The 57,671-nt window shown below is 33.2% G+C and carries 47 protein-coding genes (1 of these 47 running past the window's edge); 20 read left to right on the top strand and 27 right to left on the bottom strand.

Annotated features, from left to right (window positions below):
- The 4 genes from BUC29_RS19770 to BUC29_RS19755 form a co-directional block, all read right to left on the bottom strand.
- On the bottom strand, positions 1 to 446 hold the 5' end (the start) of the coding sequence (locus BUC29_RS19770) for a tyrosine-type recombinase/integrase (protein WP_073418113.1). The gene continues 448 nt to the left of window position 1, outside the view; 446 of the gene's 894 nt are visible here — the first part of the coding sequence; the start codon lies at positions 444 to 446; its stop codon lies off the left edge, out of view.
- A 126-nt stretch (positions 447 to 572) separates the two neighbouring features.
- Positions 573 to 767, bottom strand: a complete 195-nt coding sequence (gene rpsU / locus BUC29_RS19765; protein WP_012024008.1) for a 30S ribosomal protein S21 — start codon at positions 765 to 767, stop codon at positions 573 to 575.
- 199 nt (positions 768 to 966) lie between these two features.
- On the bottom strand, positions 967 to 2,109 hold the full coding sequence (locus tag BUC29_RS19760) for an acyl-CoA dehydrogenase family protein (protein WP_073418112.1): 1,143 nt from the start codon (positions 2,107 to 2,109) through the stop codon (positions 967 to 969).
- 14 nt (positions 2,110 to 2,123) lie between these two features.
- Positions 2,124 to 2,999, bottom strand: coding sequence for a ComEA family DNA-binding protein (locus BUC29_RS19755; RefSeq protein ID WP_073418110.1), 876 nt, complete (start codon positions 2,997 to 2,999; stop codon positions 2,124 to 2,126).
- A 286-nt stretch (positions 3,000 to 3,285) separates the two neighbouring features.
- Between BUC29_RS19755 and BUC29_RS19750 the strand changes: the two genes are divergently transcribed.
- Positions 3,286 to 4,797, top strand: a complete 1,512-nt coding sequence (locus tag BUC29_RS19750) for an amino acid permease (RefSeq protein ID WP_073418108.1) — start codon at positions 3,286 to 3,288, stop codon at positions 4,795 to 4,797.
- 83 nt (positions 4,798 to 4,880) lie between these two features.
- Here the strand turns inward: BUC29_RS19750 and BUC29_RS19745 are convergent, their stop codons facing one another.
- The 4 genes from BUC29_RS19745 to BUC29_RS19730 form a co-directional block, all read right to left on the bottom strand.
- Entirely contained in the window at positions 4,881 to 5,108 is a 228-nt protein-coding gene (locus tag BUC29_RS19745) for a PspC family transcriptional regulator (protein WP_073418106.1), read from the bottom strand.
- A gap of 103 nt (positions 5,109 to 5,211) precedes the next feature.
- Positions 5,212 to 6,480 carry a DUF2851 family protein gene (locus tag BUC29_RS19740; protein WP_073418104.1) on the bottom strand — a complete coding sequence of 423 codons (1,269 nt, stop codon included), beginning with the start codon at positions 6,478 to 6,480 and terminating at the stop codon, positions 5,212 to 5,214.
- Positions 6,481 to 6,628: 148 nt separating this feature from the next.
- Positions 6,629 to 7,990: a pyridoxal-phosphate dependent enzyme gene (locus tag BUC29_RS19735; RefSeq protein ID WP_073418102.1), complete on the bottom strand. Its 1,362-nt coding sequence runs from the start codon at positions 7,988 to 7,990 to the stop codon at positions 6,629 to 6,631.
- Between the two features lie 46 nt (positions 7,991 to 8,036).
- Positions 8,037 to 10,016 (bottom strand): putative porin, encoded by a 1,980-nt coding sequence (locus BUC29_RS19730; RefSeq protein ID WP_073418100.1) that lies wholly within the window; start codon positions 10,014 to 10,016, stop codon positions 8,037 to 8,039.
- 170 nt (positions 10,017 to 10,186) lie between these two features.
- On the opposite strand from BUC29_RS19730, the gene BUC29_RS19725 reads away from it, so the two are divergent.
- Positions 10,187 to 10,855, top strand: a complete 669-nt coding sequence (locus BUC29_RS19725) for a ribonuclease HII (protein ID WP_073418098.1) — start codon at positions 10,187 to 10,189, stop codon at positions 10,853 to 10,855.
- A gap of 61 nt (positions 10,856 to 10,916) precedes the next feature.
- Here the strand turns inward: BUC29_RS19725 and BUC29_RS19720 are convergent, their stop codons facing one another.
- From BUC29_RS19720 to BUC29_RS19700, 5 genes are all read right to left on the bottom strand, one after another.
- Positions 10,917 to 11,771: a nuclear transport factor 2 family protein gene (locus BUC29_RS19720; RefSeq protein WP_139260568.1), complete on the bottom strand. Its 855-nt coding sequence runs from the start codon at positions 11,769 to 11,771 to the stop codon at positions 10,917 to 10,919.
- Positions 11,772 to 11,942: 171 nt separating this feature from the next.
- The gene (locus BUC29_RS19715) at positions 11,943 to 12,542 is read right to left on the bottom strand and encodes an NAD(P)H-dependent oxidoreductase (protein WP_073418094.1); all 600 of its coding nucleotides are present in this window, start codon (positions 12,540 to 12,542) and stop codon (positions 11,943 to 11,945) included.
- 79 nt (positions 12,543 to 12,621) lie between these two features.
- Positions 12,622 to 13,440: an AraC family transcriptional regulator gene (locus BUC29_RS19710; protein ID WP_073418092.1), complete on the bottom strand. Its 819-nt coding sequence runs from the start codon at positions 13,438 to 13,440 to the stop codon at positions 12,622 to 12,624.
- 23 nt (positions 13,441 to 13,463) lie between these two features.
- A complete protein-coding gene (lipB, locus tag BUC29_RS19705; protein WP_073418090.1) occupies positions 13,464 to 14,165 on the bottom strand; it encodes a lipoyl(octanoyl) transferase LipB in 702 nt (233 codons plus the stop codon).
- A 5-nt stretch (positions 14,166 to 14,170) separates the two neighbouring features.
- Positions 14,171 to 14,926 carry a hypothetical protein gene (locus BUC29_RS19700; RefSeq protein ID WP_073418088.1) on the bottom strand — a complete coding sequence of 252 codons (756 nt, stop codon included), beginning with the start codon at positions 14,924 to 14,926 and terminating at the stop codon, positions 14,171 to 14,173.
- A 352-nt stretch (positions 14,927 to 15,278) separates the two neighbouring features.
- Here BUC29_RS19700 and lysS point away from each other — a divergent pair, with 352 nt between their 5' ends.
- Positions 15,279 to 16,982, top strand: coding sequence for a lysine--tRNA ligase (lysS, locus tag BUC29_RS19695; RefSeq protein ID WP_073418086.1), 1,704 nt, complete (start codon positions 15,279 to 15,281; stop codon positions 16,980 to 16,982).
- Positions 16,983 to 17,376: 394 nt separating this feature from the next.
- On the opposite strand, the gene BUC29_RS19690 is transcribed toward lysS, so the two are convergent.
- Positions 17,377 to 17,973 carry a hypothetical protein gene (locus BUC29_RS19690; protein WP_073418084.1) on the bottom strand — a complete coding sequence of 199 codons (597 nt, stop codon included), beginning with the start codon at positions 17,971 to 17,973 and terminating at the stop codon, positions 17,377 to 17,379.
- Between the two features lie 75 nt (positions 17,974 to 18,048).
- A complete protein-coding gene (locus tag BUC29_RS19685; RefSeq protein ID WP_073418083.1) occupies positions 18,049 to 19,065 on the bottom strand; it encodes a 2-hydroxyacid dehydrogenase in 1,017 nt (338 codons plus the stop codon).
- A gap of 181 nt (positions 19,066 to 19,246) precedes the next feature.
- On the opposite strand from BUC29_RS19685, the gene BUC29_RS19680 reads away from it, so the two are divergent.
- Both BUC29_RS19680 and BUC29_RS21740 read left to right on the top strand, forming a co-directional pair.
- A complete protein-coding gene (locus tag BUC29_RS19680) occupies positions 19,247 to 19,687 on the top strand; it encodes a hypothetical protein (protein WP_073418082.1) in 441 nt (146 codons plus the stop codon).
- Positions 19,688 to 19,849: 162 nt separating this feature from the next.
- Positions 19,850 to 20,581: a hypothetical protein gene (locus BUC29_RS21740; RefSeq protein ID WP_073418081.1), complete on the top strand. Its 732-nt coding sequence runs from the start codon at positions 19,850 to 19,852 to the stop codon at positions 20,579 to 20,581.
- A gap of 167 nt (positions 20,582 to 20,748) precedes the next feature.
- Here BUC29_RS21740 and hemL read toward each other — a convergent pair whose 3' ends face one another.
- The 4 genes from hemL to BUC29_RS19655 all read right to left on the bottom strand — a co-directional run bounded on the left by hemL (position 20,749) and on the right by BUC29_RS19655 (position 24,341).
- Positions 20,749 to 22,035, bottom strand: a complete 1,287-nt coding sequence (hemL, locus tag BUC29_RS19670) for a glutamate-1-semialdehyde 2,1-aminomutase (RefSeq protein ID WP_073418080.1) — start codon at positions 22,033 to 22,035, stop codon at positions 20,749 to 20,751.
- A gap of 69 nt (positions 22,036 to 22,104) precedes the next feature.
- Entirely contained in the window at positions 22,105 to 23,004 is a 900-nt protein-coding gene (locus BUC29_RS19665) for a glucosaminidase domain-containing protein (RefSeq protein WP_073418079.1), read from the bottom strand.
- Positions 22,997 to 23,905 (bottom strand): 1-aminocyclopropane-1-carboxylate deaminase/D-cysteine desulfhydrase, encoded by a 909-nt coding sequence (locus BUC29_RS19660; protein ID WP_073418078.1) that lies wholly within the window; start codon positions 23,903 to 23,905, stop codon positions 22,997 to 22,999. Before BUC29_RS19660 ends, BUC29_RS19665 begins: the two co-directional genes overlap by 8 nt.
- A gap of 91 nt (positions 23,906 to 23,996) precedes the next feature.
- The gene (locus tag BUC29_RS19655; RefSeq protein WP_073418077.1) at positions 23,997 to 24,341 is read right to left on the bottom strand and encodes a hypothetical protein; all 345 of its coding nucleotides are present in this window, start codon (positions 24,339 to 24,341) and stop codon (positions 23,997 to 23,999) included.
- 116 nt (positions 24,342 to 24,457) lie between these two features.
- Between BUC29_RS19655 and BUC29_RS19650 the strand changes: the two genes are divergently transcribed.
- From BUC29_RS19650 to ilvA, 4 genes are all read left to right on the top strand, one after another.
- Positions 24,458 to 24,643 carry a C1orf53 family protein gene (locus BUC29_RS19650; RefSeq protein ID WP_073418076.1) on the top strand — a complete coding sequence of 62 codons (186 nt, stop codon included), beginning with the start codon at positions 24,458 to 24,460 and terminating at the stop codon, positions 24,641 to 24,643.
- A gap of 343 nt (positions 24,644 to 24,986) precedes the next feature.
- Complete coding sequence (locus BUC29_RS19645) at positions 24,987 to 26,963, top strand: urocanate hydratase (RefSeq protein WP_073418075.1); 1,977 nt, start codon at positions 24,987 to 24,989, stop codon at positions 26,961 to 26,963.
- A gap of 45 nt (positions 26,964 to 27,008) precedes the next feature.
- Positions 27,009 to 27,545 carry a DUF4136 domain-containing protein gene (locus tag BUC29_RS19640; protein ID WP_073418074.1) on the top strand — a complete coding sequence of 179 codons (537 nt, stop codon included), beginning with the start codon at positions 27,009 to 27,011 and terminating at the stop codon, positions 27,543 to 27,545.
- Positions 27,546 to 27,885: 340 nt separating this feature from the next.
- Positions 27,886 to 29,130 (top strand): threonine ammonia-lyase IlvA, encoded by a 1,245-nt coding sequence (gene ilvA, locus BUC29_RS19635; RefSeq protein WP_073418193.1) that lies wholly within the window; start codon positions 27,886 to 27,888, stop codon positions 29,128 to 29,130.
- A 77-nt stretch (positions 29,131 to 29,207) separates the two neighbouring features.
- Here ilvA and BUC29_RS19630 read toward each other — a convergent pair whose 3' ends face one another.
- Positions 29,208 to 31,355 (bottom strand): RICIN domain-containing protein, encoded by a 2,148-nt coding sequence (locus tag BUC29_RS19630; RefSeq protein WP_073418072.1) that lies wholly within the window; start codon positions 31,353 to 31,355, stop codon positions 29,208 to 29,210.
- 385 nt (positions 31,356 to 31,740) lie between these two features.
- On the opposite strand from BUC29_RS19630, the gene BUC29_RS19625 reads away from it, so the two are divergent.
- Positions 31,741 to 32,151 carry a group III truncated hemoglobin gene (locus BUC29_RS19625; protein WP_073418070.1) on the top strand — a complete coding sequence of 137 codons (411 nt, stop codon included), beginning with the start codon at positions 31,741 to 31,743 and terminating at the stop codon, positions 32,149 to 32,151.
- A gap of 164 nt (positions 32,152 to 32,315) precedes the next feature.
- Positions 32,316 to 34,073 (top strand): aromatic amino acid hydroxylase, encoded by a 1,758-nt coding sequence (locus BUC29_RS19620; protein ID WP_073418068.1) that lies wholly within the window; start codon positions 32,316 to 32,318, stop codon positions 34,071 to 34,073.
- 255 nt (positions 34,074 to 34,328) lie between these two features.
- Here BUC29_RS19620 and BUC29_RS19615 read toward each other — a convergent pair whose 3' ends face one another.
- From BUC29_RS19615 to BUC29_RS19595, 5 genes are all read right to left on the bottom strand, one after another.
- Positions 34,329 to 34,958 (bottom strand): DUF4230 domain-containing protein, encoded by a 630-nt coding sequence (locus BUC29_RS19615; protein WP_073418067.1) that lies wholly within the window; start codon positions 34,956 to 34,958, stop codon positions 34,329 to 34,331.
- 147 nt (positions 34,959 to 35,105) lie between these two features.
- Positions 35,106 to 37,418, bottom strand: coding sequence for a translocation and assembly module lipoprotein TamL (tamL, locus tag BUC29_RS19610; RefSeq protein ID WP_073418065.1), 2,313 nt, complete (start codon positions 37,416 to 37,418; stop codon positions 35,106 to 35,108).
- Entirely contained in the window at positions 37,402 to 42,513 is a 5,112-nt protein-coding gene (locus tag BUC29_RS19605) for a translocation/assembly module TamB domain-containing protein (RefSeq protein WP_073418063.1), read from the bottom strand. The genes tamL and BUC29_RS19605 overlap by 17 nt, the downstream gene beginning before the upstream one ends.
- A gap of 294 nt (positions 42,514 to 42,807) precedes the next feature.
- Entirely contained in the window at positions 42,808 to 43,767 is a 960-nt protein-coding gene (locus BUC29_RS19600; RefSeq protein ID WP_073418061.1) for a GSCFA domain-containing protein, read from the bottom strand.
- Positions 43,768 to 43,870: 103 nt separating this feature from the next.
- Positions 43,871 to 44,575, bottom strand: coding sequence for a hypothetical protein (locus tag BUC29_RS19595; RefSeq protein WP_139260566.1), 705 nt, complete (start codon positions 44,573 to 44,575; stop codon positions 43,871 to 43,873).
- A 294-nt stretch (positions 44,576 to 44,869) separates the two neighbouring features.
- On the opposite strand from BUC29_RS19595, the gene BUC29_RS19590 reads away from it, so the two are divergent.
- Positions 44,870 to 46,615 (top strand): ABC transporter ATP-binding protein, encoded by a 1,746-nt coding sequence (locus tag BUC29_RS19590; protein ID WP_073418056.1) that lies wholly within the window; start codon positions 44,870 to 44,872, stop codon positions 46,613 to 46,615.
- A gap of 81 nt (positions 46,616 to 46,696) precedes the next feature.
- On the opposite strand, the gene BUC29_RS19585 is transcribed toward BUC29_RS19590, so the two are convergent.
- A complete protein-coding gene (locus BUC29_RS19585) occupies positions 46,697 to 47,077 on the bottom strand; it encodes a GxxExxY protein (RefSeq protein ID WP_073418054.1) in 381 nt (126 codons plus the stop codon).
- A gap of 107 nt (positions 47,078 to 47,184) precedes the next feature.
- A complete protein-coding gene (gene alaS, locus BUC29_RS19580) occupies positions 47,185 to 49,821 on the bottom strand; it encodes an alanine--tRNA ligase (RefSeq protein ID WP_073418052.1) in 2,637 nt (878 codons plus the stop codon).
- 278 nt (positions 49,822 to 50,099) lie between these two features.
- Between alaS and BUC29_RS19575 the strand changes: the two genes are divergently transcribed.
- From BUC29_RS19575 to BUC29_RS19540, 8 genes are all read left to right on the top strand, one after another.
- Positions 50,100 to 51,077 carry a M23 family metallopeptidase gene (locus BUC29_RS19575; RefSeq protein WP_073418050.1) on the top strand — a complete coding sequence of 326 codons (978 nt, stop codon included), beginning with the start codon at positions 50,100 to 50,102 and terminating at the stop codon, positions 51,075 to 51,077.
- Positions 51,078 to 51,121: 44 nt separating this feature from the next.
- On the top strand, positions 51,122 to 51,454 hold the full coding sequence (locus BUC29_RS19570; RefSeq protein ID WP_057123892.1) for a MerR family transcriptional regulator: 333 nt from the start codon (positions 51,122 to 51,124) through the stop codon (positions 51,452 to 51,454).
- Positions 51,455 to 51,488: 34 nt separating this feature from the next.
- Positions 51,489 to 52,073, top strand: a complete 585-nt coding sequence (locus BUC29_RS19565) for a LemA family protein (RefSeq protein ID WP_073418048.1) — start codon at positions 51,489 to 51,491, stop codon at positions 52,071 to 52,073.
- A 61-nt stretch (positions 52,074 to 52,134) separates the two neighbouring features.
- A complete protein-coding gene (locus BUC29_RS19560; protein WP_073418046.1) occupies positions 52,135 to 52,572 on the top strand; it encodes a TPM domain-containing protein in 438 nt (145 codons plus the stop codon).
- Positions 52,573 to 52,575: 3 nt separating this feature from the next.
- Positions 52,576 to 53,391, top strand: a complete 816-nt coding sequence (locus tag BUC29_RS19555; protein WP_073418044.1) for a TPM domain-containing protein — start codon at positions 52,576 to 52,578, stop codon at positions 53,389 to 53,391.
- A 71-nt stretch (positions 53,392 to 53,462) separates the two neighbouring features.
- On the top strand, positions 53,463 to 53,876 hold the full coding sequence (locus tag BUC29_RS19550) for an RrF2 family transcriptional regulator (RefSeq protein WP_026730483.1): 414 nt from the start codon (positions 53,463 to 53,465) through the stop codon (positions 53,874 to 53,876).
- 248 nt (positions 53,877 to 54,124) lie between these two features.
- The gene (locus BUC29_RS19545; RefSeq protein ID WP_073418042.1) at positions 54,125 to 56,671 is read left to right on the top strand and encodes a TonB-dependent receptor; all 2,547 of its coding nucleotides are present in this window, start codon (positions 54,125 to 54,127) and stop codon (positions 56,669 to 56,671) included.
- A 164-nt stretch (positions 56,672 to 56,835) separates the two neighbouring features.
- The gene (locus BUC29_RS19540) at positions 56,836 to 57,573 is read left to right on the top strand and encodes a DUF2490 domain-containing protein (RefSeq protein ID WP_073418040.1); all 738 of its coding nucleotides are present in this window, start codon (positions 56,836 to 56,838) and stop codon (positions 57,571 to 57,573) included.
- Positions 57,574 to 57,671: the final 98 nt, after the last annotated feature.

Raw genomic sequence — 57,671 nt, 5'->3', positions numbered from 1 at the left:
CGACGCATTCCGGTTGTATAAAAAAGCTCCACAATAAGCTTATCCCTAACTTCCTCAAATCCGAAAGGTGAATCTACACCAGCCATTAAATCATTTATTTCTTTTTCTGAAAAAGGAATCTGAACAATTTTAGGAGTTTTAAGCGCTTTATGCTTAAGCATCGGATTAACATCTATTTGCTTAATCTTTAAAAGAAATTTATAAAATGCTTTTAAAGAAGCCATTTTTCTATTTACAGAAACATTTGAAATCTGCTGATCGACTAAATAAACTATCCAGCTTCTTATTTGGCTATAGTTTACCTTCTCAACCCCTTCTTGCTCAAAATGTGACCTATTGAATTCTTCAAAAAAAGTAATATCGTTTAAATAAGCATTAACCGTATGAGGAGAATATTTTTTTTCATACTGCAGATAATCACGAAATGCTTCTTTATTCGACTTCATAAGTTATTTTTTTTGCCTTATACCTATTATATGTAATACACAAGAAAGTATAAAAATAAAAAACCGTTAGCATCAAAATTAAAACATTTTGACCACTAACGGTAATTATTTTTGAAAAGCTTAATACTAACTCTCTAAACTATCTTTCAAAGTTTGGATGTAAGCAGCTTTTTGAATTTGAGCTCTTTTTACAACAGAAGGCTTAATAAAAGCTGTACGCGCTCTTAATTGACGAACAGTTCCTGTTTTATCAAATTTTCTCTTATAGCGCTTTAATGCTCTATCGATATTTTCTCCGTCTTTAATTGGTATAATTAACATAATATAGACACCTCCTCTCGTTAAGGCCGCAAATGTAAAAATTAATTATGAATTATGAGTTATAAATTATGAATTATTTTTTTAGAGAATAGATTATAGAAAAAAGAGAATAGAAAAACTCTTTACTCTTTACTCTTTACTCTTTACTCTTTACTCTTTACTCTTTACTCTTTACTCTTTACTCTTTACTCTTTACTCTTTACTCTTTTAACAAATTTCTCGAGATAACCAGCTTCTGAATTTCGGTAGTTCCCTCTCCTATAGTACACAATTTAGAATCCCTGTAAAATTTCTCTACCGGAAAATCTTTGGTATAACCATATCCACCGTGAATTTGAACCGCTTCGTTTGCAATTTTCACACAAGCTTCAGAAGCATACATTTTTGCCATTGCCCCGGCTGATGTTACCGGTTTATGCTGTTGCTTTAAATAGGCTGCTTTATGCAATAGTAATTCTGAAGCCTCAATTTCTGTTGCCATATCCGCCAGTTTAAATGAAATCCCCTGAAAACTGCTAATTGGCTGCCCAAATTGATGTCTTTCTTTTGAATATTTTAATGCTGCTTCATAAGCTCCTTTTGCAATTCCTAACGACAATGCTCCAATTGAAATTCGTCCTCCATCTAAAATTTTCATTGCCTGAACAAATCCCTGACCAACTTCGCCTAATCTATTTGCATCAGGAACACGGCAGTTATCAAAAACTAATTCAGCAGTTTCGCTGGCACGCATTCCTAATTTATTTTCTTTTTTACCTGAAGAAAAACCAGCCATTCCTTTCTCCAAAACAAAAGCGGTCATTCCTTTAGAATCACCTTTTTCTCCTGTTCGTACTATTACTACTGCAATATCTCCTGAGATAGCGTGCGTAATAAAATTTTTAGCTCCATTAATAATCCAAGAATCCCCATCCTTAACAGCTGTTGTATTCATTCCTCCTGCATCAGATCCTGTATTGTGTTCGGTTAACCCCCAGGCTCCAATATATTCTGCCGTGGCTAGTTTTGGAAGATATTTTTTCTTTTGATCTTCGTTACCAAATGTCAAAATATGATTTGTACAAAGGGAATTATGTGCCGCAACCGACAAACCTATCGAAGGATCTACTTTTGAAATTTCTTCTACAACTGTAATATATTCGTGATAACCTAATCCTGATCCTCCGTATTCTTCGGGCACTAAAACGCCCATGAATCCCATTTCTCCTAATTTTTTAAATAAATCAATTGGAAAAATCTGGGCTTCATCCCACTCCATTATATAGGGTTTTATATTTTTTTCTGCAAAGTCTTTTATAGATTGAGCAATCATCGACTGCATTTCGTTATAATCAAAATTCATTATTTACTAATTTTTTAGAACTCCAAATATAAACTAATTATTTTTGCTTTTTCAACAGGAAAACCTTTAATTTTTGACAAATCCTCAATATTATTAAAATTTCCGTTCATACTTCTATATGTTACAATTTGTTTTGCGAGATTATATTTAAAGTATGGGAACTGTGATAACTCTTTTAATGTCGCGTCGTTTATAGCTATCTTCTTAAATCCTGACGGAATAATGACTTTAAAATGAGAATTTAATTGAGTTATAACTTCTGGTGAAAGTCCCCAAACATCTTGGAGCTGTTCCATAGAAACAAAACCTCCTAAAATTTCTTTCTGTTTTAATATTCTAGAAGACAATACTTCGCCAATACCGTATATTGCAATTAAATCTTCCTGAGTGGCCTGATTTATATCCTTAATTATAATGTTTTCTTTTTTAGAAAATGTTTTTTGCACATATTCTTTTTTCTCTGCTTTAAAATCGTTTCTTTTCTGTGCCCAATCCGGAAATTTAAATAAAGGCGAAATTATCTTTAATAATGAATCTGAGATTTGGGTTACTTTTTGAAACTCTTCGGCAGAGTTTACATATTTGTTTTCTTTTCTAAAAGCAAGCAATCGATCAATTTCTTCGACTGACATTCCGAGTTTGTATCCTTTATAATCAGAAATAAAGTTTGGATTAAAAGTATATACTTTTTGTTTCTCATTATATTTTGCCTCTTTTTCCGCGTCAATATCTTTTTGTAAGGCTAACCATTTATTCTCTTCCGGAAAAGTTTTTTGATACTGGTTAAAATCGGCAAAAAAATAAATTAACTGCAGTGTAATGATAATTATAAAAAGTAAAAAAATACCTGTTTTTTGATAGCTTGTAAATTTAAAATATTGGCTAAACATCTTGCAATATGTAATTATTAGAAGGATTTGATATTATAAAAAAGTATAAAATACGGTATAATATTTTTATTTATTAAGAAAAATACTAAAAATATTGTTTACGAAATTATTATTTCAAACTCAATCGATATAATAGAGATTAAAATAAACTAAGCTCTAACAGAACATTGCAAAGAGAACAAATCAAAAAATTAAATATTTTATAACTTAAAATATCATAATTGTTTTTATTTTTTACAAAAAACGATACATTTGGAGCTTAATAACAATAAACCAATAAAATAGTATGTCAATTTGGAGAGTTAAACCAATATCTGCCTTTGAGGCCGATATGAAAAAAAGTGATTTAAAAAGAGTTCTTACAAGATGGGGATTGACCTCATTAGGAATTGGGGCAATCATAGGTGGAGGAATTTTCACTTTAACAGGAATCGCAGCTCATGATTATGCGGGTCCGGCTCTGGCTCTATCCTTTGTTATTGCAGGTATAGGCTGTTTATTTGCTTCTCTTTGTTATGCTGAATTTGCTTCAGTATTACCAGTAGAAGGTTCTGCATATGCGTATGCATACGGAACAATCGGCGAAATTTTTGCATGGTTCATTGGATGGAACTTAATTCTTGAGTATATGATGGGAGCCACCACCGTTGCAGTCGCCTGGAGCGGTTATTTTGTAAAACTTCTCCATCTGTTTGGAATAAATATTCCGATATGGCTCTGTAATGATTTACACACTGCAATAGAAAAAGTTACAGAACACAATAAAGCTTTTCCAAACGATTTAATTGACATTCCAACGTTTGCATTCAATTTACCTGCATTTATCATTACATGGGTAGTAACTGCCATCCTTGTAAAAGGAATTAAAGAAGCTGCGAGTACAAACAACCTAATTGTAATTGTTAAAATTGCTGTAGTACTTTTTGTAATTATTTGTGGTGCTTTTTACATTAATGTAGAAAACTGGCATCCTTTTATTCCTGCTGAAGTTCCGGCTTTAGATGCTTTAGGAAATGCTACAGGAAAAATGAATTTTGGTTTTGGCGGTGTATTAACGGCTGCCACTATTGTATTCTTTGCTTATATTGGTTTTGATGCCGTTTCGACTCAGGCTGGAGAAGCTATTAATCCTAAAAAAGACGTCCCTTTTGCGATTATTGCTTCATTAGTAATTTGTACAATTCTTTACATTCTAGTATCATTAGTATTGACAGGAATGGTTCACTACGATCAATTAGACAAAGCTGCTCCGGTTGCTTCTGCTTTCAGCGAAAACGGATTAACATGGGCGGTATTTATTATCACAATCGCGGCAACTGCAGGTTTAACATCTGTAATGCTTGTTATGATGCTTGGACAAACACGTATCTTCTTAGGTATGTCAAGAGATGGTTTACTACCTCCATTTTTCAGCAAACTTCACACTAGTTATAAAACACCTTATAAAAGTACATTCTTAGTTGGAACAATTATTTCGATTGTTGCTGCTCTTACTCCAATTGAAAAAGTAAGCGAAATGTGCAGTATGGGAACATTATTAGCATTTGGAATGGTGTGTGTTGCCGTAATGATTTTAAGATATAAAAAACCTGAATTAGAAAGACACTATAAAACTCCGGCTGTTTACTTAGTTGGAACTTTAGGTGTATCATTCAACTTGTTCTTAATGACTCAGGTAAGACACGATACATGGATTGCTTTCTTATGCTGGGGAACTTTAGGTATTATTGTTTATTTTGCTTACAGCAAAAAAAGAGCAAAACTTAATAATCCTCAAAACGAAATTGAAGAAATCTAAGTAAAAAAGATCTATACAAATAAAGCCTGTTCAGTTGAACAGGCTTTATTATTTTTATATAATTAAGACAGTATGAAAACTTTTTATAAATCAAATACTGAAGTTCTTTTGGCACGAATTAAGTCTTTTAATTTAATCCAAAAAGCAAGCGTTAAATATACTCCAAACCCTAAACCCGCTGTTACAAACGAAATGTAAATAAAAAACAGCCTAACGCTGGTTACGCGCATTCCGAGTTTGTCTGCAAGTCTTGAAGAGACGTGAAAACCATATTTTTCAAAAAAGAATTTAAGTTTCAAAATAGCTGACATTTTTTGATTTTAGATTTTAGACTGTAGATTTTAGATTTTAGATTTTTTCTCTTTGCTTCGGATTACAAAAGTACAAATTATCATTATCACATTTTCTGATTAACTAATTTTTCAGAAGCTCCATTCCTATTGCACATTTCAAACAGGCTTTATGATTGCAATATTCGTTTTTAAGTTCTAAGAATGTTTGGCTTTCAAATGCATTTTTAGATTTTATTCCTATGAAATCAAACTTATCAATAATTGCATTTTTTTCTGGAGCAACTTCTTTAATAAAATCAATTAAATCTTCTGAAACAGAATCTCCCATTATATTAGAATAGGCAAACTGAATTGGAATTATAGTATTTATAATTACCAAATCAAGAAATGATTTTGATAACATTTTTGCTTTTTTCGGACTTTCTTTATCAAACTGATAATGATTCTGCCAATACGAACTTGCCGAAACATTCATTAATTCGTAAACACTTTTAGCCATTTTGAGATCAATTATTTTAGAAAATAAGTTTTGGTGTGTACTATACAAATTTGCTAGTTGCGAAAGCCGGATTGTGGGGAAATTATCTGGTCGGTGTTTAAAAAACTGAACAGGATTTATAAATGGTTTTTCAAGTTGATATTTATGCAGAAGATAAAAATATCTGAACTTTAAGTCTTTAAAATAAACATCTTCTTTTTCGCCATCTAGCAGTCCTAAAGTACCGAAAATGAGTGATTCCAAATTTTCAACTTCAAAACTTTCTTTTCTAATTATAGTAAAAGGAATCGATTTTGACATTTGCATAAAAGACAGTCCATTTGTATTCAAACCAAAATTCTTTGCTAAAAGACAGAATAAAACAGCTTCCCAATCCTGATTTGTTTCTTCCAGCAATTCATAAATAAACTTTGATTTGCGTTCCAGTCGCTCAAAAAACAATCTCTCCTGCCAGTTTTTAAAAACAAAATCATCGATTTCCTTTATTTGCCTTTCGCATGAAATCCATGTTTTAGGAGAAAGTAAAGCATTATAATTATTCAAAACTTCTTTTTCAACATAATCTTTGAGAACCAAAACCGGAATTTCAATATTATTTTCTCTAAAAATGGGAGTGTCGTTTTCCCAAACTACATGCAGAATTACATTTTCATAAGCAGGATCTTTTTCGTGATTATGCAAATACCAATCTGAAGATTTTAAATGAATTTCTACATTTCCAGCCCATTTTTGATCTCCAATTTTAATATGGGCATTAAAGAAATCAGGACCCGCAAGTTCTAAATAATCACCGGTTTTTATAATTGTGATTGATTCATTTTGAGCAGATTTGAGATCCAGAGTATTGAACTTTTTAAATCTCCAGAGATAATGAAGAAAGTCTTCTTTCATTTTTAGACTATAAAATTAAAATCTAAAAATAATAAAATTTAAAACTATTCTTACAAAATAAATTATTTTTTCAATTTTTTTTAAAAGAAAAATCCACAAACCTGATTAAAGTATCAGATTTGCGGATTAAAATTTATTTTGATTCAATTTATTTTATAGAACCAATAATATCATATTTAGTAATAATGTGATGATGACCATTTCCTAAATCGACCAAAACAGCATCATTTTCTTTGCTGAAAAGTTTAGAAACTTCTTCGATTGGCGTTCCTAATTTTACAATTGGAAAAGGTTTCCCCATTACTTCTTTAATTGGTTTTTCGGCTACGTTTTTATCTGCAACATAACTTCTGAATAAATCTGTTTCATCAACAGAACCAACAAAACCGTTAATATCTACAACCGGAATTTGCGAAATTTTATATTTACGCATACGCTCGATCGCATGCGAAACTAATTCTTCTGTACGAACAACGATTAATTCTTTGTCGATATGATCTTTGATAACGTCTTCGGCTTTTGTAACATTTTCTTCAAGGAAACCGCGCTCACGCATCCAGTCATCATTGAACATTTTACCTACGTAACGGCTGCCGGAATCGTGAAATAAAACCACAACAACGTCATCCGGCTTAAAATGTTCTTTTAACTGTAATAAACCTTTTATACAAGCTCCGGCAGAATTTCCAACAAAAATCCCTTCTTCAAGAGCAATTTTTCTTGTATAAACCGCTGCATCTTTATCTGTAACTTTTGTGAATCCGTCGATTAAAGAAAAGTCAACATTTTTTGGTAAAATATCTTCTCCTATTCCTTCTGTTATATAAGAATAAATTTCGTTTTCGTCAAAAATTCCTGTTTCGTGGTATTTTTTAAAAACAGAACCATACGTATCAATTCCCCAAACTTTAATATTAGGGTTTTTCTCTTTTAAGTATTTTCCAACTCCAGAAATAGTTCCTCCCGTTCCTACTCCAACAACAAAATGCGTTATTTTTCCATCGGTTTGTTTCCAGATTTCTGGTCCGGTCTGTTCATAATGTGCCAATGAATTTGACATATTATCGTATTGGTTTACATACCAGGAATTTGGTGTTTCTTCTGCCAGACGTTTTGAAACTGAATAATAAGAACGAGGATCTGTAGGCTCAACATCAGTAGGGCACACTACTACTTTTGCACCAACAGCACGAAGAATATCCATTTTTTCTTTAGATTGTTTGTCTGAGATTACACAAATCAATTTGTAACCTTTTACAATTGCAACAAGTGCAAGTCCCATTCCGGTATTTCCGGAAGTTCCTTCGATAATAGTTCCACCTGGTTTAAGTCTTCCATCAGCTTCGGCATCTTCAATCATTTTCACCGCCATTCTGTCTTTTACAGAATTTCCGGGATTAAAAGTTTCGACTTTTGCCAATACAAGCGCATCAATTTCAGCAACAATTTTGTTGAGTTTTACCAATGGCGTATTACCAATTGTTTCTAAAATATTATTTGAAAAGTCCATTTTTATTAAGTTTATTATTTGGTTTAAGTAAAGTTACGCTTAGTTTTTATTGGAAAAAATTCCAAACCAGGCCAAATCTGATGACAAAATCACGATACGGATTATTAGGCGTAGAATAATAATTACTACTTGAAAATAAAGCATTTATGTGTTCTCCCTTTAAATAAAAACGAGTTTGGCGAATTCTGGCATTTATGAAAAGATCAAAAGTGGCATAATTTCCAATTTCGGTTTTATCCTGAACAAAAAATTCTCCTATAACAGGGTTGTAATCGTTAGCATAATATTTAGTAAAATAATTAAACACAATCCCTGCCTGAGCATATAATGCCTTTTTAAAATAGTAATTGGTATAATAAAATGTATTTCTGGTTACAAAATCCGGCACGTTTAAAATCGCTTCAGACTGATCTACTTTTTGATACAATAATGTATTATCTAATGCAAATTTTCCGAATTTAAATTCTCTGTTTGCTTTAATTTCTAAATAGTTAATCGCGTTTCCGTATTGAAATGGTCTTACAAGCTGTTGTCTAATTTCTCTTTGTGCTTCAGTTGCGGTGTCAGTAAAATACAAGTGATCGTTTAATACGGTATAATTCACTTCGGCATTTAGCCAAGGTGTGTAAATGTTGGCTCCCAACGAATTAATTTTTTCATTCTTAAAATTATTTGACCAGTTGTACGATACGTAACTGCTTTGGTACAAATTATAGTTATTGTTTGGCAGTTTATTAATGTTACGGTATCTAAAATCAAATTGAATTTTCTCGTTTAAATTATAACGCAATTTTGCGTCAAGATCAGAAAGTGATTGATTTGTAATTGATCTTGAATATAAGAATCTCCCGTTCCATTTATTTTTTTGATATTCATACTGTGCACCGAAATTATTAATCTGCAAAAACAAATTATCAGGAATAATGGTATTGTCTTTAAAAATAATAATTTTATCATACTGATAATTAGATCTGTAATCATCCAAAAAGAAATTAAACTTTCCTAAAAGAGAATTTTCATAAGAAACACCAACTTTATTATAAAGTCTTTCAAAATGAGTCTGATCATTTATACCGCTTGTTACATACGATTCTCCAAAACGTTTTACAGGCTCATCGATTCCATCTACTGAAGAAAGTACTGTTGGCTGATTGTATTCGAAAAATTTGTTTTCGTAATTTAACTGGTGATTGATGTATAAATTATTATTTCCGGCTTTAGGATTTATCCTAAAAGCATGATCAAAAAACAAACGTCTTCCCTTTAAAAATGACTTTGCATCTGTCAAATACACCTGCAGACGCTGACGATTTTTAAAATCCGGATCGCCGCTGTCAAAATCTTCTACGGTTGTTATTCCTCCGTTTTCTTCATTTGAATTATCCTGAGAAGTAAAATGAGCATTCAACGAATATCTTCTGCTTGTTGTGGCATAGCTTGTTGTAAACCTGAAATTTCCAGCACTTACTAATTGATTGATATAGTCTCCCTCAGAACGTAAACCTCTGTATGCAATAGAAAAATTAAGATTTTTTGATGTATTTAAAGTAATAAATGAATCTACATTTTGTCCTTTATTTATAGTCGTATTAAAAAATAATTCGGTAAAAGGCGTCGCTGCAGAGTAATATCGTACTTCGTCTGCCTGAATATAATTGAAATGTTTTGCTGTAAAACCAATTTCCGGATACGGTGAAAAACTCGTTAAACTATATTGCAACGTGTTAAGCGGCTGACCAATATTTGAAAGCTCCAAAAGTCCGAAAAGATCTTTTCTCAAATGATTTTGTTTATAAGCGCTTTTTATAGTTAGCGAAGTATCGGCATAAATCGTATCATGTTCAAGCGTAATAATTTGATACTGATCAATTGTCGCAATTTTTGCTTTCTTCTTTTTTACAGAATCGGTTATACTGGAATATTGCGTATTCATATCTAAATTATTTTTAGAAGCGGGTTTTGGCTTTTCCTGAGAAAACAATAATGCTGGTACAACTAATAGATATAGAAAAATGAATATTCTCATTTGATGGCTTTATATGTAATTATTTCGACAAAATTTGCTAAGCAAAGGTAAATGATAAATATGTATAAATAAAAAAACACTTTAATTTATATAATTGCCTTGGCTGACAGTAAGAAAACGAATATTTTTGTGGAAAATTTTATACTATTTGTATTTTAAAATTTCAAAAAATGCTTGCAAAAAATTTCTCAGGATTTGTTTTAGAAACCGGAACCGACGAAGCTGGGCGAGGCTGCCTTGCAGGGCCTGTAACTGCGGCTGCGATAATTCTGCCTGCCGATTTTGAGCATGAAATTTTAAATGACAGTAAACAGCTTTCTGAAAAAACCCGCGCACATTTAAAACCTATTATTGAAAAGCATGCTGTATGTTTTGCTGTAACGCATTTATTTCCTGATGAAATAGACGAAATAAATATCCTGAATGCATCGATGAAAGGAATGCAGGAATGTATTTTAAAATTAAAACATGTTCCCGAATATATAATAGTGGATGGAAATCGTTCGCTAAATGCCAAACTTGGTTTAAAAAATACTTTTGGAAGACAATTTACTCAAGAAGAAATTACATTATTAAAATCAATTCCCAACCAAAGTATTATTAAAGGAGATGCCAAATATCTTAGTATTGCGGCAGCTTCGATATTAGCAAAAACATATCGAGATGAATATATGGATCAGATCCATGAAGAATTCCCGATGTATAACTGGAAACAAAATAAAGGTTACCCAACAAAAGAACATCGCGAAGCCATTAAAAAATATGGCCCGACAAAATACCACAGAATGAGTTTTAGGCTTTTACCAGAACAATTGGAACTCAATTTCTTTGAAGAATAAAAAAGACTTATCATAATTGATAAGTCTTTTTTATTTAAAATTATCTGTTAAACCAGGAAACTTATTTTCTTGCTTTTAAGAATTCAGCAAATTGTTTGGTATCAAAATAAAATGGTCTTACCGCGGTAATTTTCCCATTCTTTAAATCAATATGTTCCGAAATTGGCATCGAAAGAGTTTTACCTGATTTTTTTGCTTTGCACTTTATTGTAAAATAAATAATCACTTCATTTTTAGTCGCGTCGCTCAGATAAACCGGTTCTTTTTCAATTTCTAAATCAAAATATTCTGCTGATTTGGCAAACATTTTTGTCCATTCATTAAAACCTGTATAATTTCCGCCGTAGGGCAAACCTTCAGCCTGACTATAAATTGCCCCATCTTCGATTAATGCGGCCATTTTTATAAAATCTTTGGTTTTAAAAAGACAATCATAATATTGCGCAACAACTTTGTAATTGTCAGCTTCGAGATTTTGCAAAACTTCGGCATCAGATAAAGTTACATCGTTATTCCAAAAACCAATTATTTTACTTACCTGCCCTTTGCCGTTTAATCTGGCAAAATCACGGCCGCCCATTATAAGTTTCTTTTGTTTTGAATCTAAAATTTTCCATTCCCAGGTTACATAATTGTCTTTTACTATTTTTGAACCGGATGTTAATACCGCATCCGGAAACTTTTTATAAAATTCGTTTATTACGTTATTTAATGCTGCAGGTCCTTTTATCGAAGCCGAAGGGTCTTCAAAAGTACTGTCGTCCAGCCAAACCGTTTTAATTAATTTTAATCTTGCATCGCTGTTTTTTTCCTGCCAAACTTTTTCATAAATCGCAATTGGATTCAATTTATCCTTCTTTTGAGCAAAAAGACCATTAAGCATAAAAAGGAAGCAAATAAAGTAGATTTTTCTCATAAGTTGTTAAATTAGATTTAGTTAAAGCTTACATTTACGTATAAAACCAAATTTACCATAAAAACATTTAGAAAACTACTAAACCACCTCAATTTGCAATGAATTCAAAATCTCGACGCATACTCAGTTAATTTTAGATTTTTTTCAATAATTCTTTAGTAAAATAAATTTCTATCCAAAAACAGAGATTTCATCTTTATATTCAAAAGCAGTTTTAATTTGTTTTTCCCAGTCAGAAATACTCTCTGCCGAAGCCCTGTCTGCCTTATCAAAATAAAAATGCTTTTGGATTTCGAGTCCGCAATATTTAAAAATTCCAATATCAGAAGTTAATTCCAAAGCTTTATCCATTCCGATAGCCTCATATTCGGCATTCGATTTTCCGTGAGAATTTACTATAATTGTCTTTTTTCCTGTTAACAGACCTTTTTGAACACCCTGATCGTATCGGTATGCAAATCCGTAACTAAAAACGCGGTCGATATAACCTTTCATAATAGCCGGCATTCCTGTCCACCAAATCGGGTAAACAAAAACAATTCGATCTGCCCAGCAAATAAAATCCTGTTCTGTTTTTACATCTTCGCTAACCTGCCCCATTCTTTGTCCGTGCATATCCTGCAGGGAAAGCACCGGATTAAAATCGATTTTATTTAAATCTCGAACCACAACTTCCTGTCCCGATTTTTCTAAAGATTCTACAATAGTGTTTTTGAAAAAATGATTTAAACTTGATTCGTTTGGATGTGCGTAAATAATTAAATTTTTCATGTTTTCTATTTTTTAAGATTGAACATGACAAATGTAAAACGCAGGTTTGGGCATCAATTGTAAGAAAACGAAATCGAAATTAATCTAAGTTTGAACTGCAGATATCTTTTTGAAATTTGAGGAATTTTGTCGGCGAAATATTCATATAATATTTAAAATCATGAATAAGCTGACTCTGATCGTAATATCCGCATTCGTCAACGATAGTTAACCAATCCGTTTTAAATTCGTTTAGAATATTTTTTTGAATTCGATCAACAGCTTTTAAAAACCTTTCATATCGATTGGCTTCTTTTATTGTATAACCAAAAACTTTCTTTTGATTAAGCTGAATATTTCTTTCTGTTTGATTTATCTGCGAAGCAACTGCTTTTATGGGATTTAAATTTTGATCCTGAAAATCGTTTAAAAGTGTTGTAATAACAGTTTGTTCCCGTAAATAAGGTTTACAGAAATCTAAAATATAATCAACACGTTCTTTTGGATCAGGAATATTTTGAAGTTCTTCCCATAAAAGAGTAAAACAGTTTTCGTTGATTAAAGCATCGGGATGAACGGGTAGAGAATCGAAAAGTGCGTTTCCGAAGAATCTGTAAAAAGCATCTTCTTTAAAATTAGCAACCAAAATCTCCGAATTGGGCTCTAATGTATAATCAAAAGCTTGTTTTATAGGTCCTAAAACAATGCATTTTTCAACTTCCAGAAAAGTATTCTGCTGTGATTTTAAAGATGATTTTGTACCGAAATTAAAAACCAGAATGGTTTGAAAACTTGGCAGCAAGGTTTTAGTTATGGAAAATTCTGTTTTATTTTCTGCGAAATAGAAATGCGAAAAAACGGTTTCAAATGCTGAAGGAACCGCAATTCGATAATTGTTATTTTCTTCAGCATTTTTCATACTATTATATTATTTCAGAAGCCTTAATTAATAAATTCAGCTTCAAACAATTGAGTTAAATGCTTAATGATTTTAGACTTAACTTCTTCTTCGTCAACTTTTTCCACACCAAGTTCTACGTTTAAAGATGTAACACCTTTTCCGCGAATGCCACACGGAATAATATTATCAAAATAGCCTAAATCGACATTTACGTTTAAAGCAAATCCGTGCATCGTAACCCAGCGTGAAGCGCGAACGCCCATGGCGCAGATTTTGCGTGCAAACGGAGTTCCAACGCCAAGCCATACTCCGGTTTCGCCTTCACTTCTGCCCGATTCTAAACCATATTCTGCTAAAGTTAAAATCATCGCTTCTTCGAGAAAACGAAGATATTTATGAATATCAGTAAAGAAATTTTCTAAATCTAAAATTGGATATCCTACAATTTGTCCCGGTCCGTGATACGTAATATCGCCGCCGCGGTTAATTTTATAAAAAGTTGCTCCTTTGGCTTCGAGCTGTTTTTCGTTTAATAATAAGTTTTCAAGATCGCCGCTTTTGCCCAAAGTATAAACATGCGGATGTTCGACAAACAACAAATAATTTGGTGTTGGCAGGTCTAATTCTTCTCTTCTGTTTTTGATTTTTAAATCGACAATATCCTTAAAAAGTTCTTCCTGATATTCCCAAGTCGATTTATAGTCTCTGTTTCCCAGATCCTGAAGTTGAATTTTTGTATTCATTTTAATTATTTTTCAAACTCAACGTCAAAGTTAAGTTTGTCAGGATTCTCCATATAATCCGTGAAAGTGTATTGAATTGTAATTGATTTTCGGTCGTCACTGAATAAAGCATTTGGGTTTGATACCTTTTTTATTTTCTTAGGAAAGTGATATTTAATAACATAGTTTGATGAAGCAAACATCATTTTAGACATATCTGCAGCCGAATCTTTTTTTACTGCTGCCAGTTTCTGCTGGTCGATTGTGGCTTTTCGGGTAAATTTCTTTCCGTCGTATGTATAACTTAGTTTACTGTTGTTATTGCCAAAACCGCTTCCCATCGGATTTGCCGGAGCTGCTCCGCCTTCTAATTTTTGTAGTGTACTTGCCGTTTGTAAAATATCCTGAAGTTCGTTTACATTTTTAAAATCAGTTTCAAAAGTCATTAAAAACTGTTTTTTCTCGGCACTCATCTTAGTATGAACTACAAAATTTTCAAGTTTTTTAATTTCCTGCTGCGCTTCGGGAGACATTTTGGCAATACTGTCTTTTTTCTCTGCAAATAATTGTTTGAATGTAAAAGTTGAATCGATGTCTTTTTTAGCGTCGGCTCCCATTTGGTTTCCAATTTGATCTCCGGCCATTTCCATTAATGCAGAACCATCCATGTCAACAGAAAACTTCCCGCTTCCGTTGTCATTGATATAAATGTTTTCAGTAAAAGTACAGCTTGTAAGTGTTGCGATTAAAAAAGAAAAACTTAATAATTTATATAATTTCATCGTTGTGTAATTTTTTATCAAATATACGAAGAGTATTTTGTTTTTTAAGATACTAAGGTTCTGAGATTCTAAGTTTCTAAGATTGGAAGTTCTTTAGTTGAAAATTGGTCACAGATTTTACGGATGTAACGAATTGAACGCAGGTTTTTTTGTTTTCTTCAACTTTGACAAAGTTTATCACTAAGAAAAAGAAATCAGTGTAAATCTGTTACATCCGTAAAATCTGCGCGCCATTAATCCATCATTTTACAGTTTGAAATCCAATAAATTGATGTAACAAAAAATCTAAAAACTGCATTCTAAATTCTGCATTCTTTTCTTTATCTTTGCACACTTAAAAAAATAGCATAAAATGGCATTATCAGAACAAGAAATCATCAGAAGAGAAAAACTTCAAAATTTACGCAATCTGGGAATCAATCCTTATCCGGCTAATCTTTTTCCTGTAAATCATACTTCAAAGCAGATAAAGGAAACTTTTGAGGAAGGTAAGAAGGTTATCGTTGCGGGACGTTTGATGAGTGTTCGTGATCAGGGTAAAGCTTGTTTTGCTGAGTTACAAGACAGCGAAGGACGTATTCAATTATACGTAAATCGCGATGTTTTGTGTGAAGGTGACGATAAAACTTTATACAACCAGGTATTTAAAAAATTAACCGATTTAGGGGATTTTATTGGTATTGAAGGAGAATTGTTTACTACTCAGGTTGGTGCAAAATGTATTCGTGTAACTGGTTTTACTTTCTTGAGTAAAACATTACGTCCGCTTCCTTTACCAAAAGTGGATGAAGAAGGAAATGTACACGACGCTTTTAACGATGCTGAGTTGCGTTACAGAATGCGTTATGTGGATTTGACGGTAAACCAACACGTTAAAGAAACTTTCATTAAACGTACCAAATTATTTAGTGCTATGCGCGGGTACTTTAATGATGCCGGATATCTTGAAGTTGAAACTCCGGTTTTACAGCCAATTCCGGGTGGAGCTGCAGCGCGTCCGTTTATCACGCACCATAATTCGCTTGATATTCCGCTTTACATGCGTATTGCAAACGAATTGTATTTAAAAAGATTAATTGTTGGTGGATTTGAAGGTGTTTATGAGTTCTCTAAAAACTTCCGTAACGAAGGTATGGACAGAACGCATAATCCTGAGTTTACTGCAATGGAAATATATGTAGCCTACAAAGACTACAACTGGATGATGGAATTTGCTGAAGGTTTATTGGAGCACTGTGCAATTGCTGTAAATGGTACGAGCGAAGTTACTTTTGGTGAACACAAAATCAACTTTAAAGCACCTTATGCACGCGTTACGATGACCGATTCTATCAAACATTTTACCGGTTTTGATATTTCTGGAAAAACAGAGCAGGAATTGTTTGAAGCTGCAAGAGGAATGGGAATAGAAGTTGACGAAACAATGGGTAAAGGAAAATTGATTGATGAGATTTTTGGAGCAAAATGTGAAGGAAATTACATTCAGCCAACTTTCATTACTGATTATCCAAAAGAAATGTCTCCGCTTTGTAAAGAACATAGAGATAATCCAGACTTAACTGAGCGTTTTGAATTAATGGTTTGTGGAAAAGAAATCGCTAATGCTTATTCTGAATTAAATGATCCAATTGATCAAAGAGGTCGTTTTGAAGATCAAATGCGTCTTTCTGAAAAAGGTGATGATGAAGCAAACGGAATTATCGACGAAGATTTCTTAAGAGCTCTTGAATACGGTATGCCTCCAACTTCAGGAATGGGAATTGGAATGGATCGTTTGATTATGTATTTAACAAACAATGCTTCTATTCAGGAAGTTTTATTGTTCCCGCAAATGCGTCCGGAGAAAAAACAAGCTCAGGTAGAACTTTCTGATGAAGAAAAATTTATCATTGACTTGCTTACGAAAAATGACAACAGAATGGATTTAACGCAGCTAAAAATTACAGCTAATTTAAGCGGTAAAAAATGGGATGCATCTATGAAAAACTTATCTAAACACGGTTTAACTAAAGTTGTTGTTGACGGCGAGTTTAAATTTGTGGAATTGGTGGGGTAATTTTTTAAAAATCCAATTTGGAAATTCCAAATTCCAAGATTAACTAATATTCAAACCCGACAGGTTTTAAAAACCTGTCGGGTTTATTTTTACAATTCATATATGCAACTGGACTGAAGTCCAGCCCTACAACATAAATCAAGCTGAAGCTTTTTTCTAGTTCCGAAAGAACAAATCATATTGTAGAGCTGGACTTCAGTCCAGTTTAAATAAATTTATATTTACATTAAAAATGAAATTTAAAACGAGTACCTCTCCAGCTTCCGGACTAAAGTCCAGCCCTACAACATAAATCGAGCTGAATCTTTTTTCTAGTTCCGAAGGAACAAATCATATTGTAGAGCTGGACTTCAGTCCAGTTTAAATAAATTTATATTTACATTAAAATTGGAATTTAAAACGAATACTTCTCCAGCTTCTTCTCATAAATATCCAAAACCTGTGTGCTTTCTTTTGGAATATCACCATTCCATTTTTCTTCAATAGAAGGATTTGTTGGATATTTTCCGTTTTTCATTTTTATATGATGGAGTAAACCTCCGCTTTTCATTAAAAGATCATAAAACTTTTCGGTGGAAGAAGTCATAATATAAATCGGAAAATCGGTTACTGTGAAATGATTAATTACACTTCCGTCATTGTTTAAAATATAACCCGAACAACCTCCGCTTCCGCAGAAATAGGAATTTGAGAAACCAACAAAATATTCATTTTGCTGATCGTTGTTTAAATCAAAAACTTCATAAAAAAAGAATCGGTCGTCTTTTGTCATTGCAGGAAGATCTTTCTTTAATAAAATATTTAATTGTTTTCGAATAAGCTCAACCGCTTTATCATCTTTGGAAGTAACATTGCTTAAATCTGCTGTTCCGCCATATGTTTTTGATAAAGTATCCTGAACAATCGTTTTGATGATATTTTTTGATTCGGTTTTACTTTGACAGGAATACAATGCCAAAATTCCGATTAGAACTAGAATTTTATTTTTCATAATATTTTAATTAAAGGACTTTCTAAACCTAACAGGTTTTTAAAACCTGTTAGGTTTCTTATACTAAATACAATATTAAACCAGCAGCGCTGCTTTATTTTCAATATCATTTTTAGTCAATAATGATTTTATATTATTAAAAGTTACGAGTGCAATCTGGGTTAATGCCTCGTTCGTAAAAAACGCCTGATGCGCCGTTACCAAAACATTCGGAAAACTCATCAAACGCTGAATCGCATCATCCTGAATAATATCTGCAGATAAATCTCTAAAAAACAGTTTTTCTTCCTGTTCGTAAACATCAATACCTAAATAACCGATTTTACCTTCTTTCAATCCCTCAATTACACTCGAAGTTTCAATTAATCCGCCACGACTTGTGTTAATAATCATGACACTGTCTTTCATAAAAGAAATAGAAGTTGTATTAATAACATGTTTCGTCTGATCGTTGAGCGGACAATGAAGCGAAATAATATCACTCGATTTAAATATTTCTTCTAAACCAACAAAAGAAACGCCATCTTTTTTCATTTCATCGTTTTCAACAATATCATAAGCCAAAACTTTACAGCCAAAACCTAAAGCGATTTTTGCAAATGCTTTTCCAATATTTCCAGTTCCAATAATTCCTATTGCTTTTCCGAACAAATCAAACCCTAATAATCCGTTTAGAGAGAAATTTTGTTCGCGAACTCTATTATAAGCTTTGTGTGTTTTTCGATTTAAAGTTAAAATCATAGCCATAGCGTGTTCTGCAACTGCTTGTGGCGAATAGGCAGGAACACGACAAACTTTTAAGTTGTATTTTTTTGCTGCTTCTAAATCAACATTATTAAAACCTGCACATCGCAATGCAATAATTTTTACATTTTTTTCTGCCAGTTGCTTAATAACTGCTTCGTTTACAATATCATTTACAAAAACACATACAATTTCACACTTTTCAATTAAAGCAACTGTCTGCGGATTTAATTGTGTTTCGAAGAAATTCAGTTCAAAACCAAAATCGGCATTGTATTTATTAAAAAATGCTTTATCGTAAGGCTGAGTCGAAAAGAAAGCTATTTTATTTGATAAAGAGGAATTCATGACTATTTATTTTGAAATGTTTGTTTGTCTCTTAAAAATAAGAAAATATTTTCAATTTACTAGGAAGTCACAGTTTTAAATATTTACATCTCAAAAAGTTAAATAAACATTTTAGGCGATATAAATTAAACCAAATTAGTTTAATATAGTCTAAACGCTATAACCTTAAAAGAAATAGATCATGAAAAAATTATTAATTGCAGCTATGTTATTTGTTGGAATAGCTAGTTTCGCACAAGATGCTGATCAAAAAACAGCTCGTGAACCAAGAGAAAAATTAACTCCGGAACAACGTAACGAAAAACAGTTACAAAAATTAACAACAGAATTAAGTTTAGACGCTAATCAGCAGGCACAGGTAAAACAATTATTAGCAGAAAGAAGTGCCAAAGCCGAAAAATTCAGAGAAGCCAGAGAAGCTAAAAAAGAAAGTGATACAAAACCAACTGCTGCTGAAAGAGAAACTTTTAAAAATGAATTAAAAGCCGAAAAAGAAGCAAACGACGCCAAAATGAAAGCGATTTTAAATGCGGATCAATATGCTAAATGGCATTCTATCCAGGAAAAAAACAGAGATAAAGCGAGAGAAAAAATAAGAGAATACAGAAAAGAAAACAACTAAAATGAGTTGATAAAAAGAGGCCTTTGAGCCTCTTTTTTATTTCTTAAACTGCTTTAAGTTTTCATTAATGATTTCTGTTAAATAAAAGATAAATCTGACAATTCAATTAAACTTAAAAAACCTGCTGTAGTCTAATAGCCATAAACCTTTAAAAAAGAAATTATGAAAAAGTTATTTATCGCAGTTTTATTATTCGTTGGAATAGTAAGTTTTGCACAAGACGTTAATCAGAAACCAGCTGGTGATCAAAGAGAAAAATTAACTCTGCAACAGCGTAATGAAAAACATTTACAAAAGTTAACTTCTGAATTGAATTTGGATAAAAAACAACAGGAACAAGTAAAACAACTTTTGACAGAAAGAAGTGCTAAAGCAGAGAAATTTAGAGAAGCCAGAAAAGATAGTAAAACAAAACCTACTGATGCAGAAAGAGAAGCTTTTAAAAAACAAATGAAAGCTGAAAAAGAAGCCAACGATGCTAAAATGAAAGCGATTTTAAATGCTGATCAATACACAAAATGGACAGCTCTAAAAAAAGAGCATAAAGGTCATTACAGAAAAGGTGACTTTAAAACACCACAAGAACGTGATCAGGCTCATTTGCAAAAATTGACAACTGATTTGAACTTAAACGCCGATCAGCAAAAACAAGTTGGTGAACTTTTATCTGACAGAAGTACTAAAATGGCAATGTTGAAAAAAAGCAGAAGAGATTCTGACGTAAAACCTACTGATGCTGAAAGAAAAGCCATGAAAAAACAAATGGAAGAAGATCATAAAGCTTTTGACTCTAAAATGAAATCTATTTTGAATGCAGATCAATATAAAAAATGGACAGCAATTCAAAAAGAGCGTAAAGATAAAATGAAAGATCACCGAAAAGATAAAATGTAATTGAGATCAAAAAAAAGAGGCTTTTAAAGCCTCTTTTTTGTTGTTATAAACACGGATTTCACAAATTAACACCAATTTATTATTGCAATTAATTCCACAAACTAAGGTAAATTAAAATTTGTGAAAATTCGTGTTATCCGTGGGCTTTTAAAGCCTCTTTTTTGTTATTAGAATGTTTTCGAAACTTTGTCGATCGCATTAATTGTAAAATCTAAATCTTCATATGTCAGGGCATCTGTAATAAACCATGTTTCATATGCTGATGGTGCTATGTAAACACCTTCCTCTAATAATCCGTGGAAGAATTTCTTAAACGTTTCGTTATCTCCTTTTGCAGCCGTTTGAAAATCTGTAACCGGATTGGCATCAAAGTGTACAGAAATCATAGAACCTACTCTGTTGATTGTAAATACGACATTATTTGCTTTTAAAACTCTGTCAATTCCAGCTTCTAAATAAGCCGTTTTTTCTTCAAGACGCGTAAAAATTTCTCTATCATTATCCAACGCTTTCAACATTGCATATCCAGCCGCCATTGCCAACGGATTCCCAGATAATGTTCCTGCCTGATAAACTGGTCCAAGAGGCGCCAAATAATTCATAATTTCTTCGCGAGCTGCAAAAGCTCCAACCGGAAGTCCGCCGCCAATTACTTTTCCGAAAGTTACAATATCAGCGTCAATTCCATACAATTCCTGAACTCCTCCACGAGCTAAACGGAAACCTGTCATTACCTCATCAAAAATCAATAAGATTCCGTTTGCTGTACACAATTCTCTCAAACCTTCAAGGAAACCTTTGGCAGGTGGAATACACCCCATATTTCCTGCAACAGCTTCTATAATAATCGCAGCAATTTCGCCTTTATTCGCTTCGATTAAAGTTTTTACATTCTCTAAATCATTGTATTTTGCTAACAAAGTATCTTTTGCAGTTCCTTCTGTAACGCCTGGACTATTTGGCGATCCAAAAGTTACAGCTCCACTTCCTGCCTGAATCAGGAATGAATCTGAATGTCCGTGATAACATCCTGCAAACTTTATAATTTTATCTCTTTTTGTAAATCCGCGAGCCAGACGAATCGCGCTCATACAAGCTTCTGTACCTGAATTTACAAAACGAATTTTATCAATATTTGGAACCATCGAAACGGCCAAAGCTGCAATTTCTGTTTCCAATTCTGTAGGCATACCAAATGAAGTTCCCAGTTTTGCTTTTTCGATTACGGCATCAACAACCGGCTGATACGCATGACCTAAAACCATTGGCCCCCAAGAGTTGATATAATCAATTAATTTGTTTCCGTCTTCATCATATAAATAAGCACCTTTAGCACTTTTTACAAAAATCGGAGTTCCGCCAACTGCTTTAAACGCTCTTACTGGTGAATTTACTCCTCCCGGAATTACTTTTTCTGCTTCAGCAAAAAGCTGACTACTTCTTTTATATAACATTTTAGATTTTAGATTTCTGATTTTAGATTTTAGATTGTTTTCAAACTGAAAACTGCGACTGAAAACTTCTTACTTAACCCTCAACTTCTGTCCTATCGAAAGCGCATTATCAGTTAGATTATTTTTTTGTTTTAAATCTTCAACCAATAAATTGAATTTTTTTGAAATTGAATATAATGTATCGCCTTTTTGAACTTCGTACAAATTAGGATCATTTGAGTTCATATTTATCTTTGGATCCGATGCCACATCGTAAGATGGTTTTCTTGCCGGGGCCGATTTATTAATTGGGGTGTAATTTTTTCCTGTAACCTGACAATCATATTGATGCAGATTGTAACGCTCGATATAACCAATTAATTTATCCGGATAATTAGGATCTGTTGCATAACCTGCCGCCCGCAGACCTTTTGCCCACGATTTATAATCGTCTTTTTCGTAAGTAAATAACGTTTCATAGCGTTTTTTTCCAACTAAAAACAAAGCATGATCTCTGTACGATTCTGCGGCTTCCGGATATTTTCTAAAACATTCCTGAGCCGAATCGTCGTCGTGACGAACACTTTCACCAAGCCAGTCTTTATGACATTTTATTCCGAAATGATTATTGGCTTCAATGGCTAAATCTCCTTTTCCAGCACCCGATTCCAGAATTCCCTGTGCCAAAATGATACTCGCCGGAATTCCATAGGTTTTCATGTTTCCCATTGCAATATCTTTGAACTGTAAAACATAATTATTGATTAAATCGCTGGTTACAACAGTTTTTGAAGTAGACTGAATAACTTCGGTTGTATTATTTGTAGAAGGATAATTTTTAGCAATTGGTTTAGCGGGGGTACTTCTTTTTGTAGAAGCTGTTCTGGTTTGAACTGCTGCCGCCTTTTTAGTCGTCGCGATGGCAGGCTTACTGGAAGAGCAGCTTGCTAAAGCTAATATTACGAGAAGTAATACAATTTTTTTAATCATTAGTTTTAAGTATTGGTAATTTTTTCTGCTTCAATTTCATATTCATTCCTTCAATGCCTTGTAATCCGCCGGTGTGAATGAGTAATATTCTTGAATGTGCAGGAAAATAATTTTTGTTAATTAAATCTATAACGCCAAAAACCATCTTTCCTGTATAAATTGGATCTAAAGGCACTTTTGTTTCATTAAAAAATGAATTAATAAATTCAATTAACTCTAAATTTATCTTGCCATAACCTCCAAAATGATAGTCAGAAATTAAATTCCAGTTATCTTTTTTTGCAAAAATACGAATTTCATCTTTTAAAAAGTCACCTTTTAAGGCTGGAAAGCCCAAAATTTTCTGATTTTCTTTAGCGCTATTTATCAATCCCGAAATTGTTCCGCCAGTTCCAACAGCGCAGCAAACGTAATTAAAAACCGAATCATCATCAGTCAAAATCTCTTCGCAGCCTTTTACGGCGAGTTCATTTGTTCCGCCTTCGGGAACTAAATAAAAATCGCCAAACTTATTTTTTAGGTTTTCTATATAAGAAGTTTCACTTTTCGAACGATAATCTTCGCGAGAAACAAATTCAAATTGCATTCCGTTTTCCTGAGCAAATTTCAAGGTTGGATTTTCTTCAATTTTATCAAAAAGTTCATCGCCTCGAATAATGCCAATAGTTTTAAAACCCTGCTCTTTTCCTGCAAAAGCCACTGCTGCAATATGATTAGAAAATGCACCGCCAAAAGTCAGTAAAGTATCTTTATTTTCGGCTTTCGCCTGAAGTAAATTGTATTTTAATTTTCTGAATTTATTTCCCGAAACAAAAGGATGAATTAAATCTTCGCGCTTTATTATCAAAGAAATACCATTTGGAAACTGAATATTTATGGATTGATTGAAAACTGGATTCATTTTAATTTAAAGTTCAAAGTCGAAAGTCGAAAGTCAAAAGTCAAAAGTGATAATTCATATCTTAATATATTTAACGCTTAAAGCTTAAAGCCTATTGCTTATTGCCTATTTTAATGTAATGCAAAAACTGAAAATATGATCGGTTTTTCAGATAATTAAAATCGGTTTCTTTGGCGTAAGCTTCTCTTTCAAAACTAATATTTCGATATGCAAAAGCAGCATTTTTATATTGAATCAAACGAATAAAATATTCCAAAAAATACCATACAAAAAACGGAATTATAAAAAGCTCTAACTGCTGTCTTAAATGGATTTTTTCATGGTTTACAAAAACTCCATTTTTTTTATCAAAATCATATTTTACAATCACAAATGGAAATACAGCCATTGCACGATAACCTTTTGGAATTAAATATTTGGCAACAATCAGAAACATTGGCTGTAAAATTTATAAATTTGTAGCTATAAAATTGTTCGATTTCAATAAAATCATAATCAAATATTTTTATTTTTGATTTTTAGAATTTATCAAAACGAACGCGAAGCAGATTTATGAAAGAGCAAAGTAATGAAAATAAATTAATCGAAGGCGAAGATTTTTACTATACACCCGAAGGTTATAAATGCTTTACTGAAAAACATCATTTAAAAAGAGGTTATTGCTGCAAAAGCGGCTGTCGTCATTGTCCGTATGGTTTTGATAAACGAACAGGCGAAATAAGAAAGAAAGCAAATTAGTTAATTTGAAAATGTGTCAATTAGATAATTCAAAAATCTAAAATCAATCTAAACTCTAAAATCATTAATGGATATCCATTCAAGAAAATTCAGGATTAAAATCCACAAGTCCTATCATAGGTCGGATATCCGTTATCCTTAGTTTTTCAATTAGAAAATGTGGCAATTTGGAAATTAGATAATTTTAAAAAATCCAAATTCCAATTGCATCGATTAAATGTTGATCGTATTTAAATCTCATCAAGACGACATAATTTAAAAAAACAAAAAATTAATCTGTTGTTAATCTAACTAAAATACCTTAGCATCTTAGAATCTTAGCAACTTAGCATCTCTAAAAAAAATGACTTTTCAAGAAGAAATAAAACAAGGAATTCCAAATATATTACCTCAAAAAAAAGAGTACGATCCGGCTATTAATCACGCTCCGAAAAGAAAAGAAATCCTTTCGGCAGAAGAGAAAAAGCTGGCTCTAAAAAATGCTTTACGTTATTTCGACCCAAAACATCACGCTGAATTAATTCCTGAATTTTCAGAAGAATTAGAAAAATACGGGCGTATATATATGTATCGTCTTCGTCCGGATTATAAAATGTATGCAAGACCAATCGATGAATATCCCGGAAAATCATTGCAGGCAAAAGCGATTATGCACATGATTCAGAACAATTTGGATTATGCTGTGGCACAGCATCCGCATGAATTGATTACCTATGGCGGAAACGGAGCTGTTTTCCAAAACTGGGCACAGTATTTATTAACGATGCAATATTTGTCTGAAATGACAGATGAACAGACTTTAACGATGTATTCAGGCCATCCAATGGGATTATTTCCATCGCATAAAGAAGCACCAAGAGTTGTGGTTACAAACGGAATGGTTATCCCAAATTATTCTAAACCGGACGATTGGGAAAAAATGAATGCACTTGGTGTTTCTCAATACGGACAAATGACAGCGGGAAGTTATATGTACATTGGTCCACAGGGAATTGTACACGGAACTACAATTACGGTTTTGAATGGTTTTAGAAAAATAAAACAAAATCCGGAAGGAAGTTTATTCGTAACTTCTGGATTGGGCGGAATGTCGGGCGCACAGCCAAAAGCCGGAAATATAGCAGGTTGTATTACGGTCTGCGCCGAAGTAAATCCTAAGATTACAAAAATCCGTCACGAACAAGGATGGATTAACGAAGTGGTAACCTCTACTGATGAATTGGTTGCCAGAGTAACTTTGGCGAAAGCCAATAAAGAAACCGTTTCGATTGCTTATTTAGGAAATGTGGTTGATGTTTGGGAACGTTTTGATCAGGAAAATATTAAAATTGATTTAGGTTCAGATCAGACTTCGCTTCATAATCCTTGGGCTGGAGGTTATTATCCGGTTGGAATTTCGTTTGAAGAAGCAAATGATTTAATGGCTAATAATCCGGAATTATTCAAAGAAAAAGTTCAGGAAACTTTACGTCGCCATGCAGCAGCCATTAATAAACATACTGCAAAAGGAACTTACTTTTTCGATTACGGAAATGCCTTTTTATTGGAAGCTTCTCGTGCGGGAGCCGATGTAATGGCCGAAAATAATATTGATTTTAAATATCCAAGTTATGTTCAGGATATTATGGGACCAATGTGTTTTGATTACGGATTTGGTCCTTTCCGTTGGGTTTGTACTTCGGGAAAACCGGAAGATTTACTAAAAACGGATGCGATTGCCTGCGAAGTTTTAGAAAAAATGGCTGAAACTGCTCCAAATGAAATTCAGCAGCAAATGCAGGATAACATCAAATGGATTAAAGGCGCACAGGAAAATAAATTAGTTGTAGGCTCTCAGGCGAGAATTCTTTATGCTGATGCAGAAGGAAGGATTAAAATTGCCGAAGCATTCAATCAAGCCATTGCAAAAGGTGAAATTGGTGCTGTGGTTTTAGGTCGCGATCATCATGACGTTTCGGGAACTGACTCGCCTTACAGAGAAACTTCAAATATATACGATGGATCTCGTTTTACGGCTGATATGGCGATTCATAACGTGATTGGAGACAGTTTTAGAGGAGCAACCTGGGTATCGATTCACAACGGCGGCGGAGTTGGCTGGGGAGAGGTTATAAACGGCGGATTTGGTATGGTTCTTGATGGTTCTACAGAGGCTTCAAAGCGTTTAGCATCAATGCTTTTCTGGGATGTTAACAACGGAATTTCAAGAAGAAGCTGGGCCCGAAATGAAGGTGCTGTTTTTGCCATAAAAAGAGCAATGGAAGTTGAGCCTTTATTAAAAGTAACTTTACCTAATTTAGTTGATGAAAATCTACTATAATTAAAAGTTACTCAGCAAAATAGAGAACATTAAATTTCTAATAATATGAAAACATTCAAGTTAGTTCCGTTTTTTCTGCTTTTGCTATTAGCATCATGCAGCACTGTTACTGTTTATTCTGATTACGACAAAAATGTCGATTTTGCGCCTTATAAAACTTACGCTTTCTTTAAGCCCGGAATTGACAAAGTTGAAATTTCTGATTTGGATAAAAGACGTATTCTTCACGCTATAGATAATGAAATGGCGGCAAAAGGTTTCACAAAAAGTGATAACCCGGATTTGCTGGTAAACATTTTTACCAAATCGAGAGAACAGGTAAACGTAAATCAATTTAGTGCCGGCTGGGGTTACGGCTGGGGCTGGGGTTGGAATCCTTACATGATGTACGGAGGACAAACTACCGTTTCGACTTCTACAGAAGGAACTTTGTACATTGATTTAATCGATGCTAAAAAGAAAGAAATGATCTGGCAGGGCGAAGGAATTGGTACTTTGACTAAAAACGTTGATAAAAAAGACGAAAAGATTGGCGAGTTTGTAAACAAAATTTTAGCTCAATATCCGCCGGTTAAAAAGTAGTATTCAGTCTCTCCCGATAGCTATCGGGATCAGTTTTCAGTTTTTTTAATAAAACTTAAAAAGAGCTGTTAACTACTTCAAAAAAATAAGTACATTTGTTACTCTATCAGTTAAAAATGAAAAACTATACTAACATTATTATCGCTATTATCAGCATTATTGCAATTCAGCAATGATGGCGAGGTGTTATATAAAAAAGTAAAATATAATTTATAAAAACCTCCCACAACGGGAGGTTTTTTATTTTAAAAATAATTTAAACAGCCACGAATTCACGAATTCTTTTTGATAATCTTTGAATATATAAATTCGTGAATTCGTGGCAAAAAAACAAATTCTCATGAGTTTATTTAACGAAGTACTTAATGCAAAAAAGCACCTTGAAGATGTCGTTGCGGCGACACCTCTAACCCAAAATTTAAATCTTTCAGACGAGTTTAAATCGACTATTTTATTAAAAAGAGAAGATTTACAAATTGTCCGGTCATACAAAATCAGAGGTGCTTATAATAAGATTTCTTCCTTAAATGAAAAAGAAAAAGTAAACGGAATTGTATGCGCCAGCGCCGGAAATCATGCGCAGGGTGTTGCTTATTCCTGTAATCTACTGCATATAAAAGGTAAAATTTATATGCCGAAAACAACTCCAAAACAAAAAGTAAAACAAGTACAATTATTTGGAAAATCATTTGTAGAAATTGTTTTAACCGGAGATACTTTTGATGATGCTTATGCATCCGCAACGGCAGATGCGATCAAAAATCATAAAACTTTCATTCATCCTTTTGATGATGAAAAAGTTATTGCGGGACAAGGAACCGTTGGACTTGAAATTCTGGAAAGTTATACAAAACCAATTGATTATGTTTTTGTACCAATTGGCGGCGGCGGACTGGCTTCGGGTTTGTCTGAAGTTTTTAAGCATTTAAGTCCGAATACTAAAATCATCGGCGTTGAGCCAAAAGGCGCTCCTTCGATGAAAACTTCTATTGAAGAAAATAAAAATACACCGCTCAATACAATCGACAAATTTGTTGACGGTGCGGCGGTAAAACAAGTTGGCGATAAAACTTTTGAAATCTGCCGATATAATCTTGAAGATATTATTCTGGTTCCCGAAGGAAAAGTCTGCACGACAATTTTGAGATTATACAATGAAGAAGCTATGGTAGTAGAACCTGCGGGTGCTTTGACCATTGCCGCTTTGGATTTTTATAAAGACAAAATTAAAGGCAAAACCGTAGTTTGTGTTGTCAGCGGAAGTAATAACGACATCGAAAGAACGGCTGAAATAAAAGAGCGTTCGTTACTTTACGAAGGTTTAATGCATTATTTTATGATTCAGTTTCCGCAGCGTCCGGGAGCTTTAAAAGAATTTGTAAATAATATTTTAGGTCCTGATGATGATATTACCTATTTTCAGTTTGCCAAGAAAAACAGCCGCGAAAAGGGTTCTGTTGTTGTTGGTTTAGAATTAAAAAAGAAAAAAGATATTCTGCCTATTAAAATGAAAATGACACAATATGGTTTTGAATTTCAATACCTAAATGACAATCACGATTTATTTACTCAATTAATTGGATAAAAATAAAAGGCTGCCAAAAAATCTGACAGCCTTTTAAACATCAATATAAAATTACTAATTGAATTCTCGATTTGTAATTATTGCTTTAATACTTTTTTAGAATAAGAACCTGTATTATCGGTTACTCTTACAATGTAAACTCCTTTTGGCAATCTTGAAATTTCAATTTCAGATTGATTTCCTTTTACAAAATTTACATTCTTTTTCAAAATGCTTTGTCCTGCGATATTGTATACTGTTATATCAGCATTTCCTTCATGGTTTGTATCAATTTTTAAATAATCATTTGAAGAATTAATAAAAATTGCCATATCGTTTGTACTTTCCGCTTCGGTTATTGTTAACGCTTTTTTTGCTGTTGATTCTACCTGTACAAACTGCCATTGCTGATTTAATCCGCCTGTATAATCCCAAACCTGAATATTAGCTCCATTTGCTGTAGAAACATTTTCAACATCAAGAGATTTACCTGTATTTACATTGGTAATTTTATAATATCCTCCGCCAAGACTTGCAACTGTCCATTTAAATTCATTCGAATTAGAGAAGGTTCTTTGCTGAACTTTCAAACCATTTGCTGTTCCGTTATTTTCAACTGCAAGATACATTCCAGTCGATTTTACTATGATGTAATAATTTCCGGCTCCGTCCGAAACAAATTTCCAGCGTTGGTTGCTTCCTCCGCCGCCAGTAACATCATATTGTTGAATTCTTCCTCCGCTTACTGTTGAATTATCTGCAACATCAAGTCCTTTATTACTGTTTCTTGAAATGATATTATAATATCCCGGAAAACCTGTTGGAGGCGGTGTCCCTGCTCCCCATGTAAAAGTAACTGCTGATGAACCCGGAACTGTATAATTAAATGCAGAAGACCCTGAAACTACTTTTATAGTATTTTGCCCTCCTGAATTGTAGATTACAAGCGCAATAGATCCGTCAGGATTTTTAAATCCAACAGAGAAAATACTTCCGCTTGTGCTTGAAGAACCGATTCTTACTGCACCTGGTTTTACATATTTAGAGATTTGGCCAATAATATAATACGCCACATTTTTAGTATAACTTGTACTATTATTAACCGTAATGGCTCCTAAACAAGTATTACATCCGCCCGGAGTACGTGGACCTAAACTTGAATTATTAGCAGCATTCCATTCTAACACTGTTTTAGACCAGTTGTTTGTACTTCCAATAACAACGTTTTGCATGTGCCAGCCAAAATCTCCGCTGAAGCTTCCGCCAGAACCTGTATATTGTTCTGTAAAATAAACGTTTTTATTTGTTTGGTTTTTTACAGTTGACATCGCTGAGATATTTCCTAAATATAAGTGAAACGCAGCACCGTCAACATAACTGCTGTTGTTTAAAACATCAATTGGGTATGCTGTATTATCACAGTTATGGTCGAAAGCAATAATTTTTACACCACCAAAACCAGCCGCGGCCAATTGAGGTCCAAGTTGTTGATTGATAAAATTCTTTTGCTCTGTAGAATTCATCAGCATACTTGGTTCATTGTTTGGGTTTTCAGGTTCGTTTTGCGGTGTAATTGCCCAAATCGGAATGCCCTGTGCCTGCATGGCTTGTATATATTTTACAAAATATCTTGCATAAGCCGCATAATATTGTGTCTGCAAACTTCCGCCAACCCAAGATCCGTTGGTTTTCATCCAGCGAGGTGCAGACCAAGGTGTTGCTAAAATTTTAATATTTGGATTAATTTGCTGAATCTTTTTGATAATCGGAATCAGGTAGGTTAAGTCCGGTCCATTTAAACTAAAGTTATTCATATTAGTATCTCCGGAAGTTTCGTTATAACTATATGAATAACTGCTTAAATCTGAAGCTGCAATACTAATACGAATTACACTTGCGTTTAATCCTGTAGTTGGATTATACAAATCGTTCAATAATTGATTTTGCTGCGTTGCCGCCATTCCGCTGATAACTTCGGCGCTTCCTTCGGTAAGAGTATAACCAAATCCGTCCATTGTTTGATACGTTGTTCCGGCATTTACAGTAACTGTAGAAGGATTTGTTCCAGAGTTTGTTCCAAAACTTACAGTTCCCTGCTGTTGTAGTAATCTTGATTGATCGCCTGATGTTATATAAGGCGTAACCGTCTGTGCATTTGTTTTTGTAATACATAAAAGCATTAATACAATAATTTGTGTCATTAAAGCTTTTACTCTGTTTGTAGGTTTTTGAGTAGTTTTGTGCATAATTTTGTGGTTTTTGTGGTTTTTTGATAGTTAAAGTTTTCTCATTTTATTATGATTATTTTTATTAAAACGCATCAAAAATATATCAAATTTCACGAAATCGATATAATTAGAACTTTACAAATACACATCATTTGTAAAATTTACCTTAACAAAAACTTATCTAATAAAAAATCAAATAACTGATTATCAAATTATTAATAAAAACAAAAACACAAAAAATCTTACTTTTAATTTTAAAACAACTACAACATTATACAAAATCAGGTTTACTACATTGTTTTATTGATTTCGATTGAAATATCTTCTTGTTAAATGACAAATATCATGATATGCACTTTGTGTTATGTTGTATTTTTGCTGATACATTTATTACTCTGAAAACATGGAGACACTTAAAGATATTTCAACTCTGGAAGATATTAAACAAATGGTCGACAGCTTTTATGCGAATGTTCGCAAAGACGATTTAATTGGTCCTATCTTTAATGATAAACTACAGGATCGCTGGGAACCGCATTTGCAAAAAATGTATGGTTTTTGGCAGACTATTTTGTTTGATGTTAGAGCGTATTCGGGAACTCCGTTTCCTCCGCATAAACAATTACCGGTAGATAAAACCCATTTTGACCGCTGGATCCAGATTTTTAATACGACAATCGACGCTCAGTTTTCCGGAGTAATTACAGATGAAGCTAAAATGCGTGCTGCAAATATGGCTTTTATGTTCAGTCACAAAATTGAATATTTTAGAAATGCTGAAAATGAATTAAGAAACTCTGTAAATAAATCTTAAATAATTTAGAATTTACATTACAAGATTTTATCTTTCACGGCTTATCTCCAAAAAATCTAGAAAAACGCAATAAAATTCAGTTTCGAATAAAAATTTTATGAAGAATAGCAAAAAATAGCGACCTAAATTCGTAATTTTACATTCTAATCTACAACGTTTTCGAAATGAATGCATCTATAGAAACCAATCCGTTATTAGAACGATTGCCGAAACATTTACAGCAATTTATTAAACCTCAGGATTATAGCGATTACACTCCTATTAATCAGGCGGTTTGGCGATATGTTATGCGTAAAAATGTAGATTATCTTTCAAAAGTTGCTCATCACTCTTATTTAGAAGGTTTACGCAGAACCGGAATCGAGATTGATTCTATTCCGAGCATGTACGGAATGAACCGAATTCTCACCGAAATTGGCTGGGCTGCCGTTGCTGTAGATGGATTTATTCCGCCAAATGCTTTTATGGAATTTCAGGCTTACAATGTTTTAGTTATTGCTTCGGATATACGACAACTGGAACACATTGAATACACGCCTGCTCCGGATATCATTCACGAAGGTGCCGGCCACGCTCCTATTATTGCCAATCCTGAATATGCTGAATATTTGAGACGTTTTGGTGAAATTGGCTGTAAAGCAATTTCTTCTCACAAAGATTATCAAATGTATGAAGCGATTCGTTTGCTTTCTATTTTAAAAGAAGCCGAAGATACGCCGCAGTATAAAATCGATGAAGCAGAAAAAGCGGTTGCTGATTTGCAAAATGATATGGGCGAATTGTCTGAAATGGCTCAAATTCGAAACCTGCATTGGTGGACAGTTGAATACGGTTTGATTGGAACGGTAGAAAATCCTAAAATTTATGGTGCCGGATTACTTTCTTCTATTGGAGAAAGTGCCTGGTGCATGACTGATAATGTTAAGAAAATCCCTTACGATATTTCGGCTGCGAATCAGAATTTTGATATTACGCAGCTTCAGCCGCAGCTTTATGTAACACCAACATTTTCTCATTTAAGTTTAATTCTGGAAGAATTTGCTAATAAAATGGCTTTAAGAACCGGAGGACTTTCGGGAATTAAAAAATTAATTCAGTCGAATGCTTTAGGAACTATTGAATTGAGTACTGGTTTACAAATTTCCGGAGTTTTCACCAATGTTATTGAAGAAGAAGGAAAACCGGTTTACATTCAGACAACCGGAAAAACAGCTTTGGCTTACCGTGAAAAAGAATTAGTGGGTCATGGAACTTTAACGCATCCTCATGGATTCGGAAGTCCGATTGGAAAACTAAAAGGTTTTAATCTGGCTATTGAAGATATGAGTCCCAAGGATTTACAGGCTTACAGCATTGTAGAAAATGAAACTGTAAAACTGGAATTTGAAGGTAATATTATTGTTGAAGGTGAAATTATTACCGGTTCGAGAAATTTACACGGAGAAATTATTCTGATTAGTTTTAGAAATTGTACCGTAACACATGGCGAAACAATTTTGTTTCAACCAGAATGGGGAAATTATGATATGGCTATTGGAAAAAAAGTGATTTCGGCTTTTTCAGGTCCAGCTGATGTGAATAGTTTTGACCTGATAAATATTGTTCCTTCTACAAAAACTATAAAAGCAAAACACACTGAAGAACGCGACGAATTAGAAAATTTATACGCTTTAGTTAGAGAAATCAGAAAAAATAAAAGTCCTAAAAATGAACTGAAATCTGTTTTTGAAAAACTAAAAAACAGTCATTCAAACGATTGGTTATTGTCTGTTGAAATTGTAGAGCTTTTAAATAATTCTGATGAAAAACAGCTTTTACAGGAAGTATTAGTTCATTTGGATCAATTGAAAGAAAAACGTCCTGAAATTGCACATTTAATTTCTGGTGGTTTGGATTTGATTTTTAATAAAGAAAAGGTTTAAATTTTATTGCACGCAGATTTTACAGATTTAAGCTGATGTACGCAGATTTTTAGTCTTACATTTTTAAATTGCCTCCTGCTTTAGCTGGAGGAAAATAAAATCAGCTAGAGAGGCTTTAGCCAAAAAAATATGTTTTGGCTAAAGCCTTTTTAAATTTCTTTATATATACCTCCAGCTAAAGCAGGAGGCAATTAAGCAAATCATTTTAATCTTTTAATCTGTGGCAAAAACATTTACTTCATTTGAACCTTAAAACTAAAGCTTCAAATCCTGATTTAATTCGCTTTCAGATTCAATAGTTTTTCCGTTATATTGTAATTTCCAGCCCATTGAATTTGTCATGATTAAAATCTTAGATAATTCGCTTATTAATCTGTTTTGGGCGTTTGTTTTTAAGGTTGAATTTTCGATTTTTTTAGCCATATTTGCTTTTACCGATTTATTGATTTTATTGTAATCGTCGCCCGTAAACGGATTCAATTTGCTTTGTTCGACATCATAAAACTGAATGTCAGGATTAATCGTGATTTCTTCTTTTGGAATATTTAGAATTGTGATGGTTTTGTTTTTTTCGTCGATATCGTATTTCATTTTATGCAAATCGTAAGCAACAGTAACATTTGCATTTACCACAATCAGCGCTTTTTTCTCAAAGGAAATCATATCCATTAAATATTTCTGCTGATTTTTATACGTAATGACTTCTGAAAAATGCCCTTCGGTAACAACCAGCTTTCCAACGTTTAGAATTTGCTGCTGAATTAAATTGGTATTATAATCAATTGTAGAATCGTCTTCTTTTTTAAACTGACAATATTTAAAAGCCAAAACAATGACTAAAATAGTAATACCGATACTAATAATTCTTTTAACTAAGTTTTGCATTCCAATAAATTATTTAGACGAATTTACTTCTTTTTTTAGTTTTTTTCGCCACGAATTCACGAATTTAATTTGTGAAGTTTCAAGATTTATGCAAAAATGAGTTAAAGAAAATTCGTGAATTTGTGGCGAAAAAAATCGCAGCAAATACTAGAATGGATATCCAATTGCGATATTTAAAATAAGGTTATCTTTTCGCCAAGGACCGCTTCCGAAATTAATATCATCAATAACCCATCTTTGTCCGTCCGGTAATGCAGGATTTCGAAGCGGCATCGCCAAATCGGTTCTTAAAATTAAAAAAGACAAATCAAATCGTAATCCAACACCTGCGCCAACAGCTAGTTCTTTCATAAAATCTTTTGAGATTTCGGCTCCGGGTTTATTTGGATCGGCATGTAAAAGCCAAATGTTTCCGGCGTCTAAAAACACGGCTCCCCTTACAATACTAAATAGTTTTGCCCTGTATTCGGTATTGAATTCTAATTTTAAATCGGCAGACTGATCTGGTGTATAATTGTTGTTTGTCGTTGGCGGAATTACATAACTTCCCGGGCCTAAAGTTCTGGCTCTAAAGGCTCGAATACTATTGGTCCCTCCTACTACAAATTGTTTTGATGTTGGCAGCGTATTCGAATTTCCGTAAGCAAATCCTGCACCAACAATTAATCGGCTGGCTAGTTCGCTTTCTTTTCCGAGTTTCAAATAATGCCTGAAATCTGACTTGATTTTTACATACTGACTAAACGGAACATCAAATATGGTTTTTACATTGTTTGGATAATCTGCACCGCTGACCAGTCCGGTAATATTTCCTGCCAAATCTAATTCACCATTAAAATAGATTGTATTTTTTCGGCGTTTCTGCATCGTGTTGGTATACGTATAACTATATGTTGGCCCAAAAATCAATTGTTTTTCGATTACTTTTTCTAATGCTGGATCTTGCTGAATATCTTCTAAATATTCAGCCGTAACATGGTTTGGACTCACATACGTAATATCCATCACATTTAACTGATGTTCTTTTCGAATATTTTCTTTCCATAAATAGCCAAAAGAAGCATTAAAAGAATTTAAGGCATACAATTGTGTTCTTTTTTGATATTCATATCGAAGCGTTGCTTTTGTTCTCGGTACATATTCACTATTTCCCTGAATATGAAACGGTGTTATAAATCTTGGCCAGGTCAAACTGACTTCTCCTCCAAGTTTATAAATATTTTTCCCTTTATTAACTCCGCCAAGCTGGAAATCGGCACCGCCAAAAACAGAAACCGTAAATAGTTCTGCACCCTTAAAAAAGTTTCGGTTATTCCAGTTTACATTGACTTCGGTTCCTGTGTAACTCGCTGAATTTGTTTTTCCTAAAACCTCAACACGAATAAATTTTTTCGGCAGAAGCGTTAGAAAATAATACGAATCTAACGTTTTTGGAATACTGTCTGAAGGTTTGAATTCGTTTTTTACAAAACTAAAAGTTCCCAGATTTACAAAACGGTTTAAGGTAAGATTATGGTCTTTTCGGTTATACAAATCTCCTTTTTTAAAATAGATCGTTCGATCATAAACTCTTGGTTTAAAGGTTTCGGTTGTATCTATAATAGTAAAATCTTTGTATTGCGTAATGTTTCTTTTTCTGTAAACCGCACTATCATTGGTAAGTGAATAATTTGGGTAAACAAATATCTTGTTGATTTTATAAGCTGTGAGTGCTTTTGGCGGCGTATCGGGTTTTATTACGATTTTCACTTTTACTTCATGATCGCCTTTACTACTATCTACCTGAGCCAAAAGATAATCGGGATTAAAATAAAAATAGCCTTTTTCTTTTAGTCTGGCATCGATTCGTTCTCTCTCGGCTTTTATGACATCGAGATCATACGGTTTACCAACTTTCAATAAACTTCTTCGGCTTGATCTTCCGATAATTCTTGACATTGCCAGAGAATCGTCAGGGAAAGTTACACTTTTTATAATGTATTGTTTTTTGGGCGTAACTGTATATTCTGCCGTAACTCTTTTGTTGCGAACAGTAGAATCGGCACTTACGCGGGTTTTAAAATAACCACGATTTTCGGTAAAATTGCGCAGTACGGCCGCATTATAATCTAAATCAACCTGGCTGAAAAGTACTGGCGGTTCTCCCACTTTATTTCTAAGCCAGTATCTTGTTCCTTTTTGTTTTTTAGGTTCTCCGGCAATATTATAAATCCATAATTTTGGTCGTAAACCCAGAAATTTTTTATTTGGTTTCGGGCGCAGTAAGCCTTCCAGTTCTGTTTCGAGTGCTTTTCTTTCTTTCTTTTTCATGATCGAATCCTTCACTGTTACAGAGCCGCCTGTGTAAAGCAAATCGCCTTCCGGAAGATATTTTGTGTTACTGCATCCTAAAACAAAAAACAGGGAAAACAGCGTCACAGACTTCAAAATTATTTTTATATGATTATGTTTTTTGCTCATTTCCTTCAATTTGATTTTCCTGCTGTTCTTCTTCAAGTTTTTCCTTTTCTTTAGCCTCTTTCTTTTTTTGTTTTTCTTTTTCTTTTCGAATCTTTTCTTCTCTTATTAATTCTTTTTCTTGTTCTGTTCGATGAAAAAGTTCTCTGAATTTGTTGTAACTCATGGTAATAATAAAGGCAACTCCGGTTTCAATTACCTGACCTTCAACGGCAACCTGATACTGATTTTTTCTGTAAGCACGCACCATATAGCGGCCGTCTTTGGTAAGCTGATAGTCAAGTGCAACGTCTCCGGCAATATTGGTACTTTCTTCATTGGCACGTTCCTGACCTTCAACACCAAAACTGCTTCCAACAGTAACTTTCAATCGGTCGTCGAGTAGTTTTTTAGAAACCTCAACATTCAGATCGGTTCTGTTTTGCATGGTTCCTGTTGTATAATCTTCTGTTGATTCGAGGTCAAAATTGACTTCAAATCCGGTAATTAATTCGCCCGCCAGATTGTTTAATTGCTGCGAAAGTATTTTACTCACACTCTGTCTTGCCAAAGATTCGGCATTTGTACCGCCGCTTTCACTAGAAAAAGGATTTTCGCCCACAAATCGGTTTAATAATAAAAGAGCAAAAACCTGTTTGTTCAATTCTGCAGGATCTTGTTCTAATTGTTTTAGCTTAGATTGTGTAAGTTCGACAACATCCGAAGAAACATCGTAATTTCCTTCAGGAAGCACGATTCCAAAAGAAATATCCGGTTTCAATAACTCGCCGTTCATTTTCAATAAAGTCTGAAACGGAAGTTTTTGTTTGTATCTGTTTCTTGTAGCTGAATCATCACTTCCCAACTGATTTCCAAGCAAATCAATTGGCGCTGCATTCACTTTATAAATTGCTGTAATATTTAAATTTGCCATTGTCGGCTCGCCATTCCAGGTTATGTAACTTCCTTTCTGGATATTGAATTTTCTTTTTATTCCGTTAAAATTCATTTCATACGCACCATCCGTAAACTCATATTTACCGGTTAAAGTTGTTTTACCAGATTTATCAATTCCGCCAACTAATTCTGCTTCACCTTTTAAATTCAGATAATCGCCATTGGCTTTATCAATTAAAAGTGTCAATTCTGCTTCTTTATCAATCGAAATCGCGACATTAACGTCCATTCCTTTTACATCAGACTGATTAAGCTGATTCTGAAGTTCAACGGTTTGTCTTAAATACATATTGTCTTCATCCACAAACTCAACAATTCCTTCACGATCTGCGATGGAAGGATCTGACTGCGGCAGAACAACTGTAAATTTGGTTTCTTTATTGATTTTAATCGTTCCGTCGACAGAAGGGCTTTCGAGATCTCCTTTGATATTTAGTTTAGTATCTAAAAACAAATCTCCATAAAACAAATCATTATCAGCGGCTTTAGAATTTATTGCCCTGAAATCATTGGCTTCAACAAGCAAATCAAAATTGTATTTTCTAAAATCAGTCGATTTGATGTTTCCGTTTACATACAATTCGTTATCGTTTTCATCAAAAAGAGAGAATTTATCAAATGTGATGGTTTCGTTATCAAACGTGATTTTTTCTTTTTTGATTTTAAAATAAGAATTGAGCTGCGTTACCCTAAAAGCTGCATCGTTAAAGTTAAGTTCTCCGTTAATTTTTGGAGTCGAAGTATTTCCGGTAACTTTAAAGTTTCCTGATAAATATCCGGTTCCTTCTTTGATATTATCCATGCTAAAGCCCTGAATACTTTTGATATTCAACTTATTAATCAGAACATCAAAATCAAAATTTCCGGCTTTGATATTATAATCTCCTGAAAGTTTTACGTCATTTCCATCGTCGCTTAGACTTACATTTGCTGCCAGAAGATCAGCTGTTTTATTGTCGACTTTTACCTCCAGGTCTCCTACTTTTTCGCCTTTAAAAGTAAAATCATCCACTTTTATATCCGAAGTAAAAGTTGGGTTTGTCATAACGTTTTCTACAACGGCATTTCCGTTAATTAAACCCTGCATTAAAAGTTTGTCTTTTTTAACCATATTCATAATGGTTTCGATTTTGAAGTTTACAAAATCGATCTGTAATGGTGCATTGTTTTGCGTTCCCTGCGACTGAACTTTTAATTCATTTCCGCTATTGTTCAGGAAAAATTTATTGACATACAATCGTTTATCTCCAAATTCAACTGCATTTTCCGGATCAATTGACCAGCGGTCATAATTTAAAATGAAGTTCTCTGCATCAATTTTAAAAATGTTTTTAGAATCTTCTGTTTTAAATTCTCCTGCAATAAAATACTGCTGTTTTTCTTTCGCATCCTGAACTTCAAGTGCGTAAGTCAAAATATTGTTCTGAACTTGTCCTGTTAAACTTGTAAACGGAATTTTTAAAGATCCGCTTTCAATCGTAGCAATAGAAATTGAATATTCTAAAGCATTTTCTTTGGCTTCGATATTAATTTTTCCATCGGCAATGGTGTTATCTGCGTAAACGATTCGCGGAATTGTTCCTCTTATTTCTAAAGAATCTGATACGTTATTGTATTTTCCTGTGATTTTAATTGGTTCTAAACCTGTAAGTTTCGGAATCAGTTTAAAAAGAATTGGGTCGTTATCAACCGTTAAGGTAAAAGCTAATCTTTGCTCGTCTGATTCTCCGTTTGCTTTTGGATTTTTTAAATCAATATATTTTGACAATGATTTTTTTACGGCCGCGGCTAAAGTTGTCAATTTGTATTTTCCGTCAACTTCGGCTTTTAAAAACTGAGATGAAATTTTAATATTGTTTCGCGTATTGTCTGAAAATGCGATAACACGAACCGAATCCAGAACAATTGGTTCTTTATCCTGCAAAATCTGAATGTTTGAAAGAAATACTTTTCCGTTTAAAAAATCCGGATTACTATTAGCAATATCGGCATCAACATTCCCGCGGAGTTTCATTGGTCCGGCATGCAGGTTCAGTTTTTCGAGATCGGCAATATCAAGATTCAGTTTTAATTTTACTGCCGGATATTTCTCTTGTGTATTTCCGCTTGCTGTTAAATTAAAATTCAAATTTGGATCCTGCATTCCTGATTTTACTGCAAATGATCCGTTTGCAATATTTCCTTTTAATGCTAAATCTCTGTAGGTATATCGGTTGAAAACTGCTTTCTGCACAATTCCGTCTAATTCTGCCTGTGCCGTTTTTGGGTCTAAACCTTTTCCTTTAACTTTCGCTTTAAGCGTAATTTTTCCGATTGAATCATTTTTGATTAATCTTCCTAAATCAAAATCAAGCAAATAAACTGTTGCATCGTATTTCTCTTTTTTCTTTACTCGCTGGTCGAATAAAGCATCGACTTTTGCATTTCCGAAACTGCTGTTTAAAGCGAGATTGGTTTTAAAATTCTGAACAGAACCTTTGAATTTTCCCTGTAAATTAATCTGCGATGGAAGCTGAATATTTTTCGGAATTGTTCCGGCCGGCACGAACATATTTATATCTTTTGAAGTACTTGATATTTTCTTGATATCTAAATCGTAATAGGCTTTTTGGGCATCAGGAAGTCCGGCTATTTTCCCGGAAAAGGAAACTTTTGTTGTGCCGATTCCGCTCATTTCAAATTTCGGAATATTCAAATCTTTTACTTTTCCGTTTACACGGCTGTTTACATATACAATGGCGTTTGGATTACTTTTAAACGGATTTGTTTTCTGTAAATCTGGAACAAACATTAAAATGTCTTTAAATCCTATTTTTGATTGTTTTAAATTGGCATCGACAGAAAGATTGGCAATGTCTTTTTTAAGCGCAGCAAGTGATTTATATTCTACTTTAATTTTGTCTTGTACAAGTGTCTGCGGTGTTTTTAAATACAAATTTTCTAAAGATGCATTTTTGGGTCCGTAGAAAAAGTCTGTTTTTAAAGATTGAATATTTAATCCTCTTTTTTCAGCTGCGGCCAGCGATTTGATATTTCCCGAAATGGTATCGTTTGCATAATATAATTTCTCTGCTTCGAGATTAAATTTACTCAAATCAAGATGACTGTAATCGATTCCTTTTGCGGTTGGTTTCGACTGCATATCATCAAATTTGAAAGCGATATTTTGAATACTGACTTTGTTAAGTTTTGCTTTCCAGCCTGCTTGTTTTATGGCAGTTGTATCTAAATTTGGCGCATCGATTTGTTTGTCTTTTGCTCCTAATCGTAAATTTCCGCTAAGATTTTTTAATTCGAAAGTGTCGAAATCTAAAAGCTGTTTGTTTATATTAACCTCATTAACGGATAAATTTAGATTTCCTAATCGAATGCCTGAATTTAATTTTGAGTCTTTATTGTCGTATAAAATATCGATTTTAGACAAAGCGATTTTATTTAAGGCCAGTTTGAAATCCGGTCGTTTTGAAATAGTATCAACTGTTTTTACCGAAACTTCTGCAATTTTTTCTACAACATCCTGATCTAAAACCAGTTTTAATCCGTTTAAATTAATATTCGGAATATCAAAATCCATTTTATCTAAATCGAATTTATTGAATTTGGTATCAAAATGAGTCAGTTTAACGGCAATGTCATTTTTAGAATAATCGTCTTTAAAATTGAATTTAACGTTATCCAGATTTACTTTTACAACTGATATTTTGAATGGTTTAGCATCGGGATCTTCAACTTTTGGTTCTTTTGATTCGAATGCTTTTATGATATAATCGAAATTGAAAACACCTTCTTTATTTCTGGAAATATTGGCTTTTACGTTTTGAAGTTTTACAGAATTGATTTCGAGTTCGCTGCTTACAAGTTTAAAAAGATCCACATCGACTTCTAAACGATTACCTGCCAGCAGTGTATCTTTTTTTTGGTCTTCAAAATAAAAACCTTCCAGAACTACATCTTTTGGGAATTTTATGGCAATTCTGTTTAAAGTAACTTTGGTTTTTATTTTTTTATGAAGATAGGTTATCGCTTTGTCTTTGGCGAAATTCTGAACTGATGGAACCTGAATTAATATTATAAGAAGTAATAAAAGTGCAACTACAAAAACCACGCACCATAACAGTACACGAAGTGTTTTTTTTACGTAATGAATGGTTTTCTTATTCATAGGTCAATAAAATACAGGATTTAATTGCTTCTGAAAAAAGCAGGGTTACACATCTTACAAAAATGTAAAATTTAAACCTTTAACAATTTACATAATTATTCGGAATTATTCTAAAATTCCACTATTAAATAGTTAATTTCTTACTTTATTTATTTCGTGTTTTGAGATGATTTATAACGCAAAGTGCGCTAAGATTTTCTAAAAGTAAATGCGAAGTTTATTTTAAGATGTTATGGAAGAAAGTTCGCAAAGCTATCGTTTTATCAATAAGACAAAACCAATATCTAAGGAATTTTAGAATTTAATGTGTGGCAATTTTTCTCCTAAAAGATTTATTTTCTGCTGAAGTTTGGCTAAGAATTTTTGGTGCTGTTCAGATTCTGGATTGAAACTTCTGTGACGCAGACTTTTTTGTATTTCGTCTACTTCCTGCATTGTTGAAATACTTTCCTCCGAAATGTAATTTTCACTGAACAATTTCCAGATATAATCGATTGCGATTTGGTTGGGATGCAGCATATCTTCATTGTAAAAACGATAATCACGAAGTTCGTCCATCATGATTTCATAAGAAGGAAAGTAATTATGAATTGTGAATTGTGAATTGTGAATTTTTAAAACTTGGTGTAAAGCTGTAAATAAATGTGATTTACTTAATTGATTTTCTACAAAACCGTCTTTTATATGACGAACGGGAGAAATCGTAAAAATGAAATTTATGTTTGGATTTAAAGTCTGAATTAAATCTATTGTATTCTGAATACTTTTTTGAATTACTTCAATTGGTAATAATTCTTTTGAGAATTTTTTTTGAGGAACTTTATGGCAATTGGCAGTAACTTCAGCACTTTCTAAATTTCTATAAATCCATGAAGTCCCAAAAGTGATAATAATATGAGTGGCTTCTTTGATTTTTTTATTTGTTTCTGAAATGGCTTTATTAAGCGTTTCCAATAATTCTTGTCGGTCAGCATTGCTTAAATCTGAATGAACTTCAAAACTATGCCAGCGTTCGTTATGAAAAAAAACATCTTTTTCCTGAAACCATTCTTCTTTACAAACTCTGCTAAATAATTTTTCAATTGAAACCGGATTAAATATTATTCCAAACGGATTCGTTTCATTTTGGAATTTAAAATAGTCAAATTTCTCCGCCATGTTTTCTGCAAAACAAGAACCCACAGAAAGTATTTTCGAATTATAATCGATTGGTGAATTACTTTTTGAAATTGGAATTTGGGTTCTGAACTGCATGACTTTTTTAATTCAAAAATACAGCTTAAAACTCATTTACTAAACAAAAAAATCCCCAAAATCAATTGTTGACAGTGGGGAATTTCTATTTTTTAAAATCTGATTAGTAAAAAATCTCAAATTTTTCAGAATTTTTACTGTCTCCAGAAAATATTTCTGTTAGGAATTTGTCAGCGTTATATTTGTTTGTAGATGTTACTGTAGCAGTTTGAGTAACAGCACCTGAACTATTATAATTTGTAGTTACATTTTTTACTGTATTATTTAACGAATAAAAATCGAAATGACTATCAAAATCCAATAAAAGTTTTGCTCCTACTATATTAATAAAAGGACTTTTCTTATCATCAAATGTACTAGTAATTTTTTCCTTCAATACTCCATCAATCAGCTCAGAAGAAACCAAGTTTCCATTTGCAAAAGTGTAAAGTGTTGTTGTATCGTATTTAATCTCTTGCTTGTTGATTATTTGTGACTCATTTGCATTAACAGTCCCATTTGAGTTATAGACAAAAGTTAATTTTTCTTGAGGCGCATTACTAAAAGCCTTAGTAGTGGTTTTAGAAATTAGTTTTCCATTTTCATATGTATATTCATCAGTAGAATACAACACACTTGAACGAAACGATTCAATTTTGGTAATTAAGTCTCCTGTATACGTGTAAACATATCTCGAAGCATCTGAAAGCGCAATGTCTTTTAGTTTGTTACCATCGTAACTTAAAGTATAAGTGAGGCTACCGGAACTTCCGTTTTCCACAGTTGTTTCAACAATTTTTTTTTGGTAATAATGATTGAGAATCTCCATCTTTTGAAGAATCATCATTTGATGAACAAGAAGTAATCGTTAGAGCTAAAGCTCCAAATAGGCATAAAAACTTTTTCATAATGAAAATATTTAGATTTATAATTTCAACAAAAATTAAATTTTCAAAATAATTCAATAAGGAAAATAAGTTTTTTAAGTATCAAAATAAGACATTTTTAAATTTTCCAGAAAACCAACATTAGGTAAAAAATTACATTTTTAATAACAAAAATTGACTTTACAAACTAAAACAATTCCTTACTTTTGCATCTTCCACTTTTCTAAAAATCATATATGAAATTATTATATTCTTACATAATCAAACATAAACTTTTACTGTTTTTTGCTTTGATTATGGCTTCTATCAACATTTGTTTCAGTTTGTCAGATTCTATTATTACCGGTAAATTAATGCAGGATTGCGGCGTTGGTCTGCATAAATATGATGGAAATCTCACAGGTTTTATCAAATCATTATCTTTCTGGCTTGGACTTTCCCTTGCGGCGGCCATGGTTTCCAGAATTACCAAAAACTTTCAGGATTACTTTACTAATGTTGTTATCCAGAGAACCGGCGCTCAAATGTATACCGACGGAATTAAAAAATCTCTCGACTTACCTTATGCAGAATTTGAAGATCAGCGAAGCGGCGAAACTTTAAGCAAATTGACCAAAGTACGTTCTGATTCAGAGAAATTAATTACGCTTTCGATTTCGCTTATCTTCCAAACCATTATCGGATTCATATTTGTAATTCTGTATGTTGCAAGAATTGATTTCCGAATTTCGATTATCTTTTTAATTACAGCCCCAATTATCGCTTTGGTAAGTTCTTATTTGGGTAAAAAAATTAAAATTGTTTCTAAGAAAATCGTAAATCAAACAAATGCCTTAGCAGGTTCAACTACAGAAAGTTTACGAAATATTGAACTTGTAAAAAGTCTTGGTTTGACATATCAGGAAGAAAAACGTTTGAATTTAAATACGTTTAAAATCCTACAGTTAGAATTAGAAAAAATCCGTTTTATTCGAAGCTTAAGTTTTATTCAGGGAACAACAGTTCACTTTTTAAGAACCTGTGTCGTTTTTACTTTATATTATTTCTTGTTTGGAGGTAAAATTATCGTTGGAGATTTATTAACGATGGTATTTTTTACTTTTTTCATTTTTGGTCCATTACAGGAGCTTGGGAACTTTATTATTGCGGTTAACGAGACCAAAGTTTCTATGGAAAATTTCAGAACATTATTAAATGCGCCTAAAGAATTCCGTCCAAAAAATCCAAAACATGTTGGAGCAATTCAATCATTATTATTTTCAAATGTGAGTTTTCAGCATAAAACAGCCAAATATAAAGCGGTAGAAAACATCAATTTTGAAATCAAACAAGGTCAGACTGTTGCGTTTGTTGGTCCGTCCGGTTCAGGAAAAACAACTTTAGTAAAATTACTGGTTGGTTTATATACTCCGGCAGAAGGTCAGGTTTTATACAATGATATTGATTCTACAGAAATTGATCTTTTAGATTTAAGAAAACAATTAGGATTCGTAACACAGGATGCACAATTATTTTCAGGAACTATTCGCGAAAACTTACTGTTTGTTAAACCAAATGCAACTGATGAAGAATTATATGATGCTTTAAAACGTGCAAGCTGTGACAAACTTCTTAAACGTGCCGAAGATGGTTTAAACACCACAATTGGTGAAGGTGGAATTAAAGTTTCTGGTGGCGAAAAACAGCGTTTGTCTATTGCAAGAGCTATTCTTAGAAATCCGAATTTATTGATTTTTGATGAAGCTACTTCTGCTTTGGATTCTATTACAGAAGAAGAAATTAATGCTACAATCAGAAATATATCAGACAAAAATAGAATTACAGTTTTAATTGCGCACCGTTTATCAACCGTAATGCATGCCGATAGAATTTTCGTTTTAGAACAAGGAAAAATCATCGAGCAAGGAAAACACGAAGATTTAATTATTGAAAAAGGATTGTATTATGCGATGTGGCGCCAGCAGATTGGAGAAAGAAAATAGTTGCGTTTAAAGAATCTCGCAAAGTCACAGAGTCGCAAAGTTTTATTTTTATAAGCTTTGCGACTTTTTTATTCTAAGTTTTTAATAAAGATTTGAAACTACTCTTTTTATACCAAACTTAATTATTGGCACATTAAAATTTATAAGTAGACCTAATTTCATTTTTGTTATTTTTAAATAAGTTAAAACTTGTTTCGCATGAACATCTGTTAGTTGTTCAATTGATTTAATTTCTAGAATTACTTTGTTTTCAACTATCAAATCTGCTCTAAAGCCAATATCTAAGTTTATTTGATCCCAAATAACAGGTAACGTTTTTTGTCTTTCTACACTCAATCCTCTTTTTGTCAATTCATGATACAAAATAGCTTCATAAACTGATTCTAATAAACCTGGACCAAGTTTGACGTGTATTTTATAACAAGTATCAACTACTATAGCCGAAATTTCATTTTCAGTCACATTTAATAATTTAAAGTAAAAACTTACAAAGTTAAAATTATAAAACAAAAAAAATCGCAAAGCTTAAAAAAACTTTGCGACTCTGCGTCTTTGCGAGATTAAAAAGACTACTGTATAAACTTAACTGCGTGAGCCAAAGCCTCAGCAATTCCGTTTGCATTTTTACCTTTTCCAGATGCGAAGAAAGGCTGCCCTCCTCCATTTCCTTCAATATATTTACCTAATTCTTTGATTACTGCATTAGCATTTAAACTTTTACTTGCAACCAATTCTTTAGCGATATAGCAGTGAATATTTGGCAGACCATCTTCTACAGAAGCTAAAAACACAAAAGAATCTGGTTTAGAACTTCCTAAAGCCTGAGCTAAATCTTTTGTAGAAGCCATGCTTAAATCTACTTGTTTTGCAAGGAAATTTACTCCGTTTACTTCTTGGAAATCTTTCTCTAATTCCGTTTTTAACGAACTTACTTTTTCTTTCAATAACTGCTCTACTTGTTTTTTCAATTTAGCATTATCATCCTGAAGTGAAGCAACAGATTTTAAAATATCCTGTGGATTTTTAAGCGTTTCTTTTATTTCTGCCAATGTGTTTTCCTGATTTAGATAGAAGTTTTTCACTGCATCTCCGGTAATTGCTTCGATACGACGAATTCCAGCCGCAACAGCACCTTCAGAAATAATTTTAAAATGCCAGATATCAGCTGTATTTTTTACGTGAATACCACCGCATAATTCTTTACTTTCTCCAAATTCAATCATACGAACTGTATCGCCATATTTCTCACCAAATAAAGCCATTGCGCCTTTATCCAATGCTTCCTGAATTGGAATATTTCTGTGTTCAACCAACTGTAATTGCGCTTCAATCTGAGCATTTACAGAAGCTTCAACTTGTTTGATTTCTTCATCAGAAACTTTGCTGAAATGAGAAAAGTCAAAACGTAAATAATTTGGATTTACCAATGATCCTTTTTGCTCAACATGCGTTCCTAATATGTTTCTTAAAGCCAAATGCATTAAATGCGTAGCCGAATGATTTTTTGAAGTTGATGCTCTTAAATCAGTATTTACTTTTGCCACAAAACCTGCCTCTACATTTTCAGGAAGCTGTTTTGCAAAATGCAAAATCAGGTTATTTTCTTTCTTAGTATCGATAATTTCAATTGTTTCATTTGCAGAAACCAATGTTCCTTTATCACCAACTTGTCCTCCACCTTCTGGATAAAAAGGTGTATTGTCTAAAACAATTTGGTACAAAATACCATCTTTCTTAGAATCAACTTTTCTGATACGAGTAATTTTTACTTCGTTTTCTGTTTTATCATAACCCACAAATGTTTCTACATTTCCGGGAATCAAAACATTCCAGTCTTCTGTTGAAACTTCAGAAGCGGCACGAGAACGTGTTTTCTGTTTTTGCAATTCAACTTCAAATTCAGCTTCATTATAAGAGAAACCTTTTTCTTTTAAAATTAAAGCAGTTAAATCTTTTGGAAAACCAAATGTATCATACAATTCAAAAACCTTTGCTCCTGAAACTTCTTTTCCACTAGTTTCAGCTACAACATTTTCTAACAATTGCAATCCTTGCTCTAAAGTTCTTAGGAAAGAAGCTTCTTCTTCACGAATTACATTGGTTACTAATTGCTGCTGTGATTTAATTTCCGGGAAAAATTCTCCCATTTGATTAGCCAGAACTTCTACCAATTTATTGATAAAAGGTTCTTTTGTGTTCAAGAATGTAAATCCGTAACGAATGGCACGACGCAAAATTCTACGAATAACATATCCAGCTCCAGTGTTTGATGGCAATTGTCCGTCGGCAATGGCAAAAGCAACCGCACGAACGTGATCTACTACAACACGAATTGCGATGTTGATTTTATTTTGTTCTTCTGAGATATTTTTAACCTCGTCAGATGTATATTTTAATCCTGTAATCTGTTCTACTTTTTCAATAAGCGGTGTAAAAACATCCGTATCATAATTTGATGTTTTTCCTTGCAAAGCCATACACAAACGCTCAAATCCCATTCCGGTATCAACGTGCTGTGCAGGAAGTTTTTCAAGAGATCCGTCAGCTTTACGGTTGAATTCCATGAATACATTATTCCAGATTTCAACTACCTGTGGGTGATCATTATTTACTAGACTTTTTCCTGTAACTAAAGCTTTTTCAGATTCCGGACGTAAATCAACGTGAATTTCAGAACAAGGTCCGCATGGTCCCTGATCTCCCATTTCCCAGAAATTATCTTTTTTATTTCCAAGAATAATTCGGTCTTCGTCGATTAATGTTTTCCAGATATCCCAAGCTTCCTGATCAAAAGGCACATTATCTTCTTTACTTCCTTCAAAAACAGAAACATAAAGATTTTCTTTTGGAATTTTGTAAACTTCTGTCAAAAGCTGCCAAGCCCAGTTGATTGCTTCTTTTTTAAAGTAATCTCCAAATGACCAGTTTCCAAGCATCTCAAACATAGTATGATGATACGTATCAAAACCTACATCTTCCAGATCGTTATGTTTTCCCGAAACACGAAGACATTTTTGCGTATCGGCTATTCTTGGACTTTTTGGAGTTCCGTTCCCTAAGAAAAATTCTTTAAACTGGGCCATTCCCGAGTTATTGAACATTAGGGTTGGATCGTCTTTAAGAACGATGGGAGCCGATGGAACAATTAAGTGTCCATTGCTTTTAAAAAAGTCTAAAAATTGCTTACGTACGTCTTGTGATTTCATATTTAAATTAGAAAAATGTGTCAATTTAATGTGTCAATTTGAAAATTAGACAATTAGATAATTCCTTTGTTTGATGATGCTTTTATTTTAAAATTGAAATTAAAAAACTTATCGTTTAAAACAATAAATTCCTTATTTTGCGCATTATCTAATTATCTAATTTGCCCCAATTATCTAATTAACCTGTTCTTGAAAAAAAGCGACAAACAATTGAAACATTTATTGATTTTGTTCGTCTAACTTATTTTGCAAGCTGCAAAAATAGCGTATTTTAAAATATGGCGAAAGTAAAATATTATTACGATCCGGAAAATCTGGCTTATACAAAAATAAAAACCAGAAAAAGAATAAAAATTGGTTATGCATTACTGTTTTTAGTGGCTTCGGCCTTGTTCGGGTTTCTGGTGTTTGTTCTCTTAATTAATACGCCTTATTTTGAAACACCAAAAGATCGTCTGCAGGCTCGTGAAATTGAAAATTTAAAACTGCAGTATGCTATTTTAAATAAAAAACTCGACGAAATTGATGATGCTGCAGATGCTCTTGAAGAACGTGATAATAATATTTACAGAGTATATTTTAATAAAACCGAAATTCCGGATTCTATTAGAAAAGCAGGTTTTAGAAATTCTGAAAGATATAAAGTGTTAGAAGGTTATAATAACTCTCAGTTGGTTTTGAATACTACCAAACGAGTTGACAAACTTTCCAAACAATTGGCTATTCAGTCTAAATCGCTGGATGAAATAGTAAAATTAGCAGGAACTAAAAAAAATCTGTTATCAGCAATTCCGGCAATTCAGCCCGTTCGAAATGAAAATTTAAAACGTGTTGCTTCCGGATTTGGATACAGAATCGATCCTTTCACGAAAGTGCGAAAAATGCATAACGGAATGGATTTTACAGCCAACACAGGTGCACCGGTTTATGCCACCGGAGATGGCATTGTGGCACGAGCTGACAACACCGCATCGGGCTTTGGGAATCATGTCGTGATCAGGCACGGTTTTGGATATGAGAGTTTGTACGCGCATTTAAGCAAATACAACTGCAGACCCGGACAACATGTCAAACGCGGTGATGTAATTGGTTACGTAGGAAGCACAGGAAGATCTGAAGGGCCGCATTGCCATTATGAAGTTCATAAAGACGGCAATGTAGTAAATCCGCTGAACTTCTATTACGGAAATATTTCGGCGGCAGAATATGTGGCAATATCACAAATGGCAAACCAGGAAAATCAATCATTAGATTAATACTACAAAAAGTATTATTTTTGAAATAAATTAGAAACAAAAACATGCACATTGAGCTTTCAAAAGACAAAAGATATTACAGCATTGGCGAAGTTGCCAAAGCCTTTAATGTCAATGCATCATTGATACGATTTTGGGACAGCGAATTTGACATTCTAAAACCCAAAAAGAACGCCAAAGGCAACAGAATGTTTACGCCGGAAGATGTAACCAACCTGCAATTGATTTATCATTTGGTAAAAGAAAGAGGTTTTACCCTTGAAGGAGCCAAAACACATTTAAAAGAAGGCCAGAAGAAAACATTAGATAAATTCGAAATAATACGTAAATTAGAATCCATAAAAACGCAATTAAACGACATCAAAAACGAATTGTAATTAAAAATAGAAATAAACTTAAATCAAAACAAATATGAAAAAGTGGTTAATCCCTGTTGGAATTATTGTAGCACTTATTGCTATCATCGCATTTTGGTCGATTGGAATTAAAAATACTGCTTTACAACATAGTCAGGCTGTAAACAAAGAATGGGGAAATGTTCAAACGGCTTACCAAAGACGTAATGATCTTATTGGAAATTTAGTAAATACTGTAAAAGGTGCTGCTGATTTTGAAAAGTCGACTCTAACGGCAGTAATCGAAGCTCGTGCAAAAGCAACTTCTGTAACTATTGACCCAAGTAATGTAACTCCTGAGCAATTGGCACAATTCAACCAGGCACAAAGTGGTGTAACTTCATCATTATCAAAATTATTAGTTTCTGTTGAGCAGTATCCAACTTTAAAAGCTAATGAAAACTTCTTGAAATTACAGGATGAATTAGCCAGCACAGAAAACCAAATTTTAACAGCAAGAACTCGTTTCAACGAATCTGTACAAACATACAATGGATATGTTTTAAAAATTCCAAACAATTGGTTCTTAAGCGAATATAAAGAAAAACCATATTTCGAAGCTTCTACAGGTGCAGACAAACCAGTTGAAGTAAAATTCTAAAAGAATTAACATTTTTAGAAAATAATCTAAAATCTAAAATAATAACTCTAAAATATTTCACATGTCAAAAGTAGAAGATTTTTTAACCAAGGAAGAAGAGCAGGAAATTATTGAAGCTATTCGTGTGGCTGAAGAAAATACTTCTGGCGAAATTAGGGTTCATATAGAAAAAACTACTTCTAAAGCTCATTTTGAAAGAGCTTTAGAAGTTTTTCATGAATTGCGAATGGATGAAACAAAACTAAAAAATGGTGTATTGCTCTATTTTGCAGTTGATGATAAAAACTTCGTGATTTGCGGCGACAAAGGAATTAATGATCTTGTTGCTGATGATTTTTGGGATTGCACCAAAGATGTCATGGTAAATCACTTTAAATCCGGAAATTTTAAGCAGGGAATTGTCGATGGTATTTTAAATGCCGGAGAACAGCTTAAAAAATATTTTCCATCTCAGGAAGACGATATAAACGAATTATCTAACGAAATCTCAAAAGGATAAATAATGAAAAATTCCAATAATAAAATCTCAAATTCCAATAGAATTTTTCAGTTTAGCTTTTTGTTTATCGCGTTTTTTATCTGCAATACTATTTTTGCTCAATTTGATATTCCTAAGAAACCAGATTTTCAAACTTCTGTTTACGATTACGCCAATCTTTTAAGTGCTTCGGAAAAAACTCAGTTAGAAGAAAAGTTAATTCGTTATTCTGATTCAACTTCAACTCAAATTGTTGTTATTACCATCGAAAGCTTAAAAGGCGAAGATATTGGAATTCTAACGCCAAAATGGGCTCATGAATGGGGAATTGGACAAGCAAAAGAAGATAATGGTGTTTTAATTTTATTGGCTAAAGCCGAAAGAAAAATATGGATTTCTCCTGGTTACGGATTAGAGGACCGTTTAACAGCAGGAATTGGTGGAGAAATTACAAGAAATATTATTATTCCGGAGTTTAAAGCAGGAAGTTATTATCGTGGGCTAGACAAAGGCGCCGATGCACTTTTTGATGTTTTTAAAGGAAAATACAAAGGCGAACGCAAACAATCTAAAGGAAAAGATTTTCCAATACTTCCATTTATTGTAATTGTTGTAATTGTTTTAATTTTACTTTCACGAGGTAAAAGAGGCGGCGGAAATTCAGGCAGCAGCGGCGGCGGTCCAAGTTTAATGGATGTAATTCTTTTGAGCAGTCTTGGCAGAAGCAGCGGCGGTGGATTTGGAGGTTTTGGTGGAGGATCATCTGGCGGAGGCGGAGGCTTTGGTGGCGGTTTTGGCGGTGGAGGCTTCTCTGGCGGAGGTTCTGGAGGAAGCTGGTAATTTCATTTTGTTTCAAGTTTTCAGTTTCAAGTTTAAATTCATACATTTACATTTTACAATTAATTATATAGATGTTATCACATAAAGCAAAATACGCCCTTAAGGCCTTACTTTATTTAGCAGAACAAGACGAAAATCACATTTCTAGAACAATAGAAATCGCTGATGGCGCTAATATTCCTAAAAAGTTTTTAGAACAGATTCTTTTAGACTTAAAACGAGGACGTTTTGTGAGTAGTAAACAGGGAAAATTTGGCGGATATTATCTGATAAAATCAAAAAATGACATCACATTGGCAGAAATTCACCGATTATTTGACGGTGCAATTGCACTCTTGCCATGCGCTTCTTTAAATTTCTATGAGCCTTGTTCTGACTGTAAAACCGAGTCTGAATGCAGTCTGCGTCACGGTTTAATGCTTATTAGAGACAAAACTTTAAAGGCTATGGAAGGCATCACAATCGCCTCATTAGTAAAAAAATAAAAAAATATTTCCTAAAGTCTAGTAAATCGATAGAATTAATTATATATTTGCCAAAAATAATTAACAAACCATTTACAAAATTTTAACTCATGAAAGTACATTTTAGTTCATCAGGTGTATCAAAACTTTTGCAAAATAAACAAACAAAGCTTTCTGCTTCTGTAAAAAGAAATTCATCTTTAATGTGTATATGTTGATTTAAAAAAATTTATTTTAAATTCTACTAATCACATATACTTAATATAAAAATGAAAACATCTTTACAAAATATCTTTACAATATTATTCTTTCTAACTTTCTCTATATCATTTGCTCAAAACATTGAAGGTGTAGTAACAACAAGTGAAAACATTCCTTTAGAAGCTGTTAACGTGGTGGTTAAAGGAACTACAAACAGTGCTTTAACAGACAACAGTGGTAAATTCGTAATCGATACAAAAGGAAGATTACCATTGACACTTTTAATTCAGTATGTTGGATATACAACTGCCGAAATTGAAGTTACATCAATTCCTGTAAATCCAATTCAGGTTGCACTAAAAGAAGAAAATGAACTTATTGAAGTTGTAGTTTCTTCAAGACGAAGAATTGAAAAAGTTCAGGATGTGCCAATTGCCATTTCTGTTATTACAGGAAAACAAGCAGAACAAACCGGTGCTTTTAATGTAAACCGCATTAAAGAATTAGTTCCTTCGGTTCAGTTATATTCTTCTAACCCAAGAAATACCGGTATCAATATTAGAAGTTTAGGCTCTCCTTTCGGATTAACAAATGACGGAATTGATCCGGGTGTAGGTTTTTATGTTGATGGTGTGTATTACGCACGTCCGGCTGCGACAACTCTTGATTTTATTGATGTAGAACAAATCGAGGTTTTACGTGGTCCGCAAGGTTCTTTGTTTGGAAAAAATACAACTTCCGGAGCTTTCAATATTACAACTCGCAAACCTAGTTTTACTTCTGGTGCTGATTTTGAAGTTAGTTACGGAAATTATTCTTTCCTTCAGGCTAAGTCTTCTGTAACTGGTGCCTTAGGTAAAAAAGTAGCAGGTAGATTATCTTTCTCAGGCACTTCACGTGATGGTTTGGTTGATAATATCGTAACAGGCAGACCAACAAACACTTTAAGTAATCAAGGACTTAGAGGTCAATTGCTTTGGACCCCAACTGTAAATACAAATGTTATTTTTGCTGCTGATATTACAACACAGCGCCCTGATGGATATGCTCAGGTTGTAGCTGGTGTTGCTCCAACACAAAGAGCTGCTTACCGTCAGTTTAATGCCATTATTGCCGATTTAAATTATCAGCTTCCGAGCTTGAATGCTTTTGATCGTAAAATTGATCATGATACACCATGGCGCTCAAATCAGGATATGGGAGGTTTCTCTTTAAACATTGATACAAAAATTGGAGCCGGAACACTTACTTCGACAACTGCATGGCGTTTTTGGAACTGGGATCCATCAAATGATAGAGATTTTACAGGATTACAAGTATTGGCTAAATCTCAAAACCCAACAAGACAAACACAAATTACTCAGGAAGTTCGATACGCAGGGCAAATTACTTCTAAAATTAGTGGTGTAGCGGGAGTTTTCTTTATCGATCAAACATCTCAAACAGATGGAACTGAAGAATCTGGAAACGCACAATGGAGATTTTCTCAAAGTACTACAAGTAACTTATGGAAAACACCTGGATTATTTGAAGGTTACGGAATTAAAACAGATGCCAGAATCAGAGCTTCGAGTGCAGCAGTATTTGGGCAAATTGACTGGGCAATTACAGATCGTCTTCACCTTTTACCAGGTTTAAGATATAATTTTGATAAAAAAGATGCTCATTATGCGCGTACAACATACGGAGGTTTACAAACAACGGATCCGCAATTATTGGCTTTGAAAAAATTAGTTTACTCTGATCAGGCATTTGATTCTAGTACTGATAACACTGATTTTTCTGGAAATATTACGGTTACTTTTAAGGCTTCAGACAAAATCAACGCTTATGGAACTTTTGCAAAAAGCTACAAACCAGTTGGTGTAAACGTTGCCGGACTTCCAACAGATTCAAAAGGCCAGCCATTACTTAATTTAGCGGTTATTAAACCAGAAAAAGTATACCATTATGAAGTTGGAGTAAAAACTTCTCCTTTCAGAAATTCAATCTTTAATATAGCATTATTTAAAACAGATATTAAAGATTTCCAAACTAACGTTCAGGCTGCTGAATTAGGGGTAAACCGTGGTTATCTTGCAAACGCAGATAAAGTACGCGTACAAGGTGTTGAAGTAGATGGAAGCTTCGTTGTGAGTTCAAATTTAACTATAAACGGTGCTGTAACTTATACAGATGGTACTTATGTAAAATTTACAAACGCACCACTTCCTTTAGAAGAAACCGGAGCACCTGTATCTTTTAAAGATGTTTCCGGAACTAATCTTCCAGGAGCTTCAAGATGGGCTGGATCTTTAGGAGGTGAACTTTCTGATAATGCAAAATTCTTTGGAAACGCAGGAAAGGTTTTCCTTGCTGTTGATTCTTACGCTCGTTCTGAATTTTCTTCAAGCCCTTCGGCTTCAAAATATTTAGTTGTACAGGGATATGCGATTTTTAATGCTCGCTTAGGTTTCCGTGCAACACAAGGTTTATCAGTTCACTTCTGGGGACGTAACCTTTTAAACAAAGATTATTATGAGCAATTATTACCGGCAGGAGGAAATGCAGGACAATATGCAGGTGTTTTAGGTGATCAAAGAACATACGGAATTACACTAAAATACAACTTATAATAAAAATTAAAACTAAAAACTAAAGTAACGGGATACGTTTAATACGTATCTCGTTTTTTTATTTACAAAAGACCGAAATCACAAATTAGTATTTAAAACAATTTTTATTCTTCTATAAATCAAATCTGCTTTGTATATATTCGCAGCCTGAATTTAGCATTTGAATGAAGATTTTCAAATTAATAATTGTTTTAGGATTAATAAGTCCTTTTTTATCGGCACAAAGTATAAAAAAAACAGATCAGCAAACGCTGACCTGGATTCGTTATTATAATATTTTGCCTCTAACCGAAAAATGGGCTTTACATTCTGAATTTGACAATCGAAGTTTTGTTAATCCTATCCATCAAAATTTATTTGTAATAAGAGCTCAAGGTCGATATCGGGCAACAAAACTCGTTGATCTTGGTGGCGGTTTTGCTTATTTTAACGTAAATACTCAGGACCCAAATAATGATCCTGATTTTTCGGTTCCAGAATATCGTATCCAGCAAGATGTTACACTCATAAATGATATTGCAAAAATTACTTTTCATAATCGTTTTCAGCTTGAAGAACGTTTTATGCAGAAATCTACCAAAACTGAATTACTTGATGATTTCTCATTTGCCTATCGATTTCGATATAGAATGCAGTCAACTTTTGATTTGTGGAAAAAAGAAAAACAAAGTTTAAAAGGAACAATTTCTGATGAGATAATGTTCAACTTTGGAAAAGACAATAAACGAAATACTTTCGATCAAAATCGTTTTTACACCGCGCTTCGCTATCATATAAATCCCAATATTGGATTGGAATTAGGATATTTAAAGAGTTTTCAAAGACGCGCCAGCGGTGTAGATTTTTATGATCGTGATATTATTCGTTTTACTTTTTATCATAGAATTGATCGTAAGATTTGATTTTAGATTTTAGATTTTAGATTTTAGATTTTAGATTTTAGATTTTAGATTTTAGATTTTAGATTTTAGATTTTAGATTTTAGATTTTAGATTTTAGA

This window comes from Flavobacterium defluvii (assembly GCF_900129555.1).
In the GTDB taxonomy this organism is placed as follows: domain Bacteria; phylum Bacteroidota; class Bacteroidia; order Flavobacteriales; family Flavobacteriaceae; genus Flavobacterium; species Flavobacterium defluvii.
The sequence above is the reverse complement of the archived record's forward strand: the minus strand, read 5'-3'. Positions and strand labels throughout refer to the sequence as shown.

Coding starts and splice junctions, on each gene's coding strand:
- BUC29_RS19760 (WP_073418112.1), bottom strand. CDS start 2,109: ATGAATTTTGATTATAACGAAATGCAGTCGATGATTGCTCAATCTATA.
- BUC29_RS19590 (WP_073418056.1), top strand. CDS start 44,870: ATGAAATTATTATATTCTTACATAATCAAACATAAACTTTTACTGTTT.
- BUC29_RS19560 (WP_073418046.1), top strand. CDS start 52,135: ATGTCAAAAGTAGAAGATTTTTTAACCAAGGAAGAAGAGCAGGAAATT.
- BUC29_RS19640 (WP_073418074.1), top strand. CDS start 27,009: ATGAAAACATTCAAGTTAGTTCCGTTTTTTCTGCTTTTGCTATTAGCA.
- BUC29_RS19605 (WP_073418063.1), bottom strand. CDS start 42,513: ATGAATAAGAAAACCATTCATTACGTAAAAAAAACACTTCGTGTACTG.
- BUC29_RS19745 (WP_073418106.1), bottom strand. CDS start 5,108: ATGTCAGCTATTTTGAAACTTAAATTCTTTTTTGAAAAATATGGTTTT.
- BUC29_RS19575 (WP_073418050.1), top strand. CDS start 50,100: ATGGCGAAAGTAAAATATTATTACGATCCGGAAAATCTGGCTTATACA.
- BUC29_RS19730 (WP_073418100.1), bottom strand. CDS start 10,016: ATGAGAATATTCATTTTTCTATATCTATTAGTTGTACCAGCATTATTG.
- BUC29_RS19615 (WP_073418067.1), bottom strand. CDS start 34,958: ATGCAAAACTTAGTTAAAAGAATTATTAGTATCGGTATTACTATTTTA.
- BUC29_RS19565 (WP_073418048.1), top strand. CDS start 51,489: ATGAAAAAGTGGTTAATCCCTGTTGGAATTATTGTAGCACTTATTGCT.
- BUC29_RS21740 (WP_073418081.1), top strand. CDS start 19,850: ATGAAAAAGTTATTTATCGCAGTTTTATTATTCGTTGGAATAGTAAGT.
- lysS (WP_073418086.1), top strand. CDS start 15,279: ATGGCATTATCAGAACAAGAAATCATCAGAAGAGAAAAACTTCAAAAT.
- BUC29_RS19545 (WP_073418042.1), top strand. CDS start 54,125: ATGAAAACATCTTTACAAAATATCTTTACAATATTATTCTTTCTAACT.
- BUC29_RS19650 (WP_073418076.1), top strand. CDS start 24,458: ATGAAAGAGCAAAGTAATGAAAATAAATTAATCGAAGGCGAAGATTTT.
- BUC29_RS19540 (WP_073418040.1), top strand. CDS start 56,836: ATGAAGATTTTCAAATTAATAATTGTTTTAGGATTAATAAGTCCTTTT.
- BUC29_RS19690 (WP_073418084.1), bottom strand. CDS start 17,973: ATGAAAAATAAAATTCTAGTTCTAATCGGAATTTTGGCATTGTATTCC.
- BUC29_RS19555 (WP_073418044.1), top strand. CDS start 52,576: ATGAAAAATTCCAATAATAAAATCTCAAATTCCAATAGAATTTTTCAG.
- BUC29_RS19550 (WP_026730483.1), top strand. CDS start 53,463: ATGTTATCACATAAAGCAAAATACGCCCTTAAGGCCTTACTTTATTTA.
- BUC29_RS19600 (WP_073418061.1), bottom strand. CDS start 43,767: ATGCAGTTCAGAACCCAAATTCCAATTTCAAAAAGTAATTCACCAATC.
- BUC29_RS19720 (WP_139260568.1), bottom strand. CDS start 11,771: ATGAGAAAAATCTACTTTATTTGCTTCCTTTTTATGCTTAATGGTCTT.
- BUC29_RS19715 (WP_073418094.1), bottom strand. CDS start 12,542: ATGAAAAATTTAATTATTTACGCACATCCAAACGAATCAAGTTTAAAT.
- BUC29_RS19660 (WP_073418078.1), bottom strand. CDS start 23,905: ATGAATCCAGTTTTCAATCAATCCATAAATATTCAGTTTCCAAATGGT.
- hemL (WP_073418080.1), bottom strand. CDS start 22,035: ATGTTATATAAAAGAAGTAGTCAGCTTTTTGCTGAAGCAGAAAAAGTA.
- BUC29_RS19645 (WP_073418075.1), top strand. CDS start 24,987: ATGACTTTTCAAGAAGAAATAAAACAAGGAATTCCAAATATATTACCT.
- BUC29_RS19570 (WP_057123892.1), top strand. CDS start 51,122: ATGCACATTGAGCTTTCAAAAGACAAAAGATATTACAGCATTGGCGAA.
- alaS (WP_073418052.1), bottom strand. CDS start 49,821: ATGAAATCACAAGACGTACGTAAGCAATTTTTAGACTTTTTTAAAAGC.
- BUC29_RS19665 (WP_073418079.1), bottom strand. CDS start 23,004: ATGATTAAAAAAATTGTATTACTTCTCGTAATATTAGCTTTAGCAAGC.
- BUC29_RS19680 (WP_073418082.1), top strand. CDS start 19,247: ATGAAAAAATTATTAATTGCAGCTATGTTATTTGTTGGAATAGCTAGT.
- BUC29_RS19655 (WP_073418077.1), bottom strand. CDS start 24,341: ATGTTTCTGATTGTTGCCAAATATTTAATTCCAAAAGGTTATCGTGCA.
- BUC29_RS19750 (WP_073418108.1), top strand. CDS start 3,286: ATGTCAATTTGGAGAGTTAAACCAATATCTGCCTTTGAGGCCGATATG.
- ilvA (WP_073418193.1), top strand. CDS start 27,886: ATGAGTTTATTTAACGAAGTACTTAATGCAAAAAAGCACCTTGAAGAT.
- BUC29_RS19700 (WP_073418088.1), bottom strand. CDS start 14,926: ATGAAATTATATAAATTATTAAGTTTTTCTTTTTTAATCGCAACACTT.
- BUC29_RS19595 (WP_139260566.1), bottom strand. CDS start 44,575: ATGGAGATTCTCAATCATTATTACCAAAAAAAAATTGTTGAAACAACT.
- BUC29_RS19625 (WP_073418070.1), top strand. CDS start 31,741: ATGGAGACACTTAAAGATATTTCAACTCTGGAAGATATTAAACAAATG.
- tamL (WP_073418065.1), bottom strand. CDS start 37,418: ATGAGCAAAAAACATAATCATATAAAAATAATTTTGAAGTCTGTGACG.
- BUC29_RS19620 (WP_073418068.1), top strand. CDS start 32,316: ATGAATGCATCTATAGAAACCAATCCGTTATTAGAACGATTGCCGAAA.
- BUC29_RS19685 (WP_073418083.1), bottom strand. CDS start 19,065: ATGAATTCCTCTTTATCAAATAAAATAGCTTTCTTTTCGACTCAGCCT.
- BUC29_RS19740 (WP_073418104.1), bottom strand. CDS start 6,480: ATGAAAGAAGACTTTCTTCATTATCTCTGGAGATTTAAAAAGTTCAAT.
- BUC29_RS19735 (WP_073418102.1), bottom strand. CDS start 7,990: ATGGACTTTTCAAATAATATTTTAGAAACAATTGGTAATACGCCATTG.
- rpsU (WP_012024008.1), bottom strand. CDS start 767: ATGTTAATTATACCAATTAAAGACGGAGAAAATATCGATAGAGCATTA.
- BUC29_RS19755 (WP_073418110.1), bottom strand. CDS start 2,999: ATGTTTAGCCAATATTTTAAATTTACAAGCTATCAAAAAACAGGTATT.
- BUC29_RS19630 (WP_073418072.1), bottom strand. CDS start 31,355: ATGCACAAAACTACTCAAAAACCTACAAACAGAGTAAAAGCTTTAATG.
- lipB (WP_073418090.1), bottom strand. CDS start 14,165: ATGAATACAAAAATTCAACTTCAGGATCTGGGAAACAGAGACTATAAA.
- BUC29_RS19710 (WP_073418092.1), bottom strand. CDS start 13,440: ATGAAAAATGCTGAAGAAAATAACAATTATCGAATTGCGGTTCCTTCA.
- BUC29_RS19725 (WP_073418098.1), top strand. CDS start 10,187: ATGCTTGCAAAAAATTTCTCAGGATTTGTTTTAGAAACCGGAACCGAC.